Source organism: Pseudomonas sp. GW822-FHT06B12 (genome assembly GCF_058799675.1).
This window is the reverse complement of sequence record NZ_JBXALR010000015.1, coordinates 57,076-114,159: the sequence shown is the minus strand read 5'-3', so window position 1 is coordinate 114,159 and position 57,084 is coordinate 57,076. Positions and strand designations below refer to the sequence as shown.

Below are 57,084 nucleotides of genomic sequence, written 5' to 3'. Positions count from 1 at the left end.
CGCGAGGTGTACAGCCTGCTGCGCAACCGTGCCCACAGCAACGTGGCGTTCCTGCTCGGCGAGGCACTGCGCTATCAGCCGGGGCTGGACACATTGACCATTTATCCCGGTGTGCTCAGCAGCTACCCGAACTTCATGTTCAACATTCCCGCTGAACAGGTGCCGGAGTTTGCTGCTGCCATGGAGAATGCCAAGGATGCCCGGAGCTTCGAGAAAATCGTCGAGCGCTGGGGCATTCGTCGTAGCCACCCGCAGTTCTGGCAGTATTTCCACGATCTAAGCCGATACATCCACGAAACCGATCCGGTGGAAGAGGGCGTACTGGACATGAATCGCTACGAAAACCTCTGATCGACTCGCCGGTCGTCCTTGCGGCGACCGGTTCTTTCCCGACAAAAATACTGGGACTTTGTCCGGCGCGATGATTGGCGTAAACTGCGCCCAAGCCTGCGAGGAATTTCCATGACCGCCATTACCATTACCGACGCCGCCCACGATTATCTGGCTGATCTGCTCTCCAAGCAGAACACCCCGGGGATCGGCATTCGGGTCTTTATCACCCAGCCTGGCACTCAATACGCCGAAACCTGCATTGCCTATTGCAAGCCGGGCGAAGAAAAACCTGAAGACACTGCGCTGGGGCTCAAAAGCTTCACCGCTTACATCGACTCGTTCAGCGAAGCGTTCCTGGACGATGCCGTGGTCGACTACGCCACTGACCGCATGGGCGGCCAGCTGACCATCAAGGCGCCAAACGCCAAAGTACCGATGGTCAACGCCGACAGCCCGGTCAACGAACGCATCAACTACTACCTGCAAACCGAAATCAACCCGGGGCTGGCCAGCCACGGCGGTCAGGTCAGCCTGATCGATGTGGTGGAAGACGGCATCGCCGTGTTGAAGTTCGGTGGCGGCTGCCAGGGCTGCGGCCAGGCAGACGTGACCTTGAAGGAAGGTATCGAGCGCACGCTGCTTGAGCGTATTCCCGAGCTCAAGGGTGTACGTGACGTGACCGACCACACGCAGAAAGAAAACGCCTACTACTAAGGTGTTCGCTGCGACATAAAAAACGGCGCCCCGTGAGCGCCGTTTTTTATGGGTGAAATTCACTGACGCCATCGCGAGCAAGCTCGCTCCCACCTTGATTCTGGTCGCACACAAGTTCTGTGCTCACTGAAGATCTACTGTGGGAGCGAGCTTGCTCGCGATGAGGGCCTAAGGGCGGTAGAGATGCGCATGCCCGGCGCGATACAGCGACGATTCGCTGAAATTGTCACTGCCCAACACCCGGCCGACGAGAATCAGCGCCGTACGCCGAAACCCCTTAGCCTGAACCTTCTCGACGATGTTCGTCAGCGTCCCCACCACCCAATCCTGATCTGGCCAGCTGGCCCGGTGAACCACCGCAATCGGGCAGTCCGCGCCGTAATGCGGCAGCAGTTCAGCGACGATTTTTTCCAGGTGATTGACCCCCAGATGAATCGCCATGGTCGCGCCATGCTGGGCCAGGCTACTGAACTCTTCGCCCGGCGGCATCGCGGTTTTGTCGGCGTAGCGGGTCAGGATGACGCTTTGCGAGATGTCCGGCAGCGTCAACTCGGCGCCCAACAGCGCTGCGCAAGCGGCCGTGGCGGTGACGCCTGGGATGATTTCAAACGGGATGCCCAGCTCGCGCAGGTAACGAATCTGCTCGCCGATCGCCCCATACAGGCTTGGATCGCCGGAATGCACTCGCGCCACATCCTGGCCTTTGTCATGGGCGATCCTGATCAATTCGATGATCTGTTCCAGGTGCAATTCGGCGCTGTTGACCACCTGTTCAGCCTGATGGCCTTCCAGTACGGCTTCAGGCACCAGCGAGCCGGCGTAAATGATCAGCGGGCAGCTGCGAATCAGCCGTTGGCCCTTGACGGTGATCAGTTCCGGGTCGCCGGGACCTGCGCCAATGAAGTAGACGGTCATGGCCGGCTCCTGTGAAAAATTGTCAAAGCAAGGCTTCAGATGAAGATTGCTCATGATCGAAGGCGGGGATTATCGGGGATTTTACGCAGCGCCGGCCAATGCAAACGTTGCCTGGGCATATTTTTGTCGCGGGATCAGCAATTTTGCCGGCGCCTGGGCCAGTTGTTCGGCGAGGGCCAGCGCAGCACTTTCGGCAACGCCATAACAACCGGTGCGCTCGAAGGCGATTTGCGAGTGATGGCTGAGTTGCGGTTGATAGCTGGCCAATTGTTCGCTGCTGAAGAACAGCAATGGCAGCGCCAGTTGTGCGGCCAATTCGATCAGACCGGGCTCATCACGTTTCAGATCAATGCTGGCCAAAGCCTTGATCGCCTGCAATTCGATGTGATGAGCCTGTAACGCCTGATCGAGCAACGCGCGCAGCGTGCTGGCCGGGCAGCCGCGCTGGCAGCCCAGGCCGACCACCAGGGTCGGCGCTGCGCCCGTTTCACTCATGCGTGGTATTGACCTTCGCTTTTGCGGCGGAACAACCAGGCACTGATCAGGCCCAGGGCCAGCCAGAACGCGACGTTGGTCAACTGCGAAGCGATTTTGAACTGAGCTTCGAGGGCTTCCGGGGCCAGCATCGAATGCACTTCAGGCTGTGGGGCGCCAATGATATGCGGCACGGCCAGAATGGCGACGCCGAGCACCTTCAGCAGCCAGTGCCGGGCGAACACAATCAGTGCGATACCGACGGCGGTGGACGCTGCGGTGCTGATCCACCAGATCTGCCGTTGCGCCAGGTCTGCGGCGGCAGTGCCCGGCAACTCAGGCGGCAAGCCCAGGGTTGGTGCCAGGACGAAGGTTGCATAACCGGCCAACCCCCAGAGCAGGCCCTGAGAGGTGCGGGTCGGTGCGCGCAAGGTGTAGAGACCGGCGAGCATCAGCGCAAAACCGACGGCGACCACCAGATTGCCACCGGTAGTCGACAGCACGCGTTGCCAACCGTCTTCCGGCTCCCAGGCTTCTGCATCATGGGTGTGGCCCGCCATTGCACCTTCGGCATGTTCATGGACTTCAGCCGCTGGGGCCTTTTCGTAGGTTTCCGCCTGAAGAATCAGCGGCGCGACCCAAAAGCTTTGCAGCAGGGTCAGCAGCAGGGCGGCCAGCAAGCCGGTGAAACCTGCAGTTTGCGCAATACGCTTGATCATGTCAGCGGGTCTCAATGGCACGGGAAAGCAGAGCTGTGACGGGTGTCGTGGGCGGCGTTGTGCACCGCTTCGATGTGCGAGAAGCCGGCGAAATACACAAGGCTAGCGCCCAGAATCGATGCGCCGATAGCGGCAACGAGGCGTTGGCTCAGGGTGGAGGTGGTGCTGGCGGTGACGTGGCGAGTACTGCTGATGATCGACATGGCGCTTCCCTCTGGTCAGTCAGTGGGTGAATCGAGCGCATGCAAACCCCCGCAAGCCAGGCACGCAGAGGCTAAAACAGCGCCCGCCCACCGCGGGTTTGTTATTGATGTGTTGCGGGCCGGTCTCCGGGCTCACGAGGGGCTGGCATTCGCCGAACCTGCAAGAATCGCCTTCCCATGCCGAACTGCTGACACAGTGGATCTGATTCTTCGCTCGCTTACCGTTGCGGGGGCAGCACCGGACTGACATGGCTTTTGAGTAAAGCACATGATTCACCGGTTTCCCGTTTCACCCTGTGAAGGGCACCCGTAACAAGGCGTGTAGGAGAGCATGGGCGAGGGCGGGGCGTCAATTGGCGAGCGTTCTCAACTCGATATCGAGGTGCCGCCATCGCGAGCAGGCTCGCTCCCACAGTTGACCGCGTTTCAATGTGGGAGCGAGCCTGCTCGCGATGGCGTCATATCAACCACCACAGATCTCTGCCCGAACATTGACCCGCCCCGATGCGATGCGTAGCCTTGCGCTTTCGAGGTTCTTTGGCGCATGCGCCGAAGCTAAGAAGGGAACGCGGTCAATGCCGCGGCTGCCCCCGCAACTGTGAACGGTTTCGTTTCTGCCATGCCACTGCGCTCTTTTGTTTTCAGGCGCGGGAAGGTGCAGAAATCGCCAGTCGAAAGACCGGCACACCGTCAGCCAGGAGACCTGCCTCGTCACAGATTCTCACTACAACCGGGCGGGGTGATCCGGTGGCGAACTCATCCGCGCGCTCAAGCGCCGCCGGTTGTCGTCCCGTATGCCCGCCACCTAGCCAAAGGGCATCCGATGAAAACACTGGCCAAACTTCCCGTCACCATCGTTACCGGCTTCCTCGGTTCGGGCAAAACCACCTTGCTCCGACACATGCTCGATAACGCCCAGGGCCGGCGCATCGCGGTAATCGTCAACGAGTTCGGCGAGTTGGGCATCGACGGCGAAATCCTCAAGCAATGCTCCATCGGCTGCACGGAAGAAGAAGCCAACGGCCGCGTGTATGAGCTGGCCAACGGCTGCCTGTGCTGCACCGTTCAGGAAGAGTTCTTCCCGGTGATGCGTGAGCTGGTCGCCCGTCGCGCTGACCTCGACCACATTCTCATCGAAACCTCTGGCCTGGCCCTGCCAAAACCGTTGGTGCAAGCCTTCCAGTGGCCGGAAATCCGCAGCGCCTGCACCGTGGACGCGGTGATCACCGTGGTCGACAGCCCGGCCGTGGCCGCTGGCACCTTCGCCGCATTCCCGGATCAGGTCGACGCCCAGCGCAAACTCGACCCGAACCTGGACCACGAATCGCCACTGCACGAGCTGTTCGCCGACCAACTGGCCAGCGCCGACCTGGTGATCCTCAACAAGGCCGACCTGATCAGCCCGGCGGATCTGGCCAAAGTGCGCCTGGAAGTCGCTGAAGAGTTGCCGCCAGCGGTGAAAATCATCGAAGCCAGCAGCGGTCGTCTGCCACTGGACGTGTTGATCGGCCTGGGTGCCGGCTCTGAAGAACACATCGACAGCCGTCACAGTCACCACGATCACCACCACGATGGCGACGATCACGATCATGACGACCATGATCACGACGCTTTCGATTCGATTTCCATCGAACTGCCACAAGCCGACGAAAGCCTGTTGCTCGATGCCCTGACCCAATTGGTAGTCCAGCACGGCATCCTGCGGGTCAAGGGTTTCGCCGCGATCCCCAACAAGCCGATGCGCCTGCTGATCCAGGGCGTGGGCACACGTTTTGACAAGCACTTCGACCGTCAGTGGGCCGCAGATGAAGCGCGCAGCACACGTCTGGTGCTGATCGGTCAGCAACTGGACGCCGCCTTGCTCGAAGCGCAATTGCGCGCTGCGCTCAGCGTTTAACTCATGCACCTGCTCAGGACCCAGCCCGGCGGTTTCGTCTCGGATGACAACATTGCCGACCTTGGCCAAACCCCTGCCGAACTGGTGATTCTGTGCAGCGGCGACTCCAGCCTGGCGCTGCTCGCGGAAGCTGCGCAGCAGTTGCCCGAGGACTACCCGAGCCTGCGCCTGGCCAACCCGATGCAGGTGCAGAATCACGCCTCGGTCGACATGTATGTCGACGAAGTGCTGCGCCACGCCAAGGTGATTCTGATCTCGCTGCACGGCGGGATCGCCTATTGGCGCTATGGCATCGAACGTCTGGTGGAGTTGTCACAACGCGGTGTGCAGTTGATTCTGGTGCCGGGCGATGACCGTCCCGATCCGGAGCTCAGCGATCTGAGCACGGTGCCTGTCGAAGACCGCGAGCGGCTTTGGCATTTCCTGCGTCAGGGCGGTATGGGCAATGCGCTGGACTTGTATCGCTACCTGGCCAGTCGCTGGTTGGGGCGCGATTACCGCTGGGCTGAACCGCAGACCTTGCCCCGTACCGCGATCTACCACCCGCACAAAAGCAACGCGACCCTGAGTGATTGGCAAGCCGACTGGCAGGCGGATCAACCGGTGGCGGCAGTGTTGTTTTACCGCTCGCATTTGCAGGCGGCTAACACCGCCTTCATCGATGTTTTCTGCCAGCGCTTGCAGGCCGCGGGACTGAATCCGCTGCCGATTGCGCTGGCCAGTTTGAAAGAGCCCGGCTGCCTGACGGTGGTCGAGGATTGGCTGGATGAAGTGCAGGCTTCGGTGATTCTGAACACCACCGGTTTCGCCCAATCCAGCCCCGAAGCGCCGCACTTGCGGCCATTCCGGCGCAATATTCCGGTGATCCAGGCGATCTGCGCCCAGGACAACGAACCAGGTTGGCGCGCCAGCGAGCAAGGGCTCGGCCCACGGGATCTGGCGATGCACATCGCTTTGCCGGAGCTCGATGGACGGATCATCAGCCGACCGATCAGCTTCAAGGACCTGGCCTGGCGCAGTGAGCGCAGTCAGTCCGACGTGGTCTGCTATCGACCGCAACCCGAGCGCATGGACTTTGTCGCCGAACTGGCGCGGCGCTGGGTCGAGTTGGCGCGGGTGGCCAATGCTGAAAAACGCATTGCGCTGATCCTTGCCAACTACCCGACCCGCGACGGGCGGATTGGCAACGGCGTTGGCCTCGACACGCCGGCAGCAGCGTTGAATATCCTGCGGGCGCTGCAGGCCGAAGGTTATCCGTTGCCCGCCGATTTGCCGGAAAGCGGCACTGAGCTGATACAGCAGTTACTCGGCGGGGTCAGCAATGACCTGGAGAGCATCGACCTGCGCCCGTGTCAGCAAAGCCTGGCGCTGGACGACTATTTCTCGATGTTCAATGCCTTGCCCGAAGCCAACCGTGCTGCGGTGCTGGAACGTTGGGGAACGCCTGAAAGCGACCCGATGTTCCGCAGTGGGCGAATGATGATTGCCGGACTGCGCTTTGGCCTGACCTTTGTCGGCATTCAGCCGGCGCGTGGTTATCAGGTCGATCCGAGTGCGGTCTATCACGACCCGGACCTGGTACCGCCTCATGGTTATCTGGCGTTCTACTTCTGGTTGCGCCAAACCTACGGCGCCCATGCAGTGATTCACGTCGGCAAGCACGGCAACCTCGAATGGTTGCCGGGCAAAGGTGTCGGCTTGTCCGAAAGCTGCTGGCCGGATGCGTTGCTCGGGCCGCTGCCGAACATCTATCCATTTATCGTCAACGACCCGGGCGAGGGCGCGCAGGCCAAACGTCGGACTCAGGCGGTGATCATCGACCACCTGATGCCGCCGCTGACCCGCGCCGAAACCTATGGCCCGTTGCGCAATCTGGAGCTGCTGGCCGACGAGTATTACGAAGCGCAATTGCTCGACCCGCGGCGGGCTCGCGAGTTGCAGCGCGAGATCCTCAATCTGGTGCGTGAAACCCATATCGACCGCGAGTTGCAGCTCGACGAAAAACTCGACAGCGACGCGGACGCGGCGATTTGGTTGCCGCGTCTGGATACGTATCTGTGTGATTTGAAGGAATCGCAGATCCGCGATGGCCTGCATATCTTCGGCGAGTCGCCGACCGGGCGGTTGCGCATTGACACCTTGCTGGCGTTGCTGCGGATTCCGCGTGGCGACGGGCGTGGGGCGCAATCGAGTTTGCTTCGGGCGTTGGCCAAGGCTTTCATGCTGGGCTTTGATCCGCTGGATTGTTCTTTGGCCGACCCGTGGGTCGGGCCAAGACCGGCAGAGCTGCAATCGCTTAGCGATGAGGCCTGGCGTACGGCGGGCGATACCCGTGAACGTCTGGAATTGTTCGCCACTCAACTGATCTCGCAGACTGTGAATACCGAGCTCGAGCTACTGAACCCGTCTCAAGCCAAGCCCGGTCCCTGTGGGAGCGAGCCGGCTCGCGAAGCGGTTAATCATTCAACATTGATGTCGATTGACCCAGCGCTTTCGCGAGCAGGCTCGCTCCCACAGGAGGCAAGTTGGTCTGATGTGAAAGCAATCATCGACAACCTGTGTGAAGTGGTTGCTCCGAGACTGGACGCCTGCGGTCCGGCGGAAATGCGCGGTTTGCTGGATGCGCTCAGGGGCCGGTTTGTTCCGGCAGGGCCGAGCGGCGCGCCGAGTCGCGGACGTCTTGATGTGCTGCCCACCGGGCGCAACTTTTTCTCGGTGGACGTGCGCAACCTGCCGACCACCACCGCCTGGCGCATTGGTTTCCAGTCAGCGAACCTGATTCTTGAGCGGCACCTTCAGGACCACGGCGATCATTTGCGCCAGCTCGGGTTGTCGGTGTGGGGCACGGCGACCATGCGCACCGGCGGCGATGATATCGCCCAAGCCATGGCGCTGATGGGCGTGCGTCCGGTCTGGGCCACGGGCAGTCAGCGGGTCGATGACTTCGAAATACTGCCGCTGAGTCTGCTCGACCGGCCGCGAGTGGACGTGACCTTGCGCGTCTCCGGGTTCTTCCGCGATGCCTTCGCCAATCTGATTCGACTGTTCGATGCGGCTGTGCAAGCGGTTGCCGCGCTGGACGAGCCGGACGATATGAACCCCTTGGCGGCCAAGGTTCGCGCTGAACGTGAAGCGCTGATCCAGTCCGGACTGGATGAGGACGCCGCAGCACGACAGGCCGGCTGGCGGATTTTCGGTGCCAAACCCGGTGCTTATGGCGCGGGGGTGCAGGGCGCGATAGATGGCCGTTTGTGGCAGAGCCGCGAGGATCTGGCCGAGGTCTACCTGAATTGGGGCGGCTACGCTTACGGCGGTTCCGATGAGGGTACGGCAGCCCGCGAGCAGTTCGCCCAGCGCTTGAGTCAGGTTCAGGCCGTGCTGCAAAACCAGGACAATCGCGAGCATGACTTGCTCGATTCCAACGACTATTACCAGTTCCAGGGTGGCATGCTCGCCGCCGTTGAAAGCCTCAGCGGTGAAGCGGCGGCGAGCTACCATGGCGACCACAGTCAGCCAGACTTGCCGAAGATCCGCACACTCAAGGAAGAGCTGAACCGGGTGATCCGCTCCCGGGCGGCCAATCCGAAGTGGATCGACGGGGTCAAGCGGCACGGCTACAAAGGCGCTTTTGAACTGGCGGCCACCGTCGATAACCTGTTCGCCTTCGACGCCACTACGCAGTTGATCGACGACCATCAGTACGCCTTGCTGGCCGACGCCTATTTACTTGACCCGTCGACCCGCGAGTTCGTCCAGCAGCATAATCCGCACGCCTTGCGCGACATGACCGAACGCATGCTCGAAGCTCAGCAGCGTGGGATGTGGCGGGAGCCTGGGGCTTATCGGGAGGCGTTGGAGAATTTGCTGCTGGATATCGAAGAAGACGGCTAGATCAGCAGCGACGCAAGCCTAATGTGGGAGCTAGCTTGCTCCGGGCGGCGTTCCGACGATAGCGATGGATCAGTCGCGTTGATGTTGAATGGAACACCGCTATCGCGAGCAAGCTCGCTCCCACAGGTTGTGCTCTTTAACTGACAGGCATTGGTGCTTACTCCCTAGTAATGACTGACCATGATCGAGACCCAAAAATGACCGACACCCCGCATTTCCCGCTCTCCGCCGTGGTCGGCGCCGATTCCCTGAAACTGGCGCTGTGCCTGACGGCCATCGACCCGAAAATCGGCGGTGTGCTGATCGAGGGTCCGCGGGGCATGGCCAAGTCGACGTTGGCCCGTGGCCTGGCGGACTTGCTCGCCAGCGGGCAGTTCGTCACCTTGCCCTTGGGCGCGACTGAAGAGCGGCTGGTCGGCACCCTCGACCTGGACGCGGCGTTGGGCGAGGGGCGTGCGCAGTTTTCTCCCGGTGTGTTGGCCAAGGCCGACGGCGGTGTGTTGTATGTCGATGAAGTGAATTTGCTACCCGATCATCTGGTGGATTTACTGCTCGACGTCGCCGCCAGCGGCACCAACCTGATTGAGCGCGACGGCATTTCCCATCGGCACTCGGCGCGTTTTGTGTTGATCGGCACCATGAACCCGGAAGAGGGCGAGCTGCGTCCGCAACTGCTGGACCGTTTCGGTTTGAACGTCGCCCTTAGCGGCCACACTGCACCCGTTGAGCGCGGCCAGATCATCCGTCGCCGGCTGGATTTCGACAGCGACCCCCAAGGTTTTTGTGCCCAATGGGAAGCTCGGCAGCAGCAGTTACGCGAGCGCTGCCAACACGCCCGTGTGGCACTGACGAGCATTCCTCTGGACGATCAGGCGCTGGCACAGATCACCGAGCGGTGCTTTGCCGCCGGGGTCGACGGCTTGCGCGCTGACCTGGTCTGGCTGCGTGCCGCTCGCGCCCACGCGGCGTGGCGTGGGGCCGGGGCGATCAGCGAGGATGATATCGACGCGGTCGCCGAGTTTGCCCTGCGCCATCGTCGTCGCGACACGCCGCCTTCTGCGCCGAGCCAGAACCACGCGCCAGACTCGTCCGCGACTCAACAACCGAACCCCGGCGAAGGCCAGGGTCAATGGGGTGAAATGCCCGCTCAGGCATTGCCCATCGGTGCCCGTCGTGAAGTGCCGAGCTGGCCAAAAAAGCCCTAGGCATTCGCCCTCGATCTGACGCGGGGGCGAATGCCAAACCCCGTGCAGGACACCTGAAAAACGGCAGGCAGGGCCAGCGTCGAACCACCAGCAGCGGCTCGGTCAATTGGCCTGGAACGCTGCTCAACGGCCGCCCGCGTCAGCGCGAAGATCTGCTGTTTCATCTGCGCAGTCGTTCGCCCCATGAGTTGTGGCTGGTGATTGTCGATGCCTCGGCTTCGACCCGTCGTCATCAGGCGCTGAGCGATGCCAAAGGCTTGTTGGCACAAGTGTTCGATGACGCCTATCGCCAGCGTGCGCGACTGGCGCTGTTGACCGCCAGCGGTGTTGCGCCGAGGTGGCAGGTGCAAGGTCTGAAAGCCTCGGCCAGCCTGCGCGACTGGCTCGGCGCGCTAGGTGCGGGCGGTGGCACGCCGTTGTTTGCCGCGCTGGCTGAAGCAGCGCATTGGCTGACATCACGGCAAAAGCGTTTTCCGGCAGAGCAACAACGGGTGTTGCTGTTGACCGATGGCCGCCTCAAGGAGTGGCCTGCACTGGCGCAACTCCAATGTCCGGGTATGCTGGTGGATATCGAGCGCGGGCCCATCCGGCTCGGGCGCGCTAAAGCCCTGGCCGCCGAGTTGCAGGCTGAGTATCGGCACATCGACGATCTGTAGCGCTTGCAAGAAGATCGCAGCCTGCGGCAGCTCCTACAGAATTGCGTACGCCGTCGTGATACGGTCGGCGTAGGAGCTGCCGAAGGCTGCGATCTTTCAGGGACAAAATCAAAGGAGTGGATCATGCGTGTTCTAGCCGCTAACAGTCAGGACGATTTCCGCGTCAAAGCCTATGCCGGAACCAACGGCGTGTTACTGTCCATGGACCTGGCCGAACCCCGACGCAAAGGCTTGCTTGGTTTTGCCATTGAAAAACAGCAGGGCAGCGGGCCTTGGGAGTTTCTCTTCAACAGCCTGACCTTCCCCGGTAAGGCGCACACCTTTCCCCAGTACAACGCCACGCCCAGCGACAGCGCACCGTTGCAGAAATTTCGCTGGGCTGATTACGCAGTCAATCCGGGCGTGACGATCAACTACCGGGTGCATCTGGCTTATGGCACGCCGGATGCGCCGCAGTTGGGCGAGGCCCTGGCGGTGACGGTCACCACCGACAACGGCTTGCCGGCAGGCCAGCATGCCATTTTCAATCGTGCGGTGGCGGCCAGTCAGGCCTTCTCCCGCAAGTTCCCCGAGCTCGATGCACAGCTGAGTGCCAACAAGAATCTGTCTCTCGACGACTGGCCCGCCGCACCACGGCTATGGCTGGAAAACGGATTGCTGGAGCAGATCACCGGTTTCATCGAGCGCGCCGTGGATAGCCAGTGGGCGCTGGACATTGCGATTTACGAGTATCAGTTGCCGACCATTGTCGACGCGGTTAATGCGGCGTTTGGGCGAGGCGCCAAGGTTCGGGTGCTGTATCACGCCAAGCCCGGCGATACCGACACCACCATGAATGAGGAGAGCCTGGCCAAGCTTCCCGCCGAGAGCAAGCGGGGGCGGGTGACCCACGCGATCTTCCATGACAAATTCATCGTGCTGAGCCAGGTCGATGGTGCCGGGGAGTATCGGCCTCAATCGGTGCTGTGCGGCAGTACCAATTTCACCGACAACGGTGTCTACCGTCAGGCCAACGTGGTGCATGTGCTGGACAATACCGCGGTGGGCGTCCGTTACCTGCAAGTGTTCGAGCAGATCTGGGCCGCGCCGACCGATGTGGGCGCCACACGCACCTGGTTGACCAAGAACAATCCGATGGACCCGACGCAGCCGTTGTTTGTCGGTTTTTCACCGCGTACCGGTCAGGCCGATCTGCAGCAATTCGTCGAGATCATCAATGCGGCGAAGAAGGACGTTTTGTTTGTCACCGCGTTCGCGCTGCCGGATGAAATCCTCAACGCCTTGCTCGGCCAGCCCCACGATGATGTGCTGCGTTATGGCCTGCAAAACACCGCCAGCCGCATCACCGGTTTTCACGCCGACCGCACGGCCGATTTCGCCGCCACTGCGTTGCTCAACACTGGCATCGAGGGCTGGCTCAAGGAAAGCATGAAAGGCCAGAAGGGCGATTTGTTGGTGCATTTGAAGGCCATCGTCATCGATTTCACCAGCGACGCGCCGACCATCATCAGCGGCAGTCACAACCTCAGCATCAACGCCAGTGAAGGCAACGATGAAAACTTCCTGATCATTCGCGGCGATGTTGACCTGGCCGACCGTTACGGCCTGGAATTGCTGCGCTTCTACGAGCATTACCGATTCCGCTATGCCGCCAAACAAGAGGACCTCAAGCAGGTTCCACCCCTGGCGGTGGATGACAGTTGGACCAACGCCTATTACCTGGATGGCGATCTGCGGATGCTCTCGCGGCTGCGTTTTTCCGGGAGATAAGTAACGCCCGATTCCGTGTGGCCGTGAAGGTCATGCCGCCGGTCCGCTTTCACAGGGGCTGTGCGGCACTTGATCTACCGTTGCCTGTTGAGGGGTGCGCTCCTCATCCACGCGGTTTTTCAGGGAGATCTACCATGGCACATGTACGGCGTGATGTATGGAATCTAGGTTCTGGCTGGAGTGATGCGTTGTTGTGGTACGCACGCGGTGTCGGAGTCCTGCAGCAAAGGCCAATCACTGATCACACCAGTTGGCGGTTTCTGGCGGCCATTCACGGTATCGATGTCCCGCTTTGGCAAGACGCCGGATATCTGCGACGGGGCGACAAACTGCCGTCGCAGGAAGATCAGGATCTCTACTGGAATCAATGCCAACACCAATCCTGGTATTTCTTGCCCTGGCACCGTGGTTACGTGGCTTCATTCGAACAGATTGTCCGGGCCGCGATTGTTGGCCTGGGTGGACCAAGTGACTGGTCACTGCCTTACTGGAATTACAACGACAACCGGCAGACGCTGAAAATGCCTGCCTGTTTTGCCGCTACCTCGCTACCCAATGGCGAGCAGAATCCGCTGTATGTGCAACGTCGGTTCGGCCCCAATGGCGACGGGGTGATTGTTCTCGACGAAGCGCGGATCGATCTTCGTCCAGCCCTCAAGGAGCATCACTTTGCCGGTTCCGCTTCGGGTGGTACGCCGGGTTTTGGTGGCCCCGAGTCGATATTCGCACACTATGGCAATGTGAGCGGTCTGCTTGAGCAGCAACCGCACAACTACGTACACGTTGCCGTCGGTGGCCGGGCCCGAGGCAATCCGAACCTGAGAGGGTTGATGATCAACCCCAACACGGCTGCTCTGGACCCGATTTTCTGGCTGCACCATGCCAATATCGACCGGCTTTGGGATGTCTGGCTCAAGCGTGACCCGAACGACCAGAACCCGGTGTCGGCCGCATGGGTCGCCGGCCCGCCAACCGGAGGCCGAGGTTTCAGCGTGCCGACGACCAATGGTGGTCGCTGGTCGTTCCGCGTCGGCGATATGCTGGATACCCGGGCGCCTAAACTCGATTATGTCTATGAGGACACCTCCGATCCTTTGCACGGTACTCGTGCGTTCCAGCAGCGGCTTGAAACACTCGGCGTAGCACCTCAGGTCCCCGGAGCCGTGGCCGCGAAGGAGAAAACATTGAGCAAACCTGTCACTGCCGAGTTGATCGGCGCCAACGATCAGGCCATTGATCTGAACAGCGCGACTGTCGAGACGCCGGTACTTCTGGACAAGGCAGCGTCGGCCAAGGTTTTTGGCAATCTGAAGACCAGGGCGTTCAGCGCGACGGCCACGCCTGCCGATCTCGACCGGGTGTTTCTGAACCTGGAGAACATTCGTGGCGATAACGATGCGGCCACGTATGACGTGTACATCAGTATGCCGGTCGAGGGTCAAACGTCCGCCCATCCTGATGTGCGTGCAGGCTCGATCTCGCTGTTCGGGGTGAGCAACGCCAGCAGGACGGATAACCAGCACGGCGGTCAGGGGTTGAGCCATGTACTGGAAATCACCGATATCTTCGACAAGCTCAGCGCCAGCGGTGCGCCGGACCTGACGAAGTTGACGGTGCGGTTCGTGGCGGCCACCGAGATTCTGCCAGGCGACAACATCAGCGTGGGCAGAGTGAGCGTCTATCGGCAGGGTCGCTGAACATGGCGCAGTACCTGATCCTTGCATTGACCCGAGGCCCCCGGCCATGGCTGATCCTGATCAGCCTGGCCGGGTGGGGGCTGTTGCTCGGTGCGGCGCAGATGCTGTCTATCCCGGCGTTCTGCGGGACATTGCCGGTGCTGGACTATGCCGCCAGTTGGCAGGGGATTGAGCAGGCGTTGCTGTTCAATCCTCCTCGCCAGCTGTTGTCTTCGTGGTGGTTGATGCTGTTGGCGATGATGCCATTGCTGCTGGTTCACCCTCTGGATTATTTGTGGCGGCGCAGCCTGCTGCGCAAGCGCTGGCAGGCCGTGGCGTTGTTCGTTATCGGCTTTTCGGCCATCTGGACTCTGGCCGGCGTGGTGCTGATGGGGCTGACGGTGGGGGCACGGGTGATGCTCGGGTTTTCCCCGATGGACACATTGATCGTCGCGCTGGGGGTATGTCTGATCTGGCAGGCTTCGCCGTTCAAGCAAGCCAGCCTGAACCACTGTCATTACCAGCCGCGGATTTCGGCGTTCGGCCTCGACTTTCTCAAGGACTGTCTGAAGTACGGCATGGTCAGCGCAGGCTGGTGCGTCGGATCGTGCTGGGCCCTGATGTTGTTGCCGATGCTGGCAGAGCAGGGGCATGTGCCGCTGATGCTGTTGAGCATGGGCTGGATGCTGTTCGAACGGTTTAAAAGTCCTCGCCCTGTTCGTTGGCACTGGCCGTTTCAACTGCGCCTGTTTCACTGATAACCACCCCTGATGAAACGGGGGGTGACCATAGATGTAGGAGCTGCCGAAGGCTGCGATCTGTTGATTTTCAAGATCAAAAGATCGCAGCCTGCGGCAGCTCCTACGAGGGTTGTGTACGCCATCAGTTTTTCGGGGCAGGGCTCACGGTCGCGTTGCGCCAGGCGGTTTGCAGTTGTTCGTTCAGGAGTGCCGGTACGGTTTTGCCCGGCTGTTTCTCCAGGCTGACTTTCAGGCCATTGAGTGAGCGGCCACTGAGGCGATTGCTCGCCAGGTCTTCACGGAACACCCGTTCGGCTTGCGCGTACTGCCCCTGGGTCAGCAACGCATAGCCCAAAGACTCGCGTAGCGTGTAATACCAGTCCGGCGGCTCGTTGTAGTTGAGCGCGTCCTGGATTTGCACGGCCTTGCGCCAGGCCGCGATGATCTGCGCATTGTTGTCACCCTCGAGGGCCTGGAGGTCGGCGCTCAACCCCTGTTTCTGATCCTTGCCGAACACCTCTGCGCCAGCGTCCTTGAGTGCGGCGATATCGAGTGTTCCATGGCTGCTGACCAGCGCTTTGTTGAGCAGGATCAGGTTGGCAATGCGAAACAGCTCCACGGCTTTATTGCTGCCATAACGCAAGTCCGGATTCACGCTCAAGGCTGTATTGACGGCCTGCCAATAACCTTTGAGGGCATCACGAGCGGCGCTGCCGTCGAGGCCGTCGGCGCTCAGTTTTTGGTAGGCGCTGGCGTATGCCGCCATGACCTGAGTGTAAGGTGCGGTCAACGTACCGTATTTGTTCGCTGCAGCGCAGGTCTGGTTGATGGTTTGCAAGCCGGCGTTGATCTTCGGTTCGACCCGCTTCAGGGCGTCCCAGTCTTCGAAGCGTACGGCGAAGTAATAGGGCACGGCGTAGAAGTAGTCAGACTTGGTGGCGATTTCCTGGGGGTATTGCTTGCAGAGGAAATCCAGTGCGGCATAGCGGGTGGTGTTTTCCACCAGCTCCTCGGCCATGTTCAGCGCTTCGTTCTGGCGCCCTTCGATGGACAACGTCCAGGTCAGGAAATGAATGTTGTGCCCCAGGTAGTGCAGCGGGTACGGGCTCTGCGGGTCGACCTGATGGGTGTAGGCGCGGTCGACCGACACCGCCGTGTAGTTGGCGATGCTGGCCAGGGCATTGTTGCCGGTGCGCTGGTAGATGTGTGAGGCCATGTGCACCAGGTGACCGATGGCCGGGTTCTGATCGCGAAAACGGTCAGCCATGGGCAGGCCGCTGGCAGGGAAGGGTGACTCTTCAATGGCATGGATATAGAAGTGGTTAGCGCCGGTGTGCAGTTTGTCCTGTACCAGCACCCGGTTGAGCACTTGTAATGCCTCGTAGGCGGCGGAGGTGGGTTTGACTTTATCGGACAGCGCTTCATCGCCCTCCCACCATTTCCAGGGGCTGAGGTTAAGCAGGGCGTCGGCATACAGCGTGGCGGCGTCGAGGTCGTCGAAGTAGTTTTCCGACAGGGATTTCATCGCGTCGGCGTAGCGCTGCTTACCTTCGTCGGGCAGGCTGAGCTTGCCGTCCTTCTCGCTGTAGAGGGTCATGAACGCCTTGGCGTAATCGACTTCGCGCTGCAGTTGCCGTTCGCTGAAGCGCTCTTTGGCGGTCGGGTCCTTGAGGCGAGCCATGGCGTTGTCCAAGGCTATTTGTGCCGAGCGGTAGGCCAGTTGATCACAGCCAGTGGTGGCGTCGCTGTTGATGTTGGAGTTGGCCGACAGCGCGATGCCCCAATAGGGCATTGCCGCACCTTCGTCGAAGCGGCTGGCCTGGTAGAACGCTCGAATCGCCTCGGAAAAGTTGAAGCCGTACTGCAAGGCAATGCCCTGGCTGTAGAAGGCTTCGACCTGCTCGGCGTCCTTGAGGCTCACCAGTGGATAGCGTGTGCCACCGAGCCCTGAGAGCAGGTGGCCCTTGTCGGTGTCCTGCTGGCTGACGCACTGATGCAGCACCTCCAGATACGGCGTGTCGGGTAATGCCGGCGCAAAGCTTTTCAGGTTCTCGGTCGCGCCGTGGCCCAGGGTGTGGGCCTGGGCAACTGGAAGTCCGGCCAGTAGCAGATTGCCAATCAGGGTGGCGTGCAGAAGGCAGGGTACGTCCATGAGTCAGTTGCTCCTTGAGACCTCATCCGTCTGCGACGAAGTATTGTTGAACTTCGCTGAAATTCCAGTGTGCCATCACGTTGTTCCAGTGCAGCCGTCCGGTTATTTGCTCATCGCTGCCCGGTACTGGCGTGTGCGTTTGGCGATGTACACCTGGTCGAGGATCAACGCCCAGAGCGCCGGGACCGAAGGTTTTGGTCGGTGACCACGGCTCAGGCGCTGGATCTGAAAGCGCACCACGGCCATGTTGGCCAGCGCCGCCAAGGGTTTGCGCTTCCAGGTGATCGGCGGCAATTGTGGGTGGCTGTCGTGCCCTTCGCGCCACAGCTTGACCAGCAACGGCTCGACCGCCAGCGCGGTGCCAATACCGGCCATGGCGATGCCGCTGGCCAGCACCTGTTCGACCACGGGCAGACGCCGAATACCGCCGGTCACCATCACCGGCATCTTCGCCCGGCTCGCCAGTTCGCCGGCCATTTCGAGGAAGTAGGCCTCGCGCGCCAGAGTCCGGCCGTCGCGGGCTTCGCCTTGCATCGCCGGCGCTTCATAGCTGCCACCCGACAACTCCAGCAGATCGATGGCGAGCGGGTTGAGCATGTCGATGACCTGCCGGGCATCGTCGGCATCGAAGCCGCCGCGTTGGAAGTCAGCGGAATTGAGTTTCACCGCGACGCAGAAATCTGCCGTGACGGCTGCACGAACCGCATTCACCACTTCGATCAACAAGCGTGCGCGATTTTCCAGCGAACCGCCCCAGCGGTCGGTCCGACGATTGCTCAATGGCGACAGGAACTGGCTGATCAGATAGCCATGGGCCGCGTGAATTTCCACACCGGTAAAGCCGGCTTTTTGGGCCAGGGCGGCGCTGGTGGCGAAGCGCTGGATGACGTCCTGGATGTCGTCTTCGCTCATCGGCGTGGGTTGGGCAAACATCTTCGAGAACTGTCCCATTTCCAGGGCCACGGCAGACGGCGCCCAGGCAGGTTGGCCGAGATTGGCCATGGTCTGGCGCCCGGGATGATTGAGCTGCACCCAGAACTGCGCGCCCTTGGCCCGACCAATGGCAGCCCACTGACGGAAACGTTCAAGGTGCCGTTCATCCTCCAGCACCACACCGCCGGGACCGGTCATGGCCCGACGGTCGATCATTACGTTGCCGGTCAACAGCAGGCCAGCTTCGCCATCGGCCCAGGCCCGATAGAGCTGCATCAAGGCCTGTGAGGGGGCTTGTTCGGTGTCGGCAAGATTTTCTTCCATCGCCGCTTTAGCGATGCGATTGCCGATTGTCTGGCCGTTAGGCAGATTCAACGCGTGAAAGGGCGACATATTTGACTCCTCATTAGTGGAGAAATGAGGCTAAGCTTAAAGTTAACTTTAATGTCAAGCGCGAAAACGAGGTTCTGATGAAGATTGGTGAATTGGCGCAATTAAGCGGACTGACGGCTTCGCGCATCCGGTTTTACGAAAGTCAGGGGCTGATCGGCCAGGTCCAGCGCTTGGCCAACGGTTATCGGCGCTACCCGGCAGAGGTGCTGCAAACCCTGCTGGTCATCCAGTGCGCACAGCAGGCCGGGTTCAGTCTGGAGGAGCTCAAACAACTGCTCACCAGCCCGAAGCAGGGTGAGCTCCGGCATGACGAACTGGTGCTGAGCCTGGAGCGCAAGATCGAGCAGATCGAAGAAATGCAACAGCATCTGGCGCAGAGCAAGGCGAAGTTGCTGGGCGTTATCGAGTCCGTCAAGGCACGACCTGAAGGCATTGCGTGCTCGGAGAATGCCGAGCGAGTGCTGTCGAGGCTCAAGCACCACTGAGGCGTTCAGTTCTGATTCGAGCAATCATCGGCAAAGACTGGTGGCGAGAGTTTCGACGTCTTCGGGCTGCGATGAGCGAGCAACTGATGCGCCCGGGGAACCGTGAGCAAAGTGCCGAAGGTTTGCCGCAGCCATGGCAGATCACGCTGTGGTCTGCGTGGGACAGGTTTAGCGCGAGCCTTGCCGATGAGGCTGGCAAAGACATCGTTCAAGGCCTCTGCATTTTCAAAGCCTTTGAGTTTCTTCAGCAGTTTCCCGTTTCGATAGAACAACACGGTGGGGGTGCCGCTGACCTTGGGGTGGCGGGGGGATTCGCCGGTATTCAACATGTAGATTTCAGCGCGATCTTTATAAGCCTCGGCCGTCGCCCGAAAAATCGGCCCGGCGAACTCACAGGCGTAACACTGCGGATTACTGAAATACAGGACGACCGGGCGGTAGGTCCTCAATGCCCGGAGGTATTGCGGTGCGAGAGAGTGGGGTGTCGGGGTCATTGAAGTCTTCCTTGTTCAGCCGCAAGACGAAGAGAAGGTGCGCCATAACGCTAATTCCGTCTGTAGGGCGCGTCTACTGTCAGAGTTGACAGGTATAGAGCGTTGACTCGCCTCGTTTGGAAGCGGATGCGCCCTCAAATGTGGCCCAACTACCCGCGCCTGTAGCCAACGGTAGCGCCTGTGCGCTGCGGCGTTTGGTAACGCCTGTTTTGTGCATTCGTGCATCCCGTTGATTCAATTCATATTTCAATTGCGCTGGGATTTCCCTTCCCGGCTATGGCACACTTTCTGCTGTCTATTCCGTTGTTACATACCAAGTTCCGGTATAGCGGAATACACATCATCCTGGAGTGCCCGTCATGCAGCGCCGACTTTCCTTGTTTACAGCGTGTGTTTTTCTTTTTGCGGCTTCAGCCTCTGTCGTGGGCATTGCCCAGGCGGCGGACAGCAAGCTCGACAGTGTGTTGAAGCGCGGGCATTTGATCGTGGGCACGGGCAGCACTAACGCGCCGTGGCATTTCCAGGGTGCTGACGGCAAATTGCAGGGGTTTGATATCGACATCGGGCGGATGGTCGCCAAGGGTTTGTTCAATGACCCGAGCAAGGTCGAGTTCGTGGTGCAGTCGTCCGATGCACGGATTCCCAATTTGCTGACCGACAAGGTCGACATGAGCTGCCAGTTCATCACCGTTACCGCCAGCCGTGCGCAGCAAGTGGCGTTCACCCTGCCGTACTACCGTGAAGGGGTTGGCCTGCTGCTGCCGGCCAACAGCAAGTACAAGGAAATCGAAGACCTGAAAGCTGCTGGCGACAGTGTCACCGTGGCCGTGCTGCAAAACGTCTACGCCGAAGAACTGGTGCACCAGGCGCTGCCCAAGGCCAAGGTCGATCAGTACGACAGCGTCGACCTGATGTACCAGGCGGTGAACTCCGGCCGTGCCGACACGGCTGCCACCGACCAGTCCTCGGTCAAATACCTGATGGTGCAGAACCCCGGCCGCTATCGCAGCCCGACCTACGCCTGGAGCCCGCAAACATACGCCTGTGCGGTCAAACGCGGCGATCAGGACTGGCTGAATTTCGTCAATACCGTCTTGCATGAAGCCATGACCGGCGTTGAGTTCCCGACTTACGCGGCGTCCTTCAAACAGTGGTTTGGTGTAGACCTTCCTACACCAGCAATCGGTTTCCCTGTCGAATTCAAATGATCCCGTGAGAGTGGGGCGCCTCTAATGCGCCCCGCTCAAGGTACTGCTGACCATGAACTATCAGTTGAACTTTGCTGCCGTCTGGCGCGATTTCGACACCTTGCTGGCAGGGCTCGGTCTGGGTCTTGAACTGGCATTGGTGTCGATCGCCATCGGTTGCGTGATCGGCCTGCTGATGGCGTTTGCTTTGCTCTCGAAGCACCGCGCATTGCGGGTGCTGGCGTCGGTGTACGTGACGGTGATCCGTAACACGCCGATTCTGGTGTTGATTCTGTTGATCTACTTTGCGCTGCCGAGTCTGGGGATTCGGCTGGACAAGCTTCCGTCGTTCATCATCACCCTGTCGTTGTATGCCGGGGCGTACCTGACCGAAGTGTTCCGCGGCGGGTTGTTGAGCATCCCTAAAGGCCTGCGTGAAGCCGGGCTGGCGATTGGTCTGGGGGAGTGGCAGGTCAAGGCGTACGTCACCGTGCCGGTGATGTTGCGCAACGTGCTGCCGGCACTCTCGAACAACTTCATTTCGCTGTTCAAGGACACCTCGCTGGCGGCGGCGATTGCCGTGCCGGAGCTGACTTATTACGCGCGCAAGATCAACGTCGAAAGCTACCGGGTGATTGAAACCTGGCTGGTGACGACGGCGCTCTATGTTGCGGCCTGTTATCTCATCGCGATGCTGCTGCGTTACCTCGAGCAGCGTCTGGCGATTCGCCGTTAGGAGGCCGCATGTACGAGTCCCCAAGCTGGTTGCATGAGTTGTGGGTCGCCCGCGATACCCTGTGGTCGGGCTTTTTGACCAGTGTGCAGTGCTCTGTCCTGGCGATCATGCTTGGCACCCTGATCGGCATCGTTGCCGGGCTGGTGCTGACCTACGGCACGATATGGATGCGTGCACCGTTTCGTTTTTACGTCGACCTGATCCGTGGCACACCGGTGTTTGTGCTGGTGCTGGCCTGCTTCTACATGGCACCCGCGCTGGGCTGGCAGATCGATGCGTTCCAGGCCGGAGTTCTGGGGCTGACGCTGTTCTGCGGTTCGCACGTTGCCGAGATCGTTCGCGGTGCGTTGCAAGCGCTGCCACGTGGGCAGATGGAAGCGAGCAAGGCCATCGGCCTGACGTTTTATCAGGCCCTCGGTTACGTGCTGTTGCCCCAGGCGTTGCGGCAGATTTTGCCAACCTGGGTCAACTCGTCGACTGAAATCGTCAAGGCCTCGACCCTGCTCTCGGTAATCGGTGTGGCCGAGTTGCTGCTGAGTACCCAGCAGATCATCGCTCGGACCTTCATGACCCTGGAGTTTTACCTGTTTGCCGGTTTTCTCTTTTTCATCATCAACTACGCCATCGAATTACTCGGCCGGCATATTGAAAAACGGGTGGCTTTGCCATGATTCAAGCTCAAGTTTCGACCCAGAACAAAAGCCAGGCCCTGCTGGAAATTTGTGGCCTGCATAAGCAATACGGCCCACTTGAGGTGCTCAAGGGCGTCGATCTGACCATGCAGCGTGGCAACGTGGTCACGCTGATCGGCTCCAGCGGTTCGGGCAAGACCACGCTACTGCGCTGCGTGAACATGCTCGAAGAGTTCCAGGGTGGGAGGATTTTGCTCGATGGCGAATCCATCGGTTACCACGAGGTCAACGGCAAGCGTGTGCGCCACTCGGAAAAAGTCATCGCCCAGCACCGGGCCATGACCGGTATGGCGTTCCAGCAGTTCAACCTGTTTCCCCACCTCACGGCATTGCAGAACGTCACCCTTGGCCTGCTCAAAGTCAAAAAGCTGCACAAGGACGAAGCGGTGGTGCTGGCGGAAAAGTGGCTGGAACGTGTCGGCCTGTTGGAACGTCGCGACCACTATCCGGGTCAGTTGTCGGGTGGTCAGCAACAGCGCGTGGCGATTGCCCGGGCGATTGCGATGAACCCGAGCCTGATGCTGTTCGACGAGGTGACGTCGGCACTCGACCCGGAACTGGTCGGCGAAGTATTGAGCGTGATCAAGGGCCTGGCCGAGGATGGCATGACCATGCTGCTGGTGACCCACGAGATGCGTTTTGCCTTTGAAGTCTCGGACAAGATCGTTTTCATGAATCAGGGGCGTATCGAAGAGCAGGGGCCACCCAAGGAGCTGTTCGAACGCCCGCAATCTCCGCGTTTGGCGGAATTTCTCAAGAACACGCGTTTTTAACACTCAATTTCGAATCAGGAGAAACACTCATGAGCATTACTCGTTACGGCACTGGTAGCACCGCCGGTGGCGGCCAGCCTCGTCCTTTCGCCCGTGCGGTCGAAGCCGATGGCTGGCTGCATGTGTCTGGCCAGGTGCCGGCGGTGGAAGGCGAAATCATTGCCGGCGGGATCGTCGAGCAGACTCACCAGACCATGCGCAACCTGATCGCGATCCTCGAAGAAGCTGGCTATGGCCTCGAAGACGTGGTGCGCACGGGCGTGTGGCTGGAAGATCCACGGGATTTCTGGAGCTTCAACAAAGTCTTTTCCGAATACTTCAGCCCGGAACACGCACCGGCCCGGGCCTGTGTGCAGGCGAATATGATGGTCGACTGCAAGGTCGAGATTGATTGCATCGCTTATAAGGCGAAGAAGGCCTGAGATTTGCGGTGACTGCATCGCGAGCAGGCTCGCTCCCACATTTGGAATGCGTTCCCCTGTGGGAGCGAGCCTGCTCGCGATGGCGGCCTAACAGTCAACGCAGCGCTCTAGGTAAACTCCCGGTACTTTGAATGGGAACCCACTGACATGACCGAAGACACCATCAAGCGCCGGGCTCGCGGTCTGGACCGGGCGTTCGATATCCTCGATTTCCTCAAGGAAATCGGCCAGCCGCTGCGCCCGAACGATATCGCCAGCGGTATCGGCAGCCCGAAATCCACGGTCTACGAGTTGGTCGCGTCCCTGCTTGAACGACGAATTCTCGAACCGGTGGGCAAGGAAGGTCACGTCTATCTTGGCCGGCAGCTGTACTTTCTGGGGCAAGCGCATTTGCGCCATTTCGATCTGAGCCGCGAGGCCGATCACGCCTTGCAGGAGATCGTCAGCCAGACCCGCGAAACCGCGCAGATGTGCCTGCTCAACGGGCGTAAATACACGGTAGCGCTGATGAAAGAGGGCGAGCGGCATTTCCGCATTTCTTCTGACATTGGCGAGAACGCGCCGATCCCGTGGACCGCTTCCGGGCGCTTGTTGCTGGCGCACTTGAGCGACCAGCAAATCATCGACCTGATCGATGAGGATGACTTCATCCTGCCGGGCGGCGAACGTCTGCCGCTGGAGCATTTTCTGGCGGAAATCCGTCAGGCCGGCATCGACGGTTTCTTCTCCTTCGATAGCGTCGCCGACACCTTTACCCATTGCTTCGCCGCCCCGGTGAAAGACCCGAGCGGTGTCGCCATAGCGACCCTGTGCATCGTCGCCCCAAGGGCCGATGCCAAGAACAATTACAACGACTATCGCCGGGTGCTGATCGACAGCGCGAACAACCTGGCCCGTCGCATCAACGAATAACAGTGGCCGTTCGCGGCCGCGTGTGAGGAGTTAGAACATGTCTTCTGCCTTGAACATCGCCGCCGTGGAAAAGGGCACCGGCCAACCCGGTGCCAACCTGGTGCGTGACGTCAGTCTGCCGGCGCTGGTGCTGCACCGCGAAGCGCTGGAGCACAACATTCGCTGGATGCAGGCGTTCGTCAGCAACAGCGGTGCCGAGTTGGCGCCGCACGGCAAAACCAGCATGACCCCGTCGCTGTTTCGCCGGCAACTGGAGGCGGGCGCCTGGGGCATCACTTTGGCCACCGCGGTGCAGACCCGTGCTGCCTACGCCCATGGCGTGCGCCGGGTGTTGATGGCTAATCAGTTGGTGGGTGCGCCGAACATGGCGCTGATCGCCGAGTTGCTGGCGGATCCGGCATTCGATTTTCACTGCATGGTCGATCACCCGGACAACGTCGCCGACCTCGGGGCCTTTTTTGCCGCGCGCGGTCTGCGCTTGAACGTGATGATCGAATACGGCGTGGTCGGTGGCCGTTGCGGTTGCCGCAGTGAAGCCGAAGTGCTGGCACTGGCCGAAGCGATCAAGGCGCAACCGGGGTTGACGTTGACCGGCATTGAAGGCTACGAAGGGGTGATTCACGGCGACCAGGCGGTCAGCGGAATCCGCGAATTTGCTGCGTCCCTGGTGCGCCTTGCGGTGCAGCTGCAAGACAGCGGCGCTTTCGCCATCGCCAAGCCGATTATCACTGCCTCGGGTTCGGCCTGGTACGACCTGATCGCCGAGTCCTTTGAAGCCCAGAACGCCGCCGGACGTTTCCTCAGCGTGCTGCGTCCGGGCAGTTACGTGGCTCACGACCATGGCATCTACAAGGAAGCGCAATGCTGCGTGCTCAATCGTCGTAGCGACTTGCACGAAGGCCTGCGCCCGGCGCTGGAAGTCTGGGCCCATGTGCAGTCGTTACCTGAGCCGGGTTTTGCGGTGATCGCCCTGGGCAAGCGCGACGTGGCGTATGACGCGGGGTTGCCGGTGCCGTTGCTGCGTTACCGGGCAGGCGTGGTTCCGGCCATCGGTGATGACGTCAGTGCCTGCACCGTGACGGCGGTGATGGATCAGCATGCGTTCATGACGGTTGCGCCGGGGGTTCAGTTGCGAGTGGGCGACATCATCTCGTTCGGTACTTCTCATCCGTGCCTGACCTTCGACAAATGGCGCACCGGTTGCTTGGTGGATGAGCAGTTGAACGTCATCGAAAGCATGGAAACCTGTTTCTAGATTTCAGACCGAGGCGCGGCCATCGCGAGCAAGCTCGCTCCCACAGGGATCTTGTGAACACTGGAGATCCAATGTGGGAGCGAGCTTGCTCGCGATGAGGCCCGGCCAGATAACTCCGAAACACCAGAGACCCCACAACCATGAACACCCTCAGCCCTCTCGGCCCCAACACCCCGCGCATCGCGCTGATCGGCGAGTGCATGATCGAGTTGCAGCAGCGCGCCGATGGCAGTCTGCAACAGAGTTTTGGCGGCGATACCCTGAACACCGCGGTCTACCTGTCTCGCGAATTGGGCGATGGGGCCACGGTGGATTACGTCACCGCATTGGGCGATGACAGTTTCAGCGACGCCATGTGCCAGAGCTGGTCTGAAGAAGGCCTCGGCCTGGATATGGTTCAGCGGCTACCGGGGCGTTTGCCCGGTTTGTACTGCATCCAGACCGATGCGTCGGGTGAACGGCGTTTCCTCTATTGGCGCAATGAAGCCGCCGTGCGCGATTGCTTCACCACGCCGGCGGCGGCACCGATTCTTGCGGCGCTGCCGGATTACGATGTGCTGTATTTCAGCGGTATCACCCTCGCGGTACTGGGCGAAGAAGGCCGCAAAAAACTCATCGAAACACTGATCGAGGCGCGTCAGCGAGATGCGCGGATTGTCTTCGACAACAACTACCGGCCGCGTTTGTGGAGCACGGTAGAGCAGGCCCGAGCGGCGTACCGCGAGGTCTTGCCGTATGTCGATCTGGCGCTGCTGACGGTGGACGATGAACAGGCGTTGTTCCACTTTTCCGATTGTCCGGCGGTGTTCGCGGCCTACGAGCAGATGGGCACGCCGGAGGTGGTGCTCAAGCGCGGAGCCGAGCCGTGTCTGATTCGCTGTGACGGTGAGTCGTTCGAGATCCCGGCGCAGCGCGTCGAGCGGGTGGTGGACACCACGGCGGCGGGGGATTCGTTCAGCGCGGGGTACCTGGCCAGTCGGCTCCGTGGCGCAAGCCCCGCAGAAGCCGCAGAGGCCGGGCATCGGTTGGCGAGTCGGGTGATTCAGGTGCCGGGGGCGTTGATTCCCCGAAGCTGAATACGGTCAATGTGGCGAGGGAGCTTGCTCCCGCTCGGCCGCGAAGCGGTCGTAATCCGCTAATCGCGTCCCATCTGACTACTCGCGATGGCTGATTTAGGGTCGCTTCGCAACCCAGCGGGAGCAAGCTCCCTCGCCACAGGGGCCCTATATTCTCTAATCGCGGTAAAACACCTGCACCAGGTGATACCCGAACTTGCTCTTGATCGGCCCGTGCACCACGCGCAGCGGTTTCTTGAAGATCACCGCATCGATAACGCCGACCATTTGCCCGGGCCGAACTTCACCCAGGTCACCCCCGCGTTTACCGGACGGGCAGGTCGAGTACTTCTTGGCCAGCACATCAAAGGCCTCGCCCTTGGCGATGCGTTGTTTGAGCTGTTCGGCCTCTTCGGCAGTTTTCACCAGAATATGGCGGGCTTGAGCTTTCATTGGGGCAGTTACCTTGGAGCGGTTGTGGCGGCGGGGCGCGATTATGCCTCAATTCATCCGGTTCGGCGGATCATGTGCCGAATCTTGCCGGCCAGTTGTTCAAGGGTAAAGGGTTTGGCCAGCAGGTCCATGCCCACGTCGAGAAAACCCTGACGTTCGGCGGCTTTTTCCGCGTAACCGGTCATGAACAACACGTTGAGCGCTGGCCGATGCTGACGGGCGATTTCCGCCAACTGCCGGCCATTCATGCCGGGCAGACCCACGTCGGTCACCAGCAGATCAATCCGCAGATCCGACTCCAGCAGTGGCAGGGCGTTTTTCGCGTCCTCTGCCTCATAAGTGATGTAGCCCAGTTCGTTAAGGACATTGAGCACCAGCATGCGCACTGCCGGATCATCCTCGACCAGCACCACCGATTCACCCGCTGTCGCATAGGTGCTGCCCAGGCTGACTGCTGCCGGTGAGCGGTGTTGAGGTGCGTTGTGCAGGCGCGGCAAATACAGACGCACCGTCGTACCTTGCCCCGGCTCGCTGCTGAGGGTTACATGGCCACCGGATTGTTGGGCGAAGCCATAAATCATCGACAGCCCCAGCCCGGTGCCCTGGCCGATGGGTTTGGTGGTGAAGAACGGATCGAAGGCCTTGGCCAGTACACGCGGGGTCATACCGGCGCCGTTGTCGCGCACGCCGAGCATCACGTAATCACCGGCCTTGACCGGCTCAAGGGTGCTGATGTCGCTGCCGTCGAGGTAGCTGTTGGCCGTTTCAATCAGCAGCTCGCCGCCCTCTGGCATCGCATCGCGGGCATTGATCACCAGGTTGAGCAGGGCGTTTTCCAGTTGGTTGGCATCGGTGTTGACCGGCCACACTTCAGGTGCGAGCTGAAACTTCAGCTCGATATGTTCGCCTTTGGTGCGGCGCAACAGTTCTTCGAGCGAACGCACCAGCGTGTTGGGCTCAAGCGGTCGACGGTCCAGCGATTGCCTCCGGGAGAACGCCAACAGCCGGTGAGTCAGGGCTGCTGCGCGATTGGCTGACGACACGGCCGCATCGGCAAAACGGCCGATCTCACCGCTGCGCCCATCGGCAATGTAGCGCTGCATCAGGTCCAGACTGCCAATGATCCCGGTCAGCATATTGTTGAAGTCGTGGGCAATACCACCGGTGAGCTGGCCGACGGCTTCCATTTTTTGTGCGTGGCGCAAGGCATTTTCGGCGCGCTCACGCTCGAACATTTCGTTTTGCAGGCGATGGTTGGCTTCGGCCAATGCCTTGGTGCGTGTGTCGACCCGTTCTTCGAGTGTTTCGTTGAGGTTGCGCAAGGCTTCCTCGGTCTGTTTACGCTCAGATTCGTCGATCACAAAGATGTAGAACCCGTTGACCGCGCCATCGGCGCCAAAGCGTGGCAGGTATTTCATCAGCGCATAACGTGGACGACCGTCGCGGTGTGGCGAATAGGCCTCGAAACTGCAGGCTTTGCCAGCCAGCGCGGCGCTGATCTGCTCGACCCGGGTGGCATAGAGTTCATCACCGAGTATTTCGCGAATGGTTTTGCCGTAGAGCTCCTGCGGGGTCATGCCATACCAGTCCAGGTACGCACTGTTGTTCAGGCGAAAGCGTTCTTCGTGATCGACATAACCGATCAGCACCGGCATCGCGTTAATGATCAGCTGCAGCTCGGTCTGGCTTTGCCGTAACGCCTGTTCGGTGTGTTTGCGCTCGGTCAGGTCCAGAGCGGCACCGAGAAAACGCAGGGGCCGACCGTGATGATCCTTGTAGCAGCGGCCCCGGGCAAAGACCCAGCGTACTTCGCCACTGGCTTGCAGCAGCCGGTACTCCTCGGCGTATTCGCTGCCATGGCTGATGCAGTGCTTGATGCTGCGGGCGACCATGGCCCGGTCTTCCGGGTGCACGCCGTTGAGGTATTCGGTGATGGGCAACTGGCTGGCCAGGGCTGGATCGACACTATGCAGTTGGGCGAAGTGGGCATCGGCAATGAAGCGATCCTCGCCAATATCCCAGTCCCAGGTGCCCACCGCATCGGTGGCGGCGAGGGCCAGTTGCAGACGCTCTTCGGTTTCGTGCTGGGCCTTGAGGCTGGCCTCCGAGCGTTGTTTGAGCTCCAGGGCGATGCGTCGGCGCTCGTTGGTTTCGATGGCGGTGACCAGGATCCCGGCGACCAACCCGCGTTCGTCGCGAATCGGGCTGTAGGTCAGGTCCAGCCAGAAATCCGATTCGCCGCCATCACGCTGCAGGCTGAAGCGCTGCTCGCTGTAGGAGCGGACTTGGCCCTGTAGGACAGCGCTATAAATGGGGTCCGTGAAGTCTTTTAGTTCTGGCCATGTCTGGTGTGTGGGTTGTCCGAAAGCCTGCGGATGCTTGTTGCCGGCCAGCAGTGCAAAGCCGTCGTTGTAGATCTGCGAGAGCTCTGGTCCCCATAACAACAGCATGGGCATGGGCGAGTGAATCACGATGTCCACGGCGGTGCGCAGGCTCTGTGGCCAGTGGCTGGCAGAGCCCAGCGGGCTTTGTGCCCAGTCGAGTCGGGCAATCAAGGCCTGGGCATCGCTGCCGGTAGGGGATCCGTTCATCAGGGGTTCCTGCATCATGTCAGTGCTAGTGCATCAACTATTCTTCGGAGGAGTAGACGCTCGGACGCGTGAAAAGTGGCGTGCCCTGGCGATTTTCGTTCAATGGAAGGCTCAATGGATATTTTTTGCCATGGAAATTCACTCGCTGCTAAGAATGCTGGCCAGCCAGGATGGCTCCGATCTTTACCTGTCGACCGGAGCACCGCCCACCGGGCGATTTAATGGTGTGCTCAGAGCGCTGGCCAGCGAAGCCTTCAAGTCTGGCGAGATCGCCGGGATTGCCGAGACCATTATGGACGCCGAGCAGCGCGCGGAGTTCGACCGCGAGCTGGAAATGAATCTGGCGGTTTCTCTGGTCGGGGTCGGGCGCTTTCGAGTCAACATTTTCAAACAGCGTAACGACGTGTCGATCGTCGCACGCAACATCAAACTCGATATCCCACGCTTTGAAGACCTCAATCTGCCTGCCGTGCTGCTTGAGACGGTGATGCTCAAGCAGGGATTGATGTTGTTCGTCGGCGCCACGGATTCGGGTAAGTCGACCTCGCTGGCAGCGTTGATCGATTACCGTAATCGCCACAGCAGCGGCCACATCATCACCATCGAAGACCCGGTGGAATATATCCATCGCCATCAGAAATCGATCATCAATCAGCGCGAGGTAGGCGTGGATACACGCAGCTTCCACGCCGCCTTGAAGAACACCCTGCGCCAGGCCCCGGATGTGGTGCTGATCGGCGAAATCCGCGACCGCGAAACCATGGAGCATGCGTTGGCCTTTGCCGACACCGGGCACCTGGTGCTCTCCACCTTGCACGCCCACAACGCCAATCAGGCGCTGGACCGGATCATCAACTTTTTCCCTGAAGAACGCCGCGGGCAGTTGCTCAACGATCTGGGCAACAACCTCAAGGCCTTCGTTTCCCAACGTCTGGTGCACACCCTCGATGGCCAGCGTCGGGCGGCGGTGGAGGTGATGCTGGGGACGCCGACTATTGGCGATTTGATCCGGCGCAACGAGTTGGGTGAACTCAAGGGCATCATGGAGAAGTCCGTGAACCTCGGCATGCAGACCTTTGATGGCGCGTTGTTCGAGCTGGTGGTGGAGGGGGTCATTGAGGAAGAGGAAGCATTGAAGAATGCTGACTCGCCAAACAACCTGCGCTTGCGCCTGAAGTTGCACGTGGACGGTGTGCCGAATGCCGAGCCCCCATCCACCGAAACGGGTGAATGGGGGCTGATGGACTGACTCTGCGCGCGCCCTAAGTCTTCAGCTCCGGCCGATCCCGAAACTGCTCCAGCGCTTCAGGATTGGCCAGCGCATCGGTGTTTTTCACTTTCTGCCCATGCACCACATTCCTCACCGCCAGCTCAACTACCTTGCCGCTGATGGTTCGCGGTATATCCGTCACCGCAACAATCTTCGCCGGCACATGCCGAGGCGTGGTGTTGGCGCGGATGACCTGGCGAATCTCCTGCTCAAGGTTGTCGTCCAGCGTCACGCCGTCACGCAGGCGCACGAACAACACTACCCGCACGTCCTCCTGCCATTGTTGGCCGATGGCGACCGAGTCCAGTACCTGATGGACCTTTTCCACCTGACGGTAGATTTCCGCCGTACCGATGCGCACGCCGCCGGGGTTGAGTACCGCGTCAGAGCGCCCGTGGATCAGCCAGCTGCCGTTGGGCCGTTGTTCGGCGTAGTCGCCCTGAGCCCAGACACCCGGGAACTGGCTGAAATACGATGCGCGGAGTTTTTCCTGCTGCGGGTCATTCCACAGGCCGATCGGTATCGCCGGAAAATGCCGGGTGCAAACCAGTTCGCCTTTTTCACCGATGACGGGTTGGCCGGACTCATTCCAGACTTCAACGGCCATGCCCAGGCCCTTGCACTGCATCTCGCCACGGCGGACCGGCAGGACCGGATTGCCGGCGATGAAGCAGGAAACGATATCGGTGCCGCCGGACATCGACGACAGGCACAGTTCGTTTTTGATCTCGCGGTAAACATAGTCGTAGCTTTGCGGCGAGAGTGCCGAGCCGGTCGAGAGCAGGGCTTTCAGGCTGCCCAGGTCATGGCTGAGGCGTGGCTGGATGTCATTGCTTTCCAGGGTCGCGAGGTACTTGGGGCTGGTGCCGAAGACGCTGATGGCTTCACTGTCGATCAGGTCGATCAAGCGTTGCGGACCGGGATGGAAAGGCGAGCCGTCGTACAGCACCACGCTGCTGCCGACCGCCAATGCCGAGACCAGCCAGTTCCACATCATCCAGCCACAGGTGGTGTAGTAGAACAGTCGGTCGTCAGGCCCGAGGTCGACGTGCAAACCATGTTCCTTGACGTGTTGCAGCAGCACACCGCCGACGCTGTGGATGATGCATTTCGGTACGCCGGTCGTGCCGCTGGAGTAGAGAATGTACAGCGGATGAGCGAAGGGCACCGCGACGAACTCGGGCTCGCCGCCTGGACCGTAAAAACTGTCCCACAATGCGACCCTGGCTTGAGTTTTGTAGTCTTCAATACGGGCTTGTGGTCGGGCGTATGGGACGATGATCAGTTGCTGCAGCGATGGCAGGCGCTCAAGAATCTCGTTGACCTTGGTGGTCTGGTCGATCTCTTTGCCAGCGTAGCGATAGCCTGCGCAGGTGATCAGCACTTTCGGCTCGATCTGACCGAAGCGGTCAACCACCCCGTGTGTGCCGAAATCGGGTGACGAACATGACCAGATCGCGCCCAGGCTGGTGGTGGCGAGCATGCCCACCAGGGTCTGCCAGGTGTTCGGCATGCACGCCGCGACTCGATCACCCAGGCCGACGCCTGCGGCTCTCAGGCTTTTTTGCAGACCGGCGACGTGCTCGGCCAGCTCAAAGTAGCTCAAGCTTTCGCGCTGACCATTCTCGGCGATGGCAATTACCGCAGTTGCATCATCGCGACGACGCAGCAGGTGTTCGGCAAAATTCAGGGTCGCGTCGGGAAACCACTCGGCGCTGGGCATCTGCGGGCCTTCACGCAGCACCGTGCTCGGTGGCTGGTGAAAGGTGATCTCGAAAAAGTCGACGATGGCCTGCCAGAAATCTTCGCGCTGATCGATGCTCCATTGATGCAGAGCGGGGTAGTCCGCGAGTGCAAGGTTGTGCCGTTGATTGCTGAAGCGCCGGAAGGCATCCATGCGGGTTTTGCCGATGCGCTCGGCGCTGGGTTGCCAGAGGATATTGGACATGGTTAGCCTCTTGTTATTCTTGATTCAACCTTGGGATCGCTGAGTATGCGATCCCGTAGCAGCTGGCGTAGCCTGCGTTCGGCTGCGCAGCAGTCGTAATTCAGCGCGTACAGTCTCTCAGAATGAATCTGGTCCTGACTGCGACCGCTTCGCGCTCGAACGCAGGCTACGCCAGCTGCTACGGGGATCCGGTCTACCCTTGCCGATTTACTGCGCCAGCCACCCACCATCAATATTCCACGCCGCGCCACGCACCTGGCTGCCGGCTTCACTGCACAGGAACAGCACCAGTTCGCCCAGTTGTGAAGGGGTCACAAATTCCAGCGACGGTTGCTTCTCGGCCAGCAGATCATGTTGCGCCTGCTGTGGGTCAACGCCTGCGGCGGCGCGGTCGTCTATCTGTTTCTGCACCAGCGGCGTCAGTACCCAGCCCGGGCAGATGGCGTTGCAGGTGACGTTGCTGGTGGCGGTTTCCAGGCCGACCACTTTGGTCAGGCCGATCACCCCGTGCTTGGCCGCGACATAAGCTGCCTTACCCACCGAACCGACCTGGCCGTGCACCGAGGCGATGTTGACGATTCGGCCCCAACCCTTGGTGCGCATGCCTGGCAGGCTGAGACGGGTGCTGTGGAACACCGACGACAGATTGATCGCAATGATCGAATCCCAGCGCTCCACGGGAAAGTCTTCCACCGCAGACACGTGCTGGATGCCAGCGTTGTTCACCAGAATATCGACGCCGCCGAACTCACGTTCGGCGTAGGCGAGCATCTCGGCAATTTGCGTGGGGTCGCTGACGTCGGCCGGGTGATGGCCGACCTTGCCGCCGAACTGTTGCACCTGTGTGATGACCTTGGAGGCATCGCCGAAACCATTGAGGATCAGGTTGGCGCCGGCCTTGGCCAGACTCAGTGCGATGCCCAGACCGATGCCGCTGGTGGAGCCGGTGACCAGTGCGGTTTTGCCTGTAAGAGTTGTCATGAATGCCTCACACAATGCCGGTGGCGTAGAAAGTACCGATGACTACGAAGACCGCCAGGGTCTTGATCAGCGTAATACAGAAAATGTCTTTATAGGCTTCGCGGTGGGTCAAGCCCGTCACCGCGAGCAAGGTAATGACCGCGCCGTTGTGCGGCAGGGTGTCCATGCCGCCACTGGCCATGGCGGCGACCCGGTGTAGCACTTCCAGCGGAATGTTCGCCGCATGGGCCGCTGCAATGAAGTCATTGGCCATCGCCGCCAGGGCGATGCTCATGCCGCCCGAGGCCGAGCCGGTGATGCCGGCCAGCAGGGTCACGGTGATCGCTTCATTGACCAGCGGATCAGGGATGCTTTTCAGCCAGTCGGCCAGTACCAGGAAGCCGGGCAAGGAGGCGATGACCGCGCCAAAACCGTATTCCGACGCCGTGTTCATGGCCGCCAGCAAGGCACCGCTGACCGCGCTTCTGCTGCCCTCGGCGAGCTTGCCGCGGATCGCCTGGAAGCCGAATACCAGGACCATGATGATGCCGACCAGCAACGCGGCCTGGACCGCCCAGATCGCAGTGAGCTTGGCGATTTCGGTGGTCACCGGCGCGGTCATGCCCGGCAGGCTGAGGCTGTGGGTCTTGCCGTACCACAGCGGAATCCAGTGGGTGAACAGCAGGTTCATGATGCCCACCAGCAACAGCGGCGAGAGCGCGATCCACGGGTTCGGCAGCTTCACGTCTTCAGCGGTTTCCGGCTCGTTGCGCAGTTCTGTGCCATAGCCTTCACCGCTGAGCTGGGCCTTGTTGCGCTGGCGCTGGAGGAACAGCATACCGGCACAGAACACGAAAATCGCGCCGATCAAACCCAGCCAGGGCGCGGCCCAGGCCGTGGTATTGAAGAAGGTGCTGGGGATGATGTTCTGAATTTGCGGAGTGCCGGGCAGGGCGTCCATGGTGAAGGAAAACGCGCCGAGGGCGATGGTCGCCGGGATCAGCCGTTTCGGGATATTGCTCTGACGGAACATCTCCGCCGCAAACGGATATACCGCGAATACCACGACGAACAACGACACGCCGCCGTAGGTGAGCAGCGCGCAGACCAGCACGATCACCAGCATCGCCTGACGAGTGCCAAGCAGGCGAATCGCTGCGGCGACGATCGAGCGCGAAAACCCCGACAACTCGATCAGCTTGCCGAACACCGCACCGAGCAGGAACACCGGGAAATACAGTTTGATGAAGCCGACCATCTTCTCCATGAACACGCCGGTAAAGGCGGGAGCAACGGCAGAAGGGTCAGTGAGCAGGACCGCGCCAAGGGCGGCAATCGGAGCGAAGAGAATGACGCTGTAGCCACGGTAAGCAGCCAGCATCAGCAGCGCGAGGGCTGCCAAGGCAATGATCACACTCATGGTGTGTCTCCTGGATTGTTATTTTTTTGGGGTGGATCTTATGTAGGGGAGGGCGTTAGCGAGTTTCGTGCCATTCAAGCAACTTGTTGAAATATATGAATATTTCTTATTTTTACAGTAGGCAGAAAATAATTTGTCTCAAATTGGAGACTTTTAGTGACAGGGATGGCCCTATCGCGAGCAAGCTCGCTCCCACATTTGATCAGGATTGACCCGGAAATATGGGGCTATTGCGATTCAGTGTGGGAGCGAGCTTGCTCGCGATGGCCGCGATGCGGTTTTACGGAATGTCCATATATGGAGATCAATATCTCTCTATTGAGACTCGGCAATCCCCAACGCCACCATCTTCTTGTACAGCGTCGAACGCCCAAGCCCCAGCCGCGCCGCAGCTTCGATAACCTTGCCGCCACAGTGTGCGAGTGTGCTTTCAATCAACTGTCGGTCGAACCGTTCGCGTGCAGCACTGAAAGTCTCATTGACAATGGTTTCCATGACCAAGGGAGCGGAGCGTTGCACAGGCACGAAACTGCCAATTGCCGCGCGAATTTCGGTGGCGTTCAGGATCAGATCATCGCTGAGCAGCGCGGCCCGCTCCAGCACGTTGCGCAGTTCGCGAATGTTCCCTGGCCAGGCGTGTTGGCCGAGTAATTCCAGGGCCTGGCTGTCGAGTTCATGCTGACTGCGCAGCTCTTCGAGAATTGCTTCACTCAGGGCCGGCAGGTCGTCGAGGCGTTCGCGCAGGGGCGGCACCTGAATCGGCAACACGTTGAGGCGGTAATACAGGTCGGCACGAAATTCGCCGCGCTTGATCGCCGCTTCGAGGTCGGTGGAGGTCGCAGCGATCACCCGCACATCGCTCTGGATCACTTCGTTGGAGCCGACCGGTTCGAACTCTTTCTCCTGCAGTACCCGCAGCAGTTTGCTTTGCAACGGCAGCGGCATGTCGCCGATTTCGTCGAGGAACAGGGTCCCGCCCTGGGCGATCTGCAACTTGCCGGAGCGACCCTTGCGATCCGCGCCGGTGAAGGCGCCGGGCGCTGTGCCGAAAAACTCGGCTTCGAGCAGCGCTTCGGGGATCGCCGCGCTGTTGATACTGACAAAGGCTTTGTGCGCCCTTGGCGAGGCACCGTGAATCGCCTGGGCCAGCAATTCTTTGCCAGTGCCGGTTTCACCCAGTAGCAATACCGGCGACTCGGTGCTGGCGCTACGCCGGGCGCGGCGTTTGACTTCCAGGCTGGCGGCGCTGGTGCCAATGAAGTGGGCGAAGGTGTATTTGGCTTGCCGGGCGCGCAGCAGCGAACGCGTGGAAGCAAGCTCTTCCTGCATGCTCAGGTAGCGCTTGAGCATTGGCGACAGGCTGCGCAACTCATCGAACAACGCGAACCCGATGGCACCGATCACCGCGCCGGCGTCGTCGTGAATCGGCAGGCGCATCACCACCAGTGGCTCTTTGGGCGTGTCCTGCATGTCCAGCAGAATGGGCCGGCCGGTACGCACCACCTCGCGCAACAAGCTGCCGGGAATCACGCTTTCGCAGGGTCTACCGATCGCCACTTCGGCTGATTCCAGACCGAAGCGCCGGGCATAGCGCTCATTCATCCAGACGATGTTCGCATCGCGGTCGACGATCACCGTGCCTTCGCTGGACTGCTCGATGATCTCGAACAACGAGCGGATCGCCAACATGCGCACGCGCTGGTAGTCCTTGAGGCTTTCGGTGGTGTTCATCGTTTCATATCCAGAATATGTATTGCCTGTGCAGGCCCCATCGCGAGCAAGCTCGCTCCCACAGGGTCTTGTTAACGCCGCATATCCTATGTGGGAGCGAGCTTGCTCGCGATGGACGCGACGCGGTCCAACGACATGTGCGTGATCATACCCAGCCCGGATGCGCTGCGGCCAACAGCTCTTTGGTATAGGGGTGCTGCGGCGCGTCGAACACTTCATGGCTGGCGCCGCGCTCCACGACTTTACCGTCCTTGATCACGATCATGTCATGGGCCAGGGCGCGAACCACGGCCAGGTCATGGCTGATGAACAGGTAGGTCAGGCCGTGTTTTTCCTGAAGCTGGCGGAGCAGGGCGACCACCTGTTTTTGCACTGTTCGATCAAGCGCCGAGGTCGGTTCGTCGAGCAGGATCAGCGCCGGTTTCAGCACCAGGGCGCGGGCGATGGCGATCCGTTGGCGCTGGCCGCCGGAGAACTCATGCGGATAACGGTGGCGGCTTTGCGGGTCAAGGCCGACCTCTTTCAGCACCTGGATGACCTGCGCTTCGCACTCGGCAGCACTCGATTGGCTGTGGACTTCCAGCCCTTCGCTGATGATCTGCGCCACCGACATCCGCGGGCTGAGGCTGCCAAACGGGTCCTGGAACACCACCTGCATCTGCTTGCGCCATGGCCGCAACTGCTTCTGGTTCAGGCTGTCGAGCGACTCGCCCTGAAAACGGATGCTGCCTTCGGAGTCGAGCAGCCGCAGGATCGCCTGACCGAGCGTGGACTTGCCGGAACCGGATTCGCCGACGATGCCCAGCGTCTTGCCGCGTTGAATGCTGAGGCTGATGCCGTCGACCGCACGCAACCAGGTCTTGCGCTGGAACAACCCACCGCTCAACGGAAAACGCACGCTGAGGTCGTCGACTTCCAGTACCGCCTCGCGCTCGTCGCGAGGCAGGGCTTCACCTTCCGGCTCGGCATTCAGCAACAGACGACTGTAGGGATGTTGCGGTTGATTGAAGAGATGCTCGCACTCGGCTTGCTCGACGATCTCGCCGCCGCGCATCACGCAGACACGCTGGGCGATGCTGCGTACCAGATTGAGGTCGTGGCTGATCAGCAGCAGTGACATGCCCAAGCGTTGTTGCAGTGATTTGAGCAGCAGCAGGATCTTGCGCTGCACCGTCACGTCCAACGCGGTGGTCGGTTCGTCAGCGATCAGCAACTCGGGTTCGCAAGCCAATGCCATGGCGATCATCACCCGTTGCCGCTGGCCGCCGGAGAGCTGGTGCGGGTAGGCCTTGAGGCGTTCTTTGGGCTTCTGAATACCTACCAGTTCGAGCAGCTCAAGGGTGCGCTTTTGCGCCGCCTTGCCGCCCAGTCCTTTGTGTACCAGCAGGGTTTCGCCAATCTGCTTTTCGACGCTGTGCAAAGGGTTGAGGGAGGTCATCGGCTCCTGGAAAATCATCGCGATGCGATTACCGCGTAATGTTCGCAGGGTCGCGACGTCCGCGCCGATCAGTTCCTGGCCACGATAGCGAATACTGCCCCGGGTTTCGGTGCCGCCATCGGGTAACAGTTGCAGAATCGAATGGGCGGTCACCGATTTGCCCGAGCCGGATTCGCCAACCAGCGCCAGGCACTCGCCGGGGCGGATGTCCAGGCACAGGTTGCGCACCGCGGCTTGGCCACTGAAGGCCACGTTGAGGTCACGGATTTCGATCAGGTTGTCACTCATTTCAACAGTCCGCTTCAAGATCGAGGATCAAACGCGTCACGCAATGCTTCACCGATAAACACCAGTAAAGAAAGAATCAGCGCCAGGGTGAAAAACGCCGTCAACCCGAGCCACGGCGCTTGCAGATTCTGTTTGCCCTGACCGATCAACTCGCCCAGCGAGGCGCTGCCGGCGGGCATGCCGAAGCCGAGGAAGTCGAGGGCGGTGAGGGTCGAGATCGCCCCGGTGAGAATGAACGGCAGGTAACTCAAGGTCGCGTTCATCGCGTTTGGCAGAATGTGCCGCACGATCACTTTACGGTCGGTCAGGCCCAATGCACGTGCCGCTTTGACGTACTCCAGATTGCGCCCGCGAAGGAACTCGGCGCGCACCACGTCCACCAGTGCCAGCCAGGAAAACAGCGCCATGATCCCCAGCAGCCACCAGAAATTCGGCTCGACGAAACCTGAAAGGATGATTAGCAGGTAAAGCACCGGCAGCCCCGACCAGACCTCCAGCAAGCGCTGACCAAACAAGTCGACCCAACCGCCGTAGTAACCCTGCAAGGCGCCGGCGGCGATGCCGATCAGTGCGCTGATGAAGGTCAGCGCCAGCGCAAACAAAATCGATACACGGGCGCCGAAGATCACCCGCGCCAACACATCGCGTGCCTGATCATCGGTGCCCAGCCAGTTGACCTTTGACGGCGGGCTCGGCGCGGGCTGATTGAGGTCGTAGTTCGGCGTGTCGTCGCTGAACGGGATCGGCGGGAACAACATCCAGCCGCCGTCCTTGTGGATCAGCTTCTGCACGTAGTCACTGCGGTAATCGGCCTGGAACGGCAGTTGGCCGCCGAACTCCAGCTCGGTGTAGCGCTTGAACGCCGGGAAATACAACGAGCCCTGATAGCTGAGCACCAGCGGTTTATCGTTGGCGATCAGTTCGCCGCCAAGGGTCAGGATGAACAGGCCGATAAACAGCCACAACGACCACCAGCCACGGCGGTTTTTCTTGAAGCGTTCCAGGCGTCGACGCGACAGGGGCGAGAGATTGAGCATCAGGCGTTCCTCGCGGCGAAGTCGATACGCGGGTCGACCAGGGTGTAGCAGAGGTCACCGATGAGTTTTATCAGCAGGCCGAACAGGGTGAAGATGAACAGTGAACCGAACACCACCGGATAGTCCCGGGACACCGCCGCTTCGTAACTCATCCGCCCCAGGCCATCGAGGGAAAAGATCACCTCGATCAACAGGGAACCGGCGAAAAATACGCTGATAAACGCCTGCGGAATGCCCGAAACCACCAGCAACATCGCATTGCGAAACACGTGGCCATACAGTACTCGGCGCTCGCTCAGACCTTTGGCGCGGGCGGTGACCACGTATTGGCGGGTGATCTCGTTGAGGAAGGAGTTCTTGGTCAGGATGGTCAAGGTAGCGAAACCGCCAACCACCAGCGCAGTCACCGGCAGCACCAGGTGCCAGAAGTAATCGGTGACTTTGCCCAGTGTCGACAACTGTTCGAAATTCTCCGAGACCAGTCCGCGTACCGGAAACCAGTTCAACGACGTACCACCGGCAAACACCACGATCAGAAACATCGCAAACAGAAACGCCGGCATCGCGTAACCGATGATGATCGCAGTGCTGCTCCAGATATCGAAATGGCTACCGTGATGCACGGCCTTGCGAATCCCCAGCGGGATCGACACCAGGTAAGTGATCAGTGTCGCCCAGAGCCCAAGGGAGATGGTCACCGGCATTTTTTCGAGGATCAGGTCGGTGACCGTGGCGCCGCGAAAGAAGCTCTTGCCGAAGTCCAGTCGGGCATAGCTGGTGATCATCAGCCACAGGCGTTCCGGTGCCGGCTTGTCGAAGCCGTACTGTTTTTCGATGTCCTTGATCAGTTGTGGATCAAGCCCCCGACTGGCCCGCGAGCCGTGGCTGACGGCGTCACCGGAAGCCCCGATGGCTGGGCCGCCGATGCCTTGCAGGTGAGCGATGGCCTGCTCGACCGGGCCACCCGGCGCGGCCTGCACGATCACGAAGTTGACCAGCAGAATGATCACCAGCGTCGGAATGATCAGCAGCAAACGTCGAAATATATAAGCCAGCATCAATGCGGCCCTCCGGGTCTGCCACGGCTGATGCGTTCGGCGGCCATCTGTTCGTTGGTCAGCGGCGTTGTACTCATTTCCCACCAGCTCTCGATGGCTTCGTCATTGCTCGCTTGTACCGCCGGAATGCCGAAGCGGTTCCACCACACCGTCGAGGAGCCTGGCGGGTAATAGTTGGGAATCCAGTAGTAGTTCCATTGCAGCACCCGGTCGAGTGCGTGGGCATAGCGCAGCATGTCGACCTGGGTGGTGGCTTTGACCAGGCCGGTAATCAGCGTGTCGACGGCCGGATTTTTCAGCGCCATGTAATTGTTGGCGCCGGGGTCGGTGGCGGCGGCCGAGCCGAAGTAGTTGTACAGCTCGGTCCCTGGCGACGTGGTCACCGGGTAGCCGGTGACGATCATGTCGTAGTCGCGACTCATCAAGCGGTTTACATACTGCGACGAGTCGATCCGGCGGATGTCCAGGCTGATGCCGATCTGCGCCAGCGTGCGCTTGTACGGCAGTAGCAGACGGTCCATGCCGTTCTGGCTGATCAGGAAGGTAAACGCCAGTGGCTCACCTTCGGCGTTGACCAATCGATCGCCATCGGGTTTCCAGCCGGCTTGTTCGAGCAGCGCCAGTGCCTGTAATTGCTTGTCGCGGATCAGGCCGCTGCCGTCGGTCTTCGGTGCTTCGAAGACCTGGGTAAAGACCTCGTCCGGAATTTTCCCGCGCAAGGGTTCAAGAATCGCCAGTTCGCCGGCATCGGGCAGTTGCCTGGCCGCCAGAGTGGTGTTGGAAAAGAAGCTCTGCTGGCGGATGTACATATCGCGCATCATCTGCCGGTTACTCCACTCGAAATCCCAGAGCATTGCCAGTGCCTGACGGACGCGGCGGTCCTGGAACATCGGTTTTTGCAGATTGAACACAAAACCCTGGGAAGGTTGTGGTGCCTCTTTGGCCAGATGAGCTTTTTGCAGGCGGCCGTCGCTCAACGCGGGTCCTTCGTAACCGATGGAATAAGCGGTGGCCGAGAACTCGCGGTTGTAGTCATAGGCGCCGCCGCGCAAGACCTGACGAGCGACGTCGGTGTCGCCGAAGTACTCGATGCTGAAATGGTCGAAGTTGTACAGGCCACGGCTGACGGGCAAGTCCTTGCCCCACCAGTCGGCGTTGCGCTCGAAGGTAATGCTGCGCCCCGAATCAACCTTGCCGACGCGGTACGGGCCGCTGCCCAGCGGTGCTTCATAACCGCCGCCATTGGCGAAGTCGCGGGTTTTCCACCAGTGCTCGGGAAACACCGGCAAGGTCGCGATGTCCAGCGCCAGGGTGCGGTTTTCGTTGGTCTTGAAGTCAAAGCGAATGGTGCGCGGCGACTCGACTTCGACGCCTTTGACGTCGGCGAATTGGGTGCGATAGCGCAGGCTGCCCTGGGTCATCAGCAGATCGTAGGTGTAGCGTACGTCTTCGGCGGTGATGGGCGTGCCATCGGCGAAGCGAGCCTTGGGGTTCAGGTAGAAACGCAGCCACAGGCCATCGTCGGCGCGCTCCATTTTCTCTGCCACCAGCCCGTATACGGTGTAGGGCTCATCCAGCGAGCGCTGGGCCAGCGGCGAGTAGATCATCCCGTCGAGCTGAGTAACCCCAATGCCTTTGTCGATGTACGGCAGTACGTGGTCGAAGCGGCCGATTTCAATCGCCGAGCGGCGCATGCTGCCGCCCTTGGGTGCTTGCAGGTTGGTGTAGGCAAAGTGACTGAAGCCGGCAGGGTATTTGGCCGGTTCGCCATACACGGTCAAGGCGTGTTGTGGAGCAGCATTCACACCTGCGCTGCTCAACAGCAAGGCCAGGGCCGTGAAGATCAATGAGGGGAAAGCCAGTCGCATTGTCAGCCTTAAGAGCCGGGTGATCGATAAGCACAATTTGTACGCTAGCGGCGCGTGACTCGCCAGCCATAATCATTCGATACAAACGCAACGGCCCACCAGAAGGCGGGCCGTTGTTTGAGCAAATCGCGGATTGATCAGTCCTGGCGGCTGGTCACTTCCAGCAGGTGGTAACCGAACTGGGTCTTGACCGGGCCTTGCACGGTATTGATCGGTGCACTGAATACCACGGTGTCGAATTCCTTGACCATCTGGCCTGGACCGAACGAACCGAGGTTGCCGCCGTCACGGCTCGACGGGCAAGTGGAGTTGGCTTTGGCAATGGCAGCGAAGTCAGCGCCGGCTTCGATTTGGGCTTTCAGTTCGTTGCACTTGGATTCGGTGGCAACCAGGATGTGGCGGGCAGTGGCTTTAGCCATGAGAAAATACTCCGTTCTACGTTCAATAAAGTGTTGAGCCTACCGGATTCAGTAGTCTATTTCTCGTCAAAGTTCCGTCAATCTGTAGCCTGCTTTCGCCGCATCTTGCCGTCGGTCGAAAAAAATCGGCTCGGCAGGTTAAAGACCAACGCTTTTCAAGCGTTCGGCATGCTGCAGATACAGCTCGACAGGGTCGATGCCTTTGCGTATCAGGCCTGCTGTTCGATTGATCGCGTCCAGGTGATCCATCGGGTAGTCGGAACGCAGGACGGTGCCCAGATGCGAGCTGAAGCGGCCGACCATTCCGTCGTTTTGCTCAGTCTCGTGAGTGAAAAATCTGGAAAACCCTCGGCAAAAAGCGTGCAGTGGATCGAGTGCATGCAATCCTTCATCCAGCAAACTGCCCTGCAACGTGCCACTCCAGGAGTAATAACGAACGCCGTTGACCTGTTCTTCGCCGTTGCCACCCCAGGTTTTCGGCAGGCCTTGAGGGTATTTGGCATTGAACGCCGCAACACCTTCAGTCGTTAAAGCGCTGAGCGCGGCGACGGCGTTCTGCGGGATTTTCGGGTTGCCACTGATAAACGTCAGGAGCTCGACGAACAACGTCGAGACCGCCACCGCGACGTGTTCTGGCAGGTGTCCCGGGGTCAGCGCCTTGCGTAAACAGTCGGCGAGCTCGGAGCCATGGTTCGGCCCGCTGACGGAGGTTACTGAAGCGACATTCCGGGGCGCTATCGCTGCGGCATAACGGGCGGCCAGTGCGCCTTGGCTATGGCCGATCAGATTGACTTTGCTCGCGCCGGTGCCTGCCAGTACCCGGTCGATTTGCGCCAGCAGTTGCTCTCCACGGACCTCATTGCAGTGAGTGGCCGAGAGATAGGGTATGAACACTTGAGTGCCAGCGTTCCTCAGTGCCTGCTTCACGCCATGGAAGAGTTCCAGTTTGCCGATGCATTCGAATCCGAAGAGACCGTGGACCAGCAGGACAGGGTGTTGCGTGGTTGCATTCCGTTGCATGTGCGTACCTGTATTCCGTAAGTTCGAGGGGGGTGTTCACGTCCTCACTCTAATGCAGGCTCACAAGCGAGCGGTGTGCGAAAAAGCCGCTATAAACTGTTGAAAACGGAATAAAAATAGCGGGAAAAATCAGATATTTACGAGGTATTACTCGGAACATTTCGACATCTTTTTGCGGGGAATGACGCTCAATCCCGGTGTATGTCCTACCCGAGTCAGGTCATTGGCCTCTTTGCTATTGGAGAGTGGGCTGACATCAACAGGCTGACATTTAGGCTCAAATAGACCCATTCAACGCTGCATCCAAAATATCGGGCAGCGTTTTTCCAAGGACAGGAGAGGGCAAATGGGTACTGATGCAGTATGTGGCGATAGCGTTTCTAAAAGGGCTGTACCGGAGTGCACCGATAGGCAGCACGTTAATGCGGGCCAGCTTGCTGAACCGATTTTGATAGCGCACGAGGGGGAGGGGGCACTGTCCCTTCAGCAGACTGTTCTCGACCCAGCCCAAAACCGTGCGGTGCTCAACGTCGGACCCTACCCGGGCATGGCTTGCGGAGACAAGTTGGTGCTGTCGTGGAGTGGCATCGATGCCGATGGCGCCGCTTATTTGTACAAAACGCAGCGTTTTGTCAGCAACGCTCAGGTTGGCAAGGAAGTCGTCTTCGTTGTTCGAGCACCGCATATTGCTGCGCTCGATGGCGGCTCACTTGAGGTGTATTACACCTTGAGCAATGCCGAGCTGAGTGGCCCCGTTGAGTCCCGGCGACTGCAATTGGAGGTGGGAGATGTCAGGCAAGAGTTGCTTGTGGCGCAGGTGGATGACGCCATAGGTGGCTGGCTTGCTCCCGTGCGGGTAGCTGAAGGGACGAAAGTCAGCATTCGCCCCTACGCCAGAATGGCAGTGGGCGACACAGTGTTTTTGTCGTGGGTAGGCAACATACCGGGTCATGGTTTCAGTGATTCGTTGAGAATTGAACAATTTGCCGTCGGGGGCGATATCTCGTTCTGGATTGATCCGCACTACATCACGCCGAACCTCGGTTCAGTCGTCACATTCAGTTACTTTGTCGAGCATCCTGGCCTGGCAATACGTTACTCGGAGCAAGCACAGGTAATGATCGGTGTTCGTGAGTTGCTACCGCTCGCGATACTCAATGTGCTGGAGGCTGATGAAGGGGAGCTTGATGTGCGAGATGCACTTGATGGCGTCACTGTCGTGATCGATGGATCAGGTGTTGAACAAGGGGAGCTGGTTTACCTGAAGTGCGACGGCACTTACTTCAGCCATCGAGATAACATCGAGGTCTCGGACGACTCAGCGATAGTCTTCATCGTGCCTTACCGCTTTTGGAGAGAGCATCAAGACTCTACTGTTCGGGTGAGCTATAGCGTCGAGCGCCTCGACGACGTGAGTCAGGCGTCGGAGGTGCTGGATATTTACGTTCGTTCAGGTGACCTGCCGCTGTAGCCAAAATGCCGGGGGCATGCTGCCGCTCCAGATACTCATAGGGAGCGGCAGTGCAGGGGCTGGGTGGAGAACGCTCGTGTCGCGGGGGCGTTCAGACGTTCACTTTGGCTTCGTGGTCAGGCATGCGCAGCTTCTGACTGGCATTACGCAACAACTGCTCGGTCGCCTCCCAGCCCAGGCAGCCGTCAGTCACCGAAACTCCATAGCGCAGCGACGTGCTCAACGGTTGGCAGCCCTCGAACAGATGGCTTTCAAGCATCATGCCGATCAGCGAGCGATTGCCGCTCAGGCGTTGCTCAAGCACTTCGTTGAACACGGCCGGCTGGCGTAGCGGGTCTTTACCGCTGTTGGCGTGACTGCAATCGACCATGATCCGCGATGCAATCTTCAGTTTCTGCAAGTCGCTCTGAATTTGAGCAACGCTCTGAACATCAAAATTTGGCCCGCGATGACCTCCGCGCAGTACCAGATGCGTATCCGGGTTGCCCTGGGTCTGAATGATTGCCGGGTGCCCCTGGCTGTCGACACCGAAATGCCGATGCGGATGCGCTGCCGAGCGCATGGCATCGGTGGCTACGCCGACGCCGCCATCAGTGCCGTTCTTGAAGCCAACGGGCATGCCAAGACCGCTTGCCATTTCCCGGTGAATCTGTGATTCGGTGGTGCGCGCGCCGATGGCTACCCAGCTCAGCAGGTCATCGAAGTAGTTGGCGGCCATGGGTTGCAGCAGTTCGGTGGCAATCGGCAAACCGAGTCGGAGCATTTCACGCATCAATTCTCGGGAGAGGGTCAAGCCGCCGACCATGTCGTCGCTGCCATCCAGATGCGGGTCGTAGGCCAGGCCTTTCCAGCCCACCGTGGTGCGAGGTTTTTCGATGTAGGCGCGCATCACCACGAGCATTTCATCGCTGACGTCGTCTGCGAGGCGAGCAAGCTTGCCTGCGTATTCCAGGGCTGACTGTGGATCGTGAATCGAGCAAGGGCCGACGACGACCAGCAGGCGGGAATCTTCACCGTCGAGAATCGCGCGGACCGCTTCACGGTGGGCAGCGACCTGTTGGGTCAGCGTGTGGGTGAGTGGCAATTGGTGCTTGAGTTGCAATGAACTGGGCAGACGCTGGGTCAGCGCTTCATTGGCAGAGCTCAGGGTGGACAGCGGCAGAGCAGAGATGGACGAGTTCATATTCGGGCTTCCTGGGCTGGCGGCGGGTTCGCTCCCGCGCGCTTGGCCCTACTGGGGTGTTCGACAATTGGCCGGGTTGGCTTCGAGTGTGTGCATGCCACCTGTGGGTGACCGATCGGAGGCGGCAGGCTGTCCCGAGCGGAGGCTGGTAAATCGCCAGGCGGAAAAACTGTCGTAACGGTAATAGGTGGCGTAGTTCATGTCGTGATTCCTTGAAGTCAGTGATGTTGCTAAAAAATGTTTGGGACTGAAAAAACAAAACCCCCGATCGGGAGGCCGACCGGGGGTTGAGAATTCTCTGGTAGGCGACCCCTTGAGTAGTGGGCGCCGTGTGGGTATCAGGCGCGCCAGTGGCTAAACCAATACCCAAAATAAAAGCTTGCCGGTGCGCAGACGTCATTTACCCGTGCAGCCGCAACCGAGCGCGGGGCGCTGGCAATACGAAGCTGTGAAGGGGCATGCAACATGGTCTGTCTCCGATGAATGCATCGAGCTTACTCGAGGCCGGTGCGCAGATTCAATCAGAAAATGCTATCGGCTCGGTGGCCGGTTTCTATGACTTAAGCACTGCGTAGCTTTGTGACACACTTGGGGATTGTTCGCGGGCACTCATCAAGGAAAACGCAGATGACGACACTGACTATCGCCGCCGCTCAATCGATCTCGATTGCCGGGGACCTTCACGCCAATATTGCTCGGCACCAACGCTTCATCCAGGTCGCCGCCGAGCAGGGCGTGCAACTCCTGGTGTTCCCCGAGTTGTCACTCACAGGTTATGAGCGCGGGTTGGCGGCGGAACTGGCGATCGCGCCGGATGCAGCTGTCTTGCAGCCACTGCGGGATTTGGCTCAGGAGCTGGGTGTAACCGCCGTAGTCGGAATGCCGATTCGTCTGTCGGCCGATGCGCCGGTATTGATTGGCGCACTGGTACTGGCTGCCGATGGTTCGCTGGGGGTCTACAGTAAGCAGCATCTGCATTCAGGCGAGGAGGTGGCGTTTGCGCCGGGTTCGGGCGGTTCGCTGCTGACGATGGGCGACGATACGATCGCGCTGGCGGTGTGCGCGGATTTTTCACACGCCAGTCACGCCGCTGAAGCCGCAAGCAAAGGCGCAAATATCTACGCCGTTGGCGTGCTGATTACCGAAGGTGGCTATGCTCCGGATACCGCATTGCTGCAAGGTTATGCCCGCGAGCACTCGATGGCGGTGCTGATGGCCAATCATGGCGGTGTGACGGGCGGCTGGGAGTCGGCAGGGCGTAGTGCAATCTGGGCGTCGGACGGTTCGCTGATAGCTGCAGCCCCGGGAACTGGGGATTTACTGGTTATCGCCCGTCGAAATGCCGGTGAGTGGGGCGGGGAGGTCGTGCCGGTGGTGAGTGCTTGAGGAGGGCAAATGGCTTTTGAGCTGCGGCTGGCCTCGTCGGAACATTTGTCGTTTGCGCGAGCGTTGACCTGCCAAACCATGCTGGGCTACTACATTCGGCATGATCTGCCGTGGATCGACGAGGCTTTCGATGTGGCCTGGGCGGGTCGGGAAAACTGGCTGATTTGCCAAAATGCATTAGTGCTGGGTTTTATCAGCCTGAGCCGTGATTCGAAGGCCCTGTACATCCGCGAGTTGCATGTGATCGAGGCCTTTCGCGGTCAGGGCGCCGGGGCCTGGGCCATCGAGCAGGTGTTTTCGAAAGCCTGTGCAGAGCTTCGTCCGGCGCTGCGTCTGACGGTGTTCAAGGACAACCCGGCGCAAGTGCTCTATCAGCGTATGGGCTTGCAGATTGTCGGGCAGGACGATTGTTTCCTGAGGATGGAGCGCAAATGTCCCCGCTGAAATGTCTGTAAAGCGTGTAGCTCAAGCCATTCAAGACGAATTGAAACTTTTTATATAGCGCTTGCTGCTAGGTCTGCCGGATGCTTTTTGCTAAGGTGTTCGGCAACCAATAAGACCATATCGCGAGGTGTCTGCTTGATTAGGGTGCTAGTAGTCGATGACCATGATCTCGTTCGTACAGGTATTACACGAATGCTGGCTGACATCGATGGCCTGCAAGTAGTCGGCCAGGCTGAGTCGGGGGAGGAATCCCTGCTTAAAGCGCGTGAGTTGAAACCGGATGTAGTGCTGATGGACGTCAAGATGCCCGGGATCGGCGGTCTTGAAGCCACACGCAAGTTATTGCGCAGCCATCCGGACATCAAAGTCGTCGCGGTCACCGTGTGCGAGGAAGATCCGTTTCCTACCCGACTGTTGCAAGCGGGCGCTGCGGGCTATCTGACCAAGGGCGCCGGGCTCAATGAAATGGTGCAGGCGATTCGCCTGGTATTTGCCGGGCAACGTTACATCAGCCCGCAAATTGCCCAGCAATTGGCGATCAAATCGTTCCAGCCGAGCAATGATTCACCCTTCGACGCACTGTCAGAGCGGGAGATCCAGATCGCCCTGATGATTGTTGGCTGCCAGAAGGTCCAGATCATTTCCGACAAACTATGCCTGTCGCCCAAAACCGTGAACACCTACCGTTACCGCATTTTCGAGAAGCTTTCGATCAGCAGCGATGTTGAGTTGACGCTGTTGGCGGTTCGTCACGGCATGGTCGATGCCAGCCTCTGACAATGACCGACCCGTTTGATCCAAGCGCCTTTCTGTCGACCTGTAGTGGGCGCCCCGGTGTGTATCGCATGTTCGACAGCGATGCGCGCCTGCTGTATGTGGGCAAAGCCAAGAACCTGAAAAAGCGTCTGGCGAGTTATTTCCGCAAGACCGGCCTGGCCCCCAAAACGGCTGCGCTGGTGGGGCGTATTGCCCAAATCGAAACCACCATCACCGCCAACGAAACCGAAGCGCTGCTGCTTGAGCAGACGCTGATCAAGGAATGGCGGCCGCCATACAACATCCTCCTGCGAGACGATAAGTCCTATCCGTATGTGTTTCTTTCGGAGGGGGATTTCCCACGCCTGAGCATCCATCGCGGCGCGAAAAAGCTGAAGGGAAAATACTTCGGTCCGTATCCTAGCGCGGGCGCGATCCGTGAAAGTCTGAGCCTGCTGCAAAAGACCTTTTTTGTTCGTCAGTGCGAAGACAGTTATTACAAAAACCGCACGCGACCCTGCTTGCAGTACCAGATCAAACGTTGCAAGGCACCCTGCGTCGGCCTGGTCGAGCCGCAGGTGTACGCCGAGGATGTGCGTCACTCGGTGATGTTCCTCGAAGGTCGCAGCAATGCGCTGACAGACGAGCTGTCCGCGGGCATGGAGCAGGCGGCGAGCACCCTGGATTTCGAGCGGGCGGCCGAGCTGCGGGATCAGATTTCCCTGCTGCGTCGGGTGCAGGATCAACAGAGCATGGAAGGCGGAACGGGGGATGTCGATGTCATTGCGGCATTTATCAATCCGGGTGGTGCCTGTGTTCATTTGATTAGCGTGCGCGGTGGACGGGTGCTGGGCAGCAAGAACTTTTTTCCGCAGGTGGGTATTGAAGAGGATGTTGCCGAGGTTATGGCGGCGTTTCTTGGCCAGTACTTCATCAGCAGTCCCGAGCGCGACTTGCCGAGCGAATTGATCGTCAATGTGGTCCATGAAGACTTTCCGACCCTGATCGCGGCCATCGAAGAGCTGCGTGGTCGCGAGTTGACCATCAGTCACCGGGTTCGCGGTACGCGAGCACGCTGGCAGCAACTGGCGGTGACCAATGCCGAGCAGGCGCTTGGGGCACGGCTGGCCAATCGTCAGCACGTTGCCGCGCGGTTTGAAGCCTTGGCGCAAGTGCTCAATCTGGATGAACCGCCGCAACGGCTGGAGTGCTATGACATTAGTCACTCCAGTGGCGAAGCGACTGTAGCGTCCTGCGTGGTATTTGGCCCCGAGGGGCCGCTGAAGTCCGACTACCGCCGCTACAATATCGAAGGTGTCACGCCGGGCGATGACTACGCGGCGATGCACCAGGCGCTGACTCGACGCTTTAGCAAGCTGAAAGACGGCGAGGGTAAATTGCCGGATATATTGTTGGTGGACGGCGGCAAAGGGCAGCTATCGATGGCGCGTGATGTGCTCAACGAGCTGGCCGTGCCCGACCTGATCCTTCTGGGCGTGGCCAAAGGTGCAACGCGCAAGGCCGGGTTTGAAACGCTCTATCTTAATGACGCCGCGCATGAATTCACCTTGCGCGGAGATTCTCCAGCGCTGCACTTGATCCAGCAGATCCGCGATGAAGCGCACCGCTTTGCAATTACCGGTCACCGTGCGCGGCGTGGGAAAACTCGTCGCACTTCGACGCTCGAAGGTGTTGCCGGGGTAGGGCCGACACGGCGGCGTGATCTGTTGAAACATTTTGGTGGATTGCAGGAGCTGTCTCGTGCAAGCATCGAAGAGATCGCCAAAGCACCGGGGATCAGTAAAAAGCTCGCTGAGCTGATTTATGCAAACCTGCACAGCGAGTAGAATGCCCAACTCACCTCGTAGCCAGTTGTGCCGATGAATATCCCTAATCTGATCACCGTTCTACGCGTTCTACTTATCCCGATTTTCATTTTGCTGTTTTACCTGCCGTACCAATGGAGCTACCTGGCGTCCGCTTCGGTCTTCGCGTTTGCCGCTGCCACCGACTGGCTCGACGGATACCTTGCCCGCCGTCTGGAGCAAAGCACACCGTTCGGGGCCTTTCTCGATCCCGTTGCCGATAAACTGATGGTGGCGGTGGCGCTGGTACTGCTGGTGCAGGAACACGGCAACCTGTGGCTCACGCTGCCGGCTGCGGTGATCATCGGCCGTGAAATCGTCGTCTCTGCACTCAGAGAGTGGATGGCCGAACTGGGGGCGCGTGCGCATGTTGCCGTATCGAACCTGGGCAAATGGAAAACCGCTGCGCAGATGCTGGCGCTGGTGATCCTGCTGGCCAATCCGTCTGACTTCAGCTTTTGGGTTCTGGTGGGTTATGCCTTGCTGATGATCTCCGCAGGCCTGACGTTGTGGTCCATGGTGCAGTATCTACGCGCTGCCTGGCCGCATCTGAAAACCGATGTAGAAAAAAAATAAAACTTTTTTGAATCAAGGGGTTGACGAGACTTCTAAATTCTATAAAATGCGCCACACCAAGACGCGGGAATAGCTCAGTTGGTAGAGCACGACCTTGCCAAGGTCGGGGTCGCGAGTTCGAGTCTCGTTTCCCGCTCCAGATATTGATCTACAGGGTTCCACGGAAGTCTGTAAGTCATTGAAAATAGAGGCTTCGGCCTCTTTTTTCGTTCCAGCGAATTCTGCTGAAAACCATCTCCAGCCACGTTTTTTTTGTACATTAAAATGTACATCGAAATCCGGGCTTAAGACGTGCCAGTTTTCAGATAGATGATGCCTGCTGGAGCCCGTACATCTCTCCTCAATCGATCGAGACGAGGAGATGTACGCATGCCTTTGACAGATACGTCCGTTCGCAACGCAAAAAAACTCGTAAAAAATTACAGCCTCAAGGACATGGATGGCTTGCACCTGTTCGTTAGCTCGAAGGGTGCCAAGAGCTGGCATTTTCGTTTCAACTGGCTGGGTAAGCCGGCTCGCATTTCCTTGGGAATGTATCCGGAAATAAGCCTTAAAGACACTAGGCTGGCACGAGATCAAACGCGAGCCTTGGTCGCCAAGGGTACTGATCCTCGCGCGGCTCGAAGAGAGGAACGTTTTACCGCTTTGGCAGCAGATGAGAACTCATTTACAGCAGTCTTCCTCGCATGGCGAACCTTCAAGGCAGTCACGCTGAAGCTGGGACGCCAAACCTCGCTTTCTCAGATTGATCGCATCTTTGCCAAAGACGTTTTGCCTTTGCTGGGTCCTCTACCCATCGCCGAGATTTCTCGTCAGCACTTGATCGAGTTGCTACGCAGAATTGAGAGTCGTCAGGCGTTCACTACGGCAGAGAAATGCCGGACCTGGTTCAACCAATTGTTCCGCTATGCGATGGTTGAAAAAGGGCTGATGACCAACCCCTCGGCAGACCTTGATATTGTCGCGATTCCCAAACCTCCGGTGACAAACAATCCCTATTTGCTCATGGAGGAGATACCTCCCTTTCTGCAAAAGTTACGTACCTACGGAGGCAGCACCACAACGATTTTGGGTTTGCGTTTGCTGTTCCTCACGGGCGTACGGACCGGAGAGTTGCGCTTGGCTGTGCCTGAGCAGTTCGACTTGGTACGAGGAATTTGGACAATACCGGCCGTGATCGTAAAGCAACTGCAGGTACGGTTAAGAAAGGAGGGCAGCAAGATCCCGCCTTATGTTGTACCGCTCTCGCGCCAGGCGATCGCGATCGTCCATGAGTTGTTGAAACTTAGGCGTCCAGCTCAGCGCTACTTGCTCTCTCATCGCAGTGATCTATCAAAGCGGATCAGCGAGAACACCCTTAATACGGCGATCAAGCGTATGGGCTACGAAAGGCAGCTCACAGGTCACGGAATTCGCGCAACGCTCTCTACCGCGCTCAACGAGCTTGGTTACGAGGACAAATGGATTGATGCGCAGTTGTCTCATGCGGAGCCCAACAAAATACGAGCCACTTACAACCATGCCCTCTATGTCGAACAGCGTCAGCGGATGATGCAGGATTGGGCTGACCAGATTGATCGATGGGAACGTGGGGAGAAGGGTATCGTCGCGGCTCCTGCGCCGAATCTATCGGGTGAGTTGGACATGATTGCGGAATACTTGAAGAGGCTGTCTGCTGGTGAAAGTCCTCAGCTTGGTGGTGCCTTGGGGCGTGAGCGTGCGGCGTTGCCACGGAGGCTAACCGGCTTCCAGCATACCTATGGGAAACTAGGAGGAGTACTCGCGCCGAACATGGACATTCGAAAACTGAACACGCAAAAAGACTTCCAGAGCATTTCGGTGTGAGAGATGACGGGCGCTACGAATGCCTCTGAAGTGATTTGTAAAACATAGGGCCTTTCCGCCTCACCAAATGTGTACATCATCCAGTACATCGAAAGCGCTGACGGTAGAAAAACCTCAACGCTTTCAAGGAGAAAGAGCGCGGGCTCCAGTCTCGTGTCCATCCCGTTGCATCGACACGATGCTGCGACTGCCAGCGGCGCTTCGACTTTGCGTGAACAGTTCGTTGACTCGACTGCGTAACCGAAGCCGCTCAACGTCCAGAGTTCGGCGCCTGAGGCGATGGGCGTAGTACCACGAGCGGGTGATATCAAAGACCGCGCAAAGCCAATCCAGTTGGCTGACGATGATCTTGGCTGTTGTTTGCTGAGCCTGCCCTGTGTCGGGCCGATCACCGCCAGCCTACCGGCTGTGGAAATGGGCGATGGTCAACAGTACAAATGCAGCCGCGACTTCACCGCTTCTGTCGGCCTGGTGCCTGGACAGTACAGCACTCGCTCCCACATTTGTTCGGTGTCGAGTGCGAGTGTTGTGATCGGTACTGGCCCCTTGTGGGAGCGGCACCAGGCGCGTGCTTTTCAGAGCTGCACCCGACGGAGTCTGCCGCTCAACGGGACGACGTTGTTGTCTGGCGTGGGCAGTGGCCGGCCTGCTAATCCCATGCCTTCGCTCACCAGTACCGCATCCTGTAACAGGCACAGGTTGGACGGGGTATCCAGGCCGCGGGCGAGCACGGTGACTTGGGCTGTTTGCAGGTTGCAGCTCAGCAGTCGACCGGTGAATCGGCTAAAGCCGCCATGGAGTGGTTCGCCGTTCCAGTCCGGCGGTAAGGGTTGCTGCAGGCGGTCGCAGAGTTCCAGGACCAGCACGTTCCCCTTCGGACACAACGCCAGTCCGGTGGGCAGTTGCAGGCCGCGAATCAGGATGTCGATCTGCCCGCTGGCCGGCCAGACCCGAATCACCTGGCCTGCCTTGTCGGAAAAGTCGATGCCCTTGCGCATCGGGTCGCCTTGTAGTTCTCCGGAGAACAGGCTGATCAGCACGGCGTCTGTCGCCGGTTCGTACACCAGAGTCACGGGAACGGCTTCCTGGCCCTGGTCCAGTTCGGGCAGTTGGACCAGCACGCGCTCATCCTGGCCGGTCGTGAACTCCACCAACTGATTGGTATCGGGCTTGACGGCCAGCCAACTGCGGCGGGTCGGGTGGTAACACAGCGCATTCAGATTGCCATGGCTGTGAAATACCGGCTCAGGCGGGGTGTATTGCAGGTCCAGCAGTTTGGAACCTTCGACGTAATCGGTCTGGCTGACCAGACAGCGCCCGTCACCACAGGCGATGTCCGAAAGCCCCATGATTTCATCGCGCAGCATGCGGGCCTGCATGTTCATGGCGCGAAAACCTTGCGCGAGTATTTCACCGGGCAGGTAGGCGCCGGGCTTGTGTGGATCCGGTCGCAGTCGACTGATACGGCCGCTGAAGGGCTGGTCCGGCAGGCCGGAGCCGGCTTCGGTCAGCAGCAGGCCGCCATCGGCCTGCACACAAACGCCCCGAGGGTTAAGCAAGCCTTCGGCGATGATCGTATTCGGGCGCAGGGTTTCGCGCGGCTGCGCAGGAATATGAAGGGGAACGGGCATAGGGCTTCTCTCCATGGACAAGGGATGGACGCGGTTACTGCGGCGGTTGCCACGGTTCGCCGGTGAGATAGGCCCGGAGCAGCGCCCGCTGGCAGGGCGACATCGAGCGCACCACGGGCATGAACAGGGTGGTGCCTTTGTAGGCGTCCGAGGTTCGGGCGAGGATGGGGTTCTTGGCGGCCATGATCGCGTCGGGCTGATTGAGCGGGATGTAGCGCGACATGGCGGGGAAGGCCAGGTAATGAAAACGCAGGACGTTCGGATACATCAGCGGCCAGGTGATGGTAGTGCCCTTGGGGATGCCGAAGTCGGTCTGTGCGTATTTGCGAAAGCTGGTGAAGTAGCCACCGCTTGCAAGACCGTTGACCGTGCAGGTCAGGGCGACAAAACCTGCCTGGGCGGCGCTACCCGGTTTGACGGTGACGGGGAAACTGATTTCGAGCTGGCCGGTGTTGACGGTCAGCGAGGCAGGGAAATCGAGGTAGTCCCAGTATTGCGGCTCATCGTACGCAGCAGGCGCAGCGGCCTGCAGGTCGATTTCGGTGGCGCTGGGGACCGGGCCGCCCAGGTACCTGACCTGCAAGGTGATCGACAGACCATTAGGGTAGTCCTCCAGGTAGACATTGCGCTGATCGGCATACACCCGATAGGTCGATTCGGTGGCCTGCAACGTGGTCCCGGCGACCTTGCCGGGCGCGTTGATCGCCAAGGCGGCGGTCTGCACCGCCTGTATCTGGTTGGCGGTCAGGGGCAGGTCGACGATGCCGCCATACACGTAGTAGTCGAATAAAAAGCGGCTGGTCGGCTCCAGGGTGGCCAGTGCGGTGGTGCCTGCGGTGATGGTGACGGGGCCGTAGTTCGCGTTGGGTCCGATAGGGCTGGTGATGTCGTCCCTGACGGCCCTGAAGGTTTCCTTCGGAATGACGTTCACCATGTCGATGCTCAGGTAACCGTTGCCGCCCAGGTCGGCATAGCCGGCATTCCCCGTACTCTGGTTGACCAGTTGCCGGCCCGGCTGGCAGTTCAGCGGCTCATCGGCGAAGGCCGGGGCCAGTGTGCCGATGACCCTGCCTATGCTCGGGTTGGGCGTGTACCTGCCGGCGGCGTAGTCGGCATCCAGTTGTTCGGTGGTCATCGTGGGGCACATTTCGAACATGACGAAACGCAGGACGATGCCTGTCGCACCCGGCGCGTTGATGATCGAGCGCAGGCCACTGCTGTTCTGGTTCCAGCTGACGATGCTGCTCAAAGGGAAGGTCAGTTGAAACGTACCGCTGGCGTGGAAAGATCCCGGCGCATCCATTTTCGCGGGCAACAGCACACGTCCCGCCACGTCGAAACTGCTGCACACGGTATTACTGCGAATCAGCAATTGGATGTCGCTGTTACCGCCAATTTGCAGACCACCGACGAATATCTGGGTGGTCGTTGAAGAGGTGGGGTCCAGGTCCACCATCATCGGGCCGGAAACGGGCCCCTGTCCGGTCACCGGGTCCACTGAACCGAGCAGATAGACCGGCTGGCCCACCAGATCGCCGGTGGTGCTGATGCCGCCCGGAGTACCTTGGGAACTGATCAAGGCGTTCTGCATGTCGACGACATGCTGTCCATAGTGATTCCAGCCGCCGGCGGTGTAGTAGTCGCCGTCGGGCGCGTTGATCATGTTGTTCAGCTGATCATCGGTGTAAGACTGGGCACCCGGTGCCAGGGTCGAGGTGGTCAGGTCGAAGAGCGGCCATTCCTC

Annotated in this window: 48 protein-coding genes, 1 tRNA gene, 2 pseudogenes and 2 riboswitches (2 of these 53 cut by a window edge); of the genes and pseudogenes, 28 read left to right on the top strand and 23 right to left on the bottom strand. The window is 59.7% G+C overall.

What is annotated here, in order from left to right; genetic code table 11:
* Positions 1-351, top strand: the 3' end of a protein-coding gene (locus AC1RKH_RS25790) for a fatty acid cis/trans isomerase (protein WP_493061783.1). Its footprint begins 1,941 nt before the window's first position; 351 of the gene's 2,292 nt are visible here — the last part of the coding sequence; its start codon lies off the left edge, out of view; the stop codon is at positions 349-351.
* Between the two features lie 111 nt (positions 352-462).
* Positions 463-1,047: a Fe-S biogenesis protein NfuA gene (gene nfuA, locus AC1RKH_RS25785; RefSeq protein ID WP_007946504.1), complete on the top strand. Its 585-nt coding sequence runs from the start codon at positions 463-465 to the stop codon at positions 1,045-1,047.
* A gap of 168 nt (positions 1,048-1,215) precedes the next feature.
* Here the strand turns inward: nfuA and cobM are convergent, their stop codons facing one another.
* The 4 genes from cobM to AC1RKH_RS25765 all read right to left on the bottom strand — a co-directional run bounded on the left by cobM (position 1,216) and on the right by AC1RKH_RS25765 (position 3,358).
* Entirely contained in the window at positions 1,216-1,962 is a 747-nt protein-coding gene (gene cobM / locus AC1RKH_RS25780) for a precorrin-4 C(11)-methyltransferase (protein ID WP_493061784.1), read from the bottom strand.
* Positions 1,963-2,043: 81 nt separating this feature from the next.
* Positions 2,044-2,457 carry a cobalamin biosynthesis protein gene (locus AC1RKH_RS25775; protein ID WP_493061785.1) on the bottom strand — a complete coding sequence of 138 codons (414 nt, stop codon included), beginning with the start codon at positions 2,455-2,457 and terminating at the stop codon, positions 2,044-2,046.
* Positions 2,454-3,155 carry a CbtA family protein gene (locus tag AC1RKH_RS25770; protein ID WP_493061786.1) on the bottom strand — a complete coding sequence of 234 codons (702 nt, stop codon included), beginning with the start codon at positions 3,153-3,155 and terminating at the stop codon, positions 2,454-2,456. The genes AC1RKH_RS25775 and AC1RKH_RS25770 overlap by 4 nt, the downstream gene beginning before the upstream one ends.
* 11 nt (positions 3,156-3,166) lie before the next feature.
* Positions 3,167-3,358: a CbtB domain-containing protein gene (locus tag AC1RKH_RS25765; protein ID WP_493061787.1), complete on the bottom strand. Its 192-nt coding sequence runs from the start codon at positions 3,356-3,358 to the stop codon at positions 3,167-3,169.
* A gap of 100 nt (positions 3,359-3,458) precedes the next feature.
* A riboswitch (cobalamin riboswitch) is annotated at positions 3,459-3,684 on the bottom strand.
* Between the two features lie 187 nt (positions 3,685-3,871).
* Positions 3,872-4,083, top strand: a riboswitch (cobalamin riboswitch).
* Positions 4,084-4,181: 98 nt separating this feature from the next.
* Here AC1RKH_RS25765 and cobW point away from each other — a divergent pair.
* The 7 genes from cobW to AC1RKH_RS25730 all read left to right on the top strand — a co-directional run bounded on the left by cobW (position 4,182) and on the right by AC1RKH_RS25730 (position 15,211).
* Positions 4,182-5,255 (top strand): cobalamin biosynthesis protein CobW, encoded by a 1,074-nt coding sequence (gene cobW / locus AC1RKH_RS25760; RefSeq protein WP_401118140.1) that lies wholly within the window; start codon positions 4,182-4,184, stop codon positions 5,253-5,255.
* A gap of 3 nt (positions 5,256-5,258) precedes the next feature.
* Positions 5,259-9,146 carry a cobaltochelatase subunit CobN gene (gene cobN / locus AC1RKH_RS25755; RefSeq protein WP_493061788.1) on the top strand — a complete coding sequence of 1,296 codons (3,888 nt, stop codon included), beginning with the start codon at positions 5,259-5,261 and terminating at the stop codon, positions 9,144-9,146.
* 197 nt (positions 9,147-9,343) lie between these two features.
* Positions 9,344-10,351: a magnesium chelatase ATPase subunit I gene (locus tag AC1RKH_RS25750; protein ID WP_493061789.1), complete on the top strand. Its 1,008-nt coding sequence runs from the start codon at positions 9,344-9,346 to the stop codon at positions 10,349-10,351.
* 53 nt (positions 10,352-10,404) lie between these two features.
* Positions 10,405-11,007, top strand: coding sequence for a vWA domain-containing protein (locus AC1RKH_RS25745; protein WP_493061873.1), 603 nt, complete (start codon positions 10,405-10,407; stop codon positions 11,005-11,007).
* A 123-nt stretch (positions 11,008-11,130) separates the two neighbouring features.
* Positions 11,131-12,777 carry a phospholipase D-like domain-containing protein gene (locus AC1RKH_RS25740; RefSeq protein ID WP_493061790.1) on the top strand — a complete coding sequence of 549 codons (1,647 nt, stop codon included), beginning with the start codon at positions 11,131-11,133 and terminating at the stop codon, positions 12,775-12,777.
* 134 nt (positions 12,778-12,911) lie between these two features.
* Positions 12,912-14,474, top strand: a complete 1,563-nt coding sequence (locus AC1RKH_RS25735) for a tyrosinase family protein (protein WP_493061791.1) — start codon at positions 12,912-12,914, stop codon at positions 14,472-14,474.
* A 2-nt stretch (positions 14,475-14,476) separates the two neighbouring features.
* A complete protein-coding gene (locus AC1RKH_RS25730) occupies positions 14,477-15,211 on the top strand; it encodes a copper chaperone (RefSeq protein WP_493061792.1) in 735 nt (244 codons plus the stop codon).
* 124 nt (positions 15,212-15,335) lie between these two features.
* Here AC1RKH_RS25730 and AC1RKH_RS25725 read toward each other — a convergent pair whose 3' ends face one another.
* A complete protein-coding gene (locus AC1RKH_RS25725) occupies positions 15,336-17,345 on the bottom strand; it encodes a hypothetical protein (RefSeq protein WP_493061793.1) in 2,010 nt (669 codons plus the stop codon).
* Positions 17,346-17,447: 102 nt separating this feature from the next.
* Positions 17,448-18,671, bottom strand: coding sequence for an NADH:flavin oxidoreductase/NADH oxidase family protein (locus tag AC1RKH_RS25720; protein WP_493061794.1), 1,224 nt, complete (start codon positions 18,669-18,671; stop codon positions 17,448-17,450).
* 77 nt (positions 18,672-18,748) lie between these two features.
* Between AC1RKH_RS25720 and AC1RKH_RS25715 the strand changes: the two genes are divergently transcribed.
* Positions 18,749-19,156 carry a MerR family transcriptional regulator gene (locus AC1RKH_RS25715; RefSeq protein WP_493061795.1) on the top strand — a complete coding sequence of 136 codons (408 nt, stop codon included), beginning with the start codon at positions 18,749-18,751 and terminating at the stop codon, positions 19,154-19,156.
* A gap of 5 nt (positions 19,157-19,161) precedes the next feature.
* Here AC1RKH_RS25715 and AC1RKH_RS25710 read toward each other — a convergent pair whose 3' ends face one another.
* Positions 19,162-19,650 (bottom strand): thioredoxin family protein, encoded by a 489-nt coding sequence (locus AC1RKH_RS25710; protein WP_493061796.1) that lies wholly within the window; start codon positions 19,648-19,650, stop codon positions 19,162-19,164.
* A gap of 359 nt (positions 19,651-20,009) precedes the next feature.
* On the opposite strand from AC1RKH_RS25710, the gene AC1RKH_RS25705 reads away from it, so the two are divergent.
* The 8 genes from AC1RKH_RS25705 to AC1RKH_RS25670 all read left to right on the top strand — a co-directional run bounded on the left by AC1RKH_RS25705 (position 20,010) and on the right by AC1RKH_RS25670 (position 26,703).
* Positions 20,010-20,858 carry a transporter substrate-binding protein gene (locus tag AC1RKH_RS25705; RefSeq protein WP_493061797.1) on the top strand — a complete coding sequence of 283 codons (849 nt, stop codon included), beginning with the start codon at positions 20,010-20,012 and terminating at the stop codon, positions 20,856-20,858.
* A gap of 52 nt (positions 20,859-20,910) precedes the next feature.
* On the top strand, positions 20,911-21,573 hold the full coding sequence (locus tag AC1RKH_RS25700; protein WP_054596802.1) for an amino acid ABC transporter permease: 663 nt from the start codon (positions 20,911-20,913) through the stop codon (positions 21,571-21,573).
* Between the two features lie 8 nt (positions 21,574-21,581).
* Complete coding sequence (locus AC1RKH_RS25695; RefSeq protein WP_123425972.1) at positions 21,582-22,244, top strand: amino acid ABC transporter permease; 663 nt, start codon at positions 21,582-21,584, stop codon at positions 22,242-22,244.
* The gene (locus tag AC1RKH_RS25690) at positions 22,241-23,038 is read left to right on the top strand and encodes an amino acid ABC transporter ATP-binding protein (protein ID WP_123425973.1); all 798 of its coding nucleotides are present in this window, start codon (positions 22,241-22,243) and stop codon (positions 23,036-23,038) included. Before AC1RKH_RS25695 ends, AC1RKH_RS25690 begins: the two co-directional genes overlap by 4 nt.
* A 29-nt stretch (positions 23,039-23,067) precedes the next feature.
* Complete coding sequence (locus tag AC1RKH_RS25685; protein WP_123425974.1) at positions 23,068-23,460, top strand: RidA family protein; 393 nt, start codon at positions 23,068-23,070, stop codon at positions 23,458-23,460.
* 147 nt (positions 23,461-23,607) lie between these two features.
* The gene (locus AC1RKH_RS25680; RefSeq protein WP_493061798.1) at positions 23,608-24,372 is read left to right on the top strand and encodes an IclR family transcriptional regulator; all 765 of its coding nucleotides are present in this window, start codon (positions 23,608-23,610) and stop codon (positions 24,370-24,372) included.
* A 37-nt stretch (positions 24,373-24,409) separates the two neighbouring features.
* Positions 24,410-25,627 (top strand): amino acid deaminase, encoded by a 1,218-nt coding sequence (locus AC1RKH_RS25675; protein ID WP_493061799.1) that lies wholly within the window; start codon positions 24,410-24,412, stop codon positions 25,625-25,627.
* Positions 25,628-25,767: 140 nt separating this feature from the next.
* Positions 25,768-26,703 carry a sugar kinase gene (locus AC1RKH_RS25670; RefSeq protein ID WP_493061800.1) on the top strand — a complete coding sequence of 312 codons (936 nt, stop codon included), beginning with the start codon at positions 25,768-25,770 and terminating at the stop codon, positions 26,701-26,703.
* Between the two features lie 156 nt (positions 26,704-26,859).
* Here the strand turns inward: AC1RKH_RS25670 and AC1RKH_RS25665 are convergent, their stop codons facing one another.
* Together AC1RKH_RS25665 and AC1RKH_RS25660 are read right to left on the bottom strand one after the other, a co-directional pair.
* A complete protein-coding gene (locus AC1RKH_RS25665) occupies positions 26,860-27,135 on the bottom strand; it encodes a peptidylprolyl isomerase (protein WP_003182808.1) in 276 nt (91 codons plus the stop codon).
* Between the two features lie 53 nt (positions 27,136-27,188).
* Positions 27,189-29,726 (bottom strand): PAS domain-containing protein, encoded by a 2,538-nt coding sequence (locus AC1RKH_RS25660; protein ID WP_493061801.1) that lies wholly within the window; start codon positions 29,724-29,726, stop codon positions 27,189-27,191.
* Positions 29,727-29,856: 130 nt separating this feature from the next.
* Here AC1RKH_RS25660 and AC1RKH_RS25655 point away from each other — a divergent pair, with 130 nt between their 5' ends.
* A complete protein-coding gene (locus AC1RKH_RS25655; RefSeq protein ID WP_493061802.1) occupies positions 29,857-30,975 on the top strand; it encodes a PilT/PilU family type 4a pilus ATPase in 1,119 nt (372 codons plus the stop codon).
* A 13-nt stretch (positions 30,976-30,988) separates the two neighbouring features.
* Here the strand turns inward: AC1RKH_RS25655 and AC1RKH_RS25650 are convergent, their stop codons facing one another.
* The 10 genes from AC1RKH_RS25650 to AC1RKH_RS25605 form a co-directional block, all read right to left on the bottom strand.
* Positions 30,989-32,944 carry an acetoacetate--CoA ligase gene (locus AC1RKH_RS25650; RefSeq protein WP_493061803.1) on the bottom strand — a complete coding sequence of 652 codons (1,956 nt, stop codon included), beginning with the start codon at positions 32,942-32,944 and terminating at the stop codon, positions 30,989-30,991.
* Between the two features lie 207 nt (positions 32,945-33,151).
* A complete protein-coding gene (locus AC1RKH_RS25645; RefSeq protein ID WP_493061804.1) occupies positions 33,152-33,925 on the bottom strand; it encodes a 3-hydroxybutyrate dehydrogenase in 774 nt (257 codons plus the stop codon).
* A 7-nt stretch (positions 33,926-33,932) separates the two neighbouring features.
* On the bottom strand, positions 33,933-35,324 hold the full coding sequence (locus tag AC1RKH_RS25640; protein ID WP_493061805.1) for a GntP family permease: 1,392 nt from the start codon (positions 35,322-35,324) through the stop codon (positions 33,933-33,935).
* A 315-nt stretch (positions 35,325-35,639) separates the two neighbouring features.
* On the bottom strand, positions 35,640-37,055 hold the full coding sequence (locus tag AC1RKH_RS25635; protein WP_493061806.1) for a sigma-54 interaction domain-containing protein: 1,416 nt from the start codon (positions 37,053-37,055) through the stop codon (positions 35,640-35,642).
* 145 nt (positions 37,056-37,200) lie between these two features.
* A complete protein-coding gene (locus tag AC1RKH_RS25630) occupies positions 37,201-38,781 on the bottom strand; it encodes an ABC transporter ATP-binding protein (RefSeq protein ID WP_493061807.1) in 1,581 nt (526 codons plus the stop codon).
* 14 nt (positions 38,782-38,795) lie between these two features.
* Positions 38,796-39,818, bottom strand: a complete 1,023-nt coding sequence (locus AC1RKH_RS25625) for an ABC transporter permease (RefSeq protein WP_493061808.1) — start codon at positions 39,816-39,818, stop codon at positions 38,796-38,798.
* Complete coding sequence (locus AC1RKH_RS25620; RefSeq protein WP_493061809.1) at positions 39,818-40,876, bottom strand: microcin C ABC transporter permease YejB; 1,059 nt, start codon at positions 40,874-40,876, stop codon at positions 39,818-39,820. Before AC1RKH_RS25620 ends, AC1RKH_RS25625 begins: the two co-directional genes overlap by 1 nt.
* Positions 40,876-42,744, bottom strand: coding sequence for an extracellular solute-binding protein (locus AC1RKH_RS25615; protein WP_493061810.1), 1,869 nt, complete (start codon positions 42,742-42,744; stop codon positions 40,876-40,878). Before AC1RKH_RS25615 ends, AC1RKH_RS25620 begins: the two co-directional genes overlap by 1 nt.
* A gap of 137 nt (positions 42,745-42,881) precedes the next feature.
* On the bottom strand, positions 42,882-43,163 hold the full coding sequence (locus AC1RKH_RS25610; RefSeq protein WP_493061811.1) for a peptidylprolyl isomerase: 282 nt from the start codon (positions 43,161-43,163) through the stop codon (positions 42,882-42,884).
* A gap of 138 nt (positions 43,164-43,301) precedes the next feature.
* A complete protein-coding gene (locus tag AC1RKH_RS25605; RefSeq protein WP_493061812.1) occupies positions 43,302-44,183 on the bottom strand; it encodes a lipase family alpha/beta hydrolase in 882 nt (293 codons plus the stop codon).
* A gap of 346 nt (positions 44,184-44,529) precedes the next feature.
* Between AC1RKH_RS25605 and AC1RKH_RS25600 the strand changes: the two genes are divergently transcribed.
* Positions 44,530-45,654 carry a hypothetical protein gene (locus tag AC1RKH_RS25600; protein ID WP_493061813.1) on the top strand — a complete coding sequence of 375 codons (1,125 nt, stop codon included), beginning with the start codon at positions 44,530-44,532 and terminating at the stop codon, positions 45,652-45,654.
* A 91-nt stretch (positions 45,655-45,745) separates the two neighbouring features.
* On the opposite strand, the gene AC1RKH_RS25595 is transcribed toward AC1RKH_RS25600, so the two are convergent.
* Positions 45,746-46,837, bottom strand: coding sequence for a 3-deoxy-7-phosphoheptulonate synthase (locus tag AC1RKH_RS25595; RefSeq protein WP_493061814.1), 1,092 nt, complete (start codon positions 46,835-46,837; stop codon positions 45,746-45,748).
* 627 nt (positions 46,838-47,464) lie between these two features.
* On the opposite strand from AC1RKH_RS25595, the gene AC1RKH_RS25590 reads away from it, so the two are divergent.
* From AC1RKH_RS25590 to AC1RKH_RS25560, 7 genes are all read left to right on the top strand, one after another.
* Positions 47,465-48,223: a carbon-nitrogen hydrolase family protein gene (locus AC1RKH_RS25590; RefSeq protein WP_493061815.1), complete on the top strand. Its 759-nt coding sequence runs from the start codon at positions 47,465-47,467 to the stop codon at positions 48,221-48,223.
* Positions 48,224-48,232: 9 nt separating this feature from the next.
* Positions 48,233-48,667 (top strand): GNAT family N-acetyltransferase, encoded by a 435-nt coding sequence (locus AC1RKH_RS25585; protein ID WP_123425994.1) that lies wholly within the window; start codon positions 48,233-48,235, stop codon positions 48,665-48,667.
* A 135-nt stretch (positions 48,668-48,802) separates the two neighbouring features.
* A complete protein-coding gene (gacA, locus tag AC1RKH_RS25580) occupies positions 48,803-49,444 on the top strand; it encodes a response regulator transcription factor GacA (protein WP_071555134.1) in 642 nt (213 codons plus the stop codon).
* A 2-nt stretch (positions 49,445-49,446) separates the two neighbouring features.
* Complete coding sequence (uvrC, locus tag AC1RKH_RS25575; RefSeq protein ID WP_493061816.1) at positions 49,447-51,270, top strand: excinuclease ABC subunit UvrC; 1,824 nt, start codon at positions 49,447-49,449, stop codon at positions 51,268-51,270.
* A 33-nt stretch (positions 51,271-51,303) separates the two neighbouring features.
* Positions 51,304-51,864, top strand: a complete 561-nt coding sequence (gene pgsA / locus AC1RKH_RS25570) for a CDP-diacylglycerol--glycerol-3-phosphate 3-phosphatidyltransferase (RefSeq protein ID WP_123425996.1) — start codon at positions 51,304-51,306, stop codon at positions 51,862-51,864.
* 63 nt (positions 51,865-51,927) lie between these two features.
* Positions 51,928-52,003 (top strand) — tRNA-Gly (locus AC1RKH_RS25565).
* A gap of 230 nt (positions 52,004-52,233) precedes the next feature.
* Positions 52,234-53,709, top strand: a complete 1,476-nt coding sequence (locus AC1RKH_RS25560) for a tyrosine-type recombinase/integrase (protein ID WP_493061817.1) — start codon at positions 52,234-52,236, stop codon at positions 53,707-53,709.
* A gap of 144 nt (positions 53,710-53,853) precedes the next feature.
* Here the strand turns inward: AC1RKH_RS25560 and AC1RKH_RS25555 are convergent.
* A pseudogene (locus tag AC1RKH_RS25555) lies at positions 53,854-54,090 on the bottom strand (IS3 family transposase); the annotation flags it as partial.
* Between AC1RKH_RS25555 and AC1RKH_RS25550 the strand changes: the two are divergent.
* A pseudogene (locus tag AC1RKH_RS25550) lies at positions 54,040-54,201 on the top strand (transposase); the annotation flags it as partial. The pseudogenes AC1RKH_RS25555 and AC1RKH_RS25550 overlap by 51 nt on opposite strands.
* A gap of 83 nt (positions 54,202-54,284) precedes the next feature.
* Here AC1RKH_RS25550 and AC1RKH_RS25545 read toward each other — a convergent pair.
* Both AC1RKH_RS25545 and AC1RKH_RS25540 read right to left on the bottom strand, forming a co-directional pair.
* On the bottom strand, positions 54,285-55,340 hold the full coding sequence (locus AC1RKH_RS25545) for a hypothetical protein (protein WP_493061818.1): 1,056 nt from the start codon (positions 55,338-55,340) through the stop codon (positions 54,285-54,287).
* A 34-nt stretch (positions 55,341-55,374) separates the two neighbouring features.
* Positions 55,375-57,084 carry the 3' portion of a hypothetical protein gene (locus AC1RKH_RS25540; protein WP_493061819.1) on the bottom strand. Its footprint extends 99 nt past the window's final position, so only the last 1,710 of its 1,809 coding nucleotides appear in the window; the start codon falls outside the window, past its right edge; its stop codon occupies positions 55,375-55,377.

Excerpts from the sequence above, each read along its gene's own strand:
- AC1RKH_RS25610 (WP_493061811.1), bottom strand. The coding sequence starts at position 43,163 with ATGGCTAAAGCCACTGCCCGCCACATCCTGGTTGCCACCGAATCCAAG.
- AC1RKH_RS25750 (WP_493061789.1), top strand. The coding sequence starts at position 9,344 with ATGACCGACACCCCGCATTTCCCGCTCTCCGCCGTGGTCGGCGCCGAT.
- AC1RKH_RS25630 (WP_493061807.1), bottom strand. The coding sequence starts at position 38,781 with ATGAGTGACAACCTGATCGAAATCCGTGACCTCAACGTGGCCTTCAGT.
- AC1RKH_RS25600 (WP_493061813.1), top strand. The coding sequence starts at position 44,530 with ATGGGTACTGATGCAGTATGTGGCGATAGCGTTTCTAAAAGGGCTGTA.
- AC1RKH_RS25670 (WP_493061800.1), top strand. The coding sequence starts at position 25,768 with ATGAACACCCTCAGCCCTCTCGGCCCCAACACCCCGCGCATCGCGCTG.
- AC1RKH_RS25770 (WP_493061786.1), bottom strand. The coding sequence starts at position 3,155 with ATGATCAAGCGTATTGCGCAAACTGCAGGTTTCACCGGCTTGCTGGCC.
- AC1RKH_RS25585 (WP_123425994.1), top strand. The coding sequence starts at position 48,233 with ATGGCTTTTGAGCTGCGGCTGGCCTCGTCGGAACATTTGTCGTTTGCG.
- AC1RKH_RS25765 (WP_493061787.1), bottom strand. The coding sequence starts at position 3,358 with ATGTCGATCATCAGCAGTACTCGCCACGTCACCGCCAGCACCACCTCC.
- AC1RKH_RS25655 (WP_493061802.1), top strand. The coding sequence starts at position 29,857 with ATGGAAATTCACTCGCTGCTAAGAATGCTGGCCAGCCAGGATGGCTCC.
- AC1RKH_RS25680 (WP_493061798.1), top strand. The coding sequence starts at position 23,608 with ATGACCGAAGACACCATCAAGCGCCGGGCTCGCGGTCTGGACCGGGCG.
- AC1RKH_RS25700 (WP_054596802.1), top strand. The coding sequence starts at position 20,911 with ATGAACTATCAGTTGAACTTTGCTGCCGTCTGGCGCGATTTCGACACC.
- AC1RKH_RS25730 (WP_493061792.1), top strand. The coding sequence starts at position 14,477 with ATGGCGCAGTACCTGATCCTTGCATTGACCCGAGGCCCCCGGCCATGG.
- AC1RKH_RS25605 (WP_493061812.1), bottom strand. The coding sequence starts at position 44,183 with ATGCAACGGAATGCAACCACGCAACACCCTGTCCTGCTGGTCCACGGT.
- AC1RKH_RS25640 (WP_493061805.1), bottom strand. The coding sequence starts at position 35,324 with ATGAGTGTGATCATTGCCTTGGCAGCCCTCGCGCTGCTGATGCTGGCT.
- AC1RKH_RS25645 (WP_493061804.1), bottom strand. The coding sequence starts at position 33,925 with ATGACAACTCTTACAGGCAAAACCGCACTGGTCACCGGCTCCACCAGC.
- AC1RKH_RS25560 (WP_493061817.1), top strand. The coding sequence starts at position 52,234 with ATGCCTTTGACAGATACGTCCGTTCGCAACGCAAAAAAACTCGTAAAA.
- AC1RKH_RS25545 (WP_493061818.1), bottom strand. The coding sequence starts at position 55,340 with ATGCCCGTTCCCCTTCATATTCCTGCGCAGCCGCGCGAAACCCTGCGC.
- AC1RKH_RS25620 (WP_493061809.1), bottom strand. The coding sequence starts at position 40,876 with ATGCTGGCTTATATATTTCGACGTTTGCTGCTGATCATTCCGACGCTG.
- AC1RKH_RS25695 (WP_123425972.1), top strand. The coding sequence starts at position 21,582 with ATGTACGAGTCCCCAAGCTGGTTGCATGAGTTGTGGGTCGCCCGCGAT.
- cobW (WP_401118140.1), top strand. The coding sequence starts at position 4,182 with ATGAAAACACTGGCCAAACTTCCCGTCACCATCGTTACCGGCTTCCTC.
- AC1RKH_RS25615 (WP_493061810.1), bottom strand. The coding sequence starts at position 42,744 with ATGCGACTGGCTTTCCCCTCATTGATCTTCACGGCCCTGGCCTTGCTG.
- pgsA (WP_123425996.1), top strand. The coding sequence starts at position 51,304 with ATGAATATCCCTAATCTGATCACCGTTCTACGCGTTCTACTTATCCCG.
- AC1RKH_RS25710 (WP_493061796.1), bottom strand. The coding sequence starts at position 19,650 with ATGACCCCGACACCCCACTCTCTCGCACCGCAATACCTCCGGGCATTG.
- uvrC (WP_493061816.1), top strand. The coding sequence starts at position 49,447 with ATGACCGACCCGTTTGATCCAAGCGCCTTTCTGTCGACCTGTAGTGGG.
- AC1RKH_RS25590 (WP_493061815.1), top strand. The coding sequence starts at position 47,465 with ATGACGACACTGACTATCGCCGCCGCTCAATCGATCTCGATTGCCGGG.
- nfuA (WP_007946504.1), top strand. The coding sequence starts at position 463 with ATGACCGCCATTACCATTACCGACGCCGCCCACGATTATCTGGCTGAT.
- AC1RKH_RS25635 (WP_493061806.1), bottom strand. The coding sequence starts at position 37,055 with ATGAACACCACCGAAAGCCTCAAGGACTACCAGCGCGTGCGCATGTTG.
- AC1RKH_RS25690 (WP_123425973.1), top strand. The coding sequence starts at position 22,241 with ATGATTCAAGCTCAAGTTTCGACCCAGAACAAAAGCCAGGCCCTGCTG.
- AC1RKH_RS25740 (WP_493061790.1), top strand. The coding sequence starts at position 11,131 with ATGCGTGTTCTAGCCGCTAACAGTCAGGACGATTTCCGCGTCAAAGCC.
- cobN (WP_493061788.1), top strand. The coding sequence starts at position 5,259 with ATGCACCTGCTCAGGACCCAGCCCGGCGGTTTCGTCTCGGATGACAAC.
- AC1RKH_RS25715 (WP_493061795.1), top strand. The coding sequence starts at position 18,749 with ATGAAGATTGGTGAATTGGCGCAATTAAGCGGACTGACGGCTTCGCGC.
- AC1RKH_RS25720 (WP_493061794.1), bottom strand. The coding sequence starts at position 18,671 with ATGTCGCCCTTTCACGCGTTGAATCTGCCTAACGGCCAGACAATCGGC.
- AC1RKH_RS25660 (WP_493061801.1), bottom strand. The coding sequence starts at position 29,726 with ATGAACGGATCCCCTACCGGCAGCGATGCCCAGGCCTTGATTGCCCGA.
- AC1RKH_RS25650 (WP_493061803.1), bottom strand. The coding sequence starts at position 32,944 with ATGTCCAATATCCTCTGGCAACCCAGCGCCGAGCGCATCGGCAAAACC.
- AC1RKH_RS25775 (WP_493061785.1), bottom strand. The coding sequence starts at position 2,457 with ATGAGTGAAACGGGCGCAGCGCCGACCCTGGTGGTCGGCCTGGGCTGC.
- AC1RKH_RS25685 (WP_123425974.1), top strand. The coding sequence starts at position 23,068 with ATGAGCATTACTCGTTACGGCACTGGTAGCACCGCCGGTGGCGGCCAG.
- AC1RKH_RS25675 (WP_493061799.1), top strand. The coding sequence starts at position 24,410 with ATGTCTTCTGCCTTGAACATCGCCGCCGTGGAAAAGGGCACCGGCCAA.
- AC1RKH_RS25735 (WP_493061791.1), top strand. The coding sequence starts at position 12,912 with ATGGCACATGTACGGCGTGATGTATGGAATCTAGGTTCTGGCTGGAGT.
- cobM (WP_493061784.1), bottom strand. The coding sequence starts at position 1,962 with ATGACCGTCTACTTCATTGGCGCAGGTCCCGGCGACCCGGAACTGATC.
- AC1RKH_RS25725 (WP_493061793.1), bottom strand. The coding sequence starts at position 17,345 with ATGGACGTACCCTGCCTTCTGCACGCCACCCTGATTGGCAATCTGCTA.
- AC1RKH_RS25665 (WP_003182808.1), bottom strand. The coding sequence starts at position 27,135 with ATGAAAGCTCAAGCCCGCCATATTCTGGTGAAAACTGCCGAAGAGGCC.
- AC1RKH_RS25595 (WP_493061814.1), bottom strand. The coding sequence starts at position 46,837 with ATGAACTCGTCCATCTCTGCTCTGCCGCTGTCCACCCTGAGCTCTGCC.
- AC1RKH_RS25625 (WP_493061808.1), bottom strand. The coding sequence starts at position 39,818 with ATGCTCAATCTCTCGCCCCTGTCGCGTCGACGCCTGGAACGCTTCAAG.
- AC1RKH_RS25705 (WP_493061797.1), top strand. The coding sequence starts at position 20,010 with ATGCAGCGCCGACTTTCCTTGTTTACAGCGTGTGTTTTTCTTTTTGCG.